The following is a 57671-nucleotide window of genomic DNA, read 5'->3' as shown; positions in this document are numbered from 1 at the left end:
AGTCGAGCCGTCGTCTACAGCCACAATCTCGATCCGGTCGGCACCAATGCTCTGCGCCTCGACCGACTCCAGACACCGCACCAGATACGGCATGGCCTCATAAGCCCCGATGATCACGCTGACATCGGGCTCGTTCGCGTTCATGGCCCGCCATCCTGTCGTTGTTACGCGGCGGACGCCAAAACAGGTCAGCCTGCGACCGGCGAGTCCAGCCCGGTGACCGCGGTGTCGGTGTCCCCGGCCACGGTGTCCTCACCCACGTCGTCCAGGTCCCCCTCCAGGTCGACGAGCTGCTGACCGGCCCCGGCGTTGCGTGCTTCGGACCGGGCCGCCAGCGCCGCCACGGCGGCGTTGAACTGCTCGATGGAGGTGGGTTCGTCGGGCCCGAGCAGATACCTCTTCAGCTCGCGCCGTGCCTCGGCGAGGGTGTCCGCTGCCGGGTCGGCGACGGCGGCCAGCAACTCACCCAGTTCCTCAGCGCTGTTGGAGAGGATGACCGCGGCCCGTACGGCGGTGTTCTGCCGCCTGAACTCCTCGGCACCCACCTCCGCCGAGTCGGTCACGGCGTACGGCTTGCCGCTCGCGATGAAGTCCGAGACCACGCTGGAGATGTCGGACACCATGCCGTCCGCCTCGTTGAAGCAGTCGTACAGACGCGGCTCGGTGCCGGTCACCGTCTTGTGCTGCCACCAGCCGAACGAGTTCCAGTAGGCCTCGTTCCACTCCGCGCGCAGCTTCTTGATCTCTTCGAGGCGCTGCGGGTCCGCGAGCGAGACCCGTGACGTCTCCGACTCGTCGCCACCCGGCCGGCCGGGCTTGGACAGCTCGGCCAGCCGCGCCTCGACCCGGGCCAGGGCCGCCCGTGCGGCGGCCTGGTCGGCCTGTGCCGCGGCCGCCTCCTTGGCCCAGCGGGGCTCGGCAGCGCGCTCGGCGGCGGCCTTCTCCACCAGCGCCATGATGCGCGTGTGGACGGCCTTGGCCCTGGCGCTGCGGGTGCCCGTGAAGGGGTGCGGCTTGTAGATCAGCCGGACCGGCTGCTCGGCGTTGAGCAGCCGCTTGACGATGTTCTCGCCGGCCAGCAGCAGGGAGGTGTTGCCGGGGTTGTCGTCCCAGCCCTCCCAGGTGGGGGCGTACAGGATGGTCGGGATCGGGTTCTTCGGGGCGCCGGTCCAGGAGGCTATGGGGGCCAGCTGGGGGCGGCCGACCTCGACGATGTCCTCGTCGCGCACGCCGACGTCGGCGAGGGCGTAGCGGTCACGGCCGGCCCGGCCGGCCGTCCACACCTCGTCGTACACCTTGCTGAACGGGTTGACGCTGGCCATCTTGTCGCTGTCGCCGTGCCCGATGAAGACATGCTTCATGGTCGGTACGCGCAGCATGTGGATGTTCTTGCCGACGTTGGCCGGGTACAGCGTCACCCGGACCGTGGAGAGGTCCATGTTCATCAGGTGGATGCCGCCGGGCACACAGATGACCGGCACCGAAGTCGCCTCCAGCTGCGGCACGATGTAGCGCTCGCGGAGGATGATCACCGCCCGGGCATCCAACTGCTCCAGCGTCTCCATCCACATCTTCACCTGGTACGCCGACTCCTTGGAGCCGGAGAAGTACATGGCCACGGTCGGCCGGTACTCGCGCAGCCAGCGGTCGACGCCCTTGAGTACCTGGGGCGCGGTCGGTACGCGCCTGTTCCGCCGGATGTACCGGAAGAGGGCGCCGGTGTAGAGGACCGCCAGGCCGACGGCGACGCCGATACCGACGTACGCGAAGACGTTCTGGTGCGTCCGGGCGGCGATCAGCACACCCGCCACGGCCGGGATGTCCAGGTGGAGCAGCTTCTCCGCGGACCGGCGCAGCAGGGCCCTGGGCGGGGCGTCCGGGATCTTGAGGCCTTGAAGATCGACGTTTCGCGTGACCACCGGCATGGTGCGGCGCAGCTTGATCAGGGTGGCGAGGGCTCCGTTCGGGGCCTGGAGGCCGAAGAGGAACAGGAAGCCGCCGACCGCCACATAGAAGAGGGTCTGCTCAGCCAGGTTCAGTCGGGCCAGCAGCAGGACCAGCAGCAGCTGACGCACCAGGAAGCGCATCGGCAGAGCGAACTTGATCTTGTTCAGCCTGTTGACGAGATAACTGCCACGCCGATGCAGGTACCAGTCCGCGGCATAGGTCACGACGGCGGCCGCGACGAAGCCCCAGAAACTCGGAATCAGCGCGGCGAGCAGCGCGCACGGAAAGCCCAGTCCCAGAAGGACTGCGGCGACCAATTCTGATCCACTGCCCACGCGGGCCAGGCGAATGGCGGTCGAAATCACGAAGAACCTGCTCCAAGGGGTGCCGGTTTACCACTTTAAGATGCAAACGCGAAGTATAAGCTTCACGAATTGAGGCCTCCGTGCTCGCGTTATGGCGACCACAGAGGCCCAACAATTTAATTGTTGCCGAATATTACACGTCTTCCTGGCGGTCCAGGACGGATGCCAGTGCCTGCTCGAACCCCGATGCTTCGGTCGCCTCGCGGGTCGGATCCTGCTGTCGTACGTCGATGACATGACCGGTCAGCTCGGAGAGCAGAACGTCCAGAGAGGTCCTGGCCACAGCCTCGGAGGAGAGCAGCGAGCCGGTGGGCTCCTGGCCGAAGGCCTTAGTGCGCATGGGGGTCGCCGTGCGCTCGGGATTCACGCAGTTGACGCGAATTCCGTCGGCCGCCCATTCGTCGGAGAGGGCCTGGGTGAGGTTGACCATGGCCGCCTTGGTCGACGAATAGAGGCTGTACTCGGCGCGCCCGCGGGTGTAGCTGGAGGAGGTGTAGAGCAGCAGCTGCCCCTTGGTCTCCGCCAGGTACTTGTACGAGGCGCGGGCGATCTGGACGGGCGCCAGGTAATTGACGTTCAACGCCTCCTGGATCGTCGTGTTGTCCGTCTCCGCGAGCTTGCCGATGCGCAGCACACCCGCGGTGTTGATGACGTAGTCGATCCGGCCGGTCTCGGAGTACGCCTTGGAGAGCGCGTCGTCGACGTGCTCCGGGTTCTCCACATGCGTGCCCGTGGTGGAGCGGCCCAGCGCGTAGACGTTCGCGCCGTACTCCTTCGCCAGCGCGGCGATGTCCGCGCCGATGCCGTACGAGCCGCCGAAGACGACCAGCGTCCGGCCCGCCAGCAGCTCGCGGTAAGCCGCCTCGTCCGCCTGGCGCGGAGACGCGGTGGTGGCCAGCTGGAAGAGCTTGTCGGCGATGAAGACGTCGACCGGCTGGGTCACCTTCATGTTGTACTCGTCGCCCGCGACGACATAGATCGGCACGTCCGGCAGATACTTCAGCACCACGGAACAGTCGTCCGTGGCCTGGAAGTTCGGGTCGCCGGCCGCGATCTCGTACGCCCTGCGGATGGTGGAGAGCTTGAACGCCTGCGGCGTCTGGCCGCGGCGCAGCCGCGAGCGGTCCGGGACGTCGGTGATGAACTCGCCGTCCTCGCCGTGGGTGCGGGTCACGATGATCGTGTCCGCGGACGGGATGGCGACGTCGACGGCCTGATAGCGCTCAAGGGCGTCAACACACCCCTGGATCACACGCTGTGACAAAAGCGGACGGACGGCGTCATGGAAGAGGACATTGCGGTCCTCCCCCTCGGCGAGTCCCTCACCGAGCGCGGCGATGGCCCGCTCGGTGGTCTCGTTGCGCGTGGAGCCGCCCTCTATGACCTTGGTGACCTTGGTCAGTCCGGCCTTTGCGATGATCTTCTCCACGTCGGGCACAAAACCCGGCGCCATCAGCACGATCACGTCGTCGATGGACTCGGCCTGCTCGAAGATCGTCAGCGTGTGCTCGATGACAGCCTTGCCGGCGATCTTCAGCAGCTGCTTGGGGATCGACAGACCCACGCGCTGGCCGGTGCCACCGGCGAGCACGACTGCTGTGGTTCGGGGCTTGACTATGTGCTGCACAGACACAGACGACCTACCTTGCGGGGGCGGGGGAACATTCCGATGGTTGCACTCTCAGTTACCGTCTCGCAAGGCGGGTGTCTTCCACTCCACACCACGGCGCAACCTGCCGTTTGCCTTGTCATCAGGCCAATCCGGTCGCACACAACGATTGACCAAGTGACCGAGACCACACGAACAAGCGGAAGCAACCACTCCTCCAGGCAAAGGCCGACAGGAGTTGACCCACGGAATTCACGTGCGGGAAATCTCTACAGATCAACCACGTTGAGAGCGAGATCGTTGGAGTCCGTGTAGAAGAAACGCACTCGGACTCTCTTCTTGGGCCTTCTGAGGACCTTCTTGGCGACAGAGCGGGCGAGGCTCTCCTTCCTCTTCTTGGGCAGAATAGTCAACGGATAGTTGTAGATGTCCTTCTTCATGACGACGTCGTCCAGCACCCGCCCGATCTTCGCCGGTTGAGCATCCGGCGCGTAACGGAGCAGGGCGTCCCACACATCGTGCGCGGTGGCCTGGTGCGCGGCCGGCTGAGCACAGGGGACGGTGAAGTGGAAGACATGCGCATCCTCCCACCGCCCGGTGATGGTCAGTTCACGCGCCGGCCTGCCGCGACGGCGCAGCACGAGCACGGGGTCACCGGTCGGGGCGGCGCCGATCAGGCGGCCCGACAGCGTGACCTTCTTGCCTGCGAGCCGCACATCCGCGGCCTCCGCGTGCACCGGCCGGACCCAGGACCGCAGGACGAGCGTGCCCTTGGTCTTGTCGGCGTACGGCACGAGGTTACGGACGGCCTCGCCCGCCACCAGCCGCTCCGCGGCGTGCATGGCGCCGCGCTGGTCGACATTGCGGCTGCCGAGCCGTGAACGCGCACCGGTGGCCGCCATCTCGGCGAAGAGCTCCCAGACACCCTCGCCGAGCTGCTCACCGGCCGGGATCGTGACGGATCCGTCCGGCCCGAACGCGAACGTACGGACCTCGGTGCTGCCCTCCGTACGTACACACATCAGCCGCAGCCCGGCCTCGTCGGCCGACGGGCGCGGGCTGACCAGGGTGAGGACCAGCGCGCCGTCCGCGGCCACCACACAGTCGGCCACCGGCGCGAACTCCGGCACGGAGCCGCGCGGTGACGTGCCGGCAGCCAGTTCCTCGAAGAGGTTCTCGTACTCCTTGACGACCTGGGAGGGGTCGAAGCGGCGGGCGCTCTCCCGCGCGGCCGCACCCAGCTGGCGCCGCAGCGCCTCGTCGTCGATCAGCTTGAGCAGCGCGTCGACGATCGCTTTCACATCGCCGACCGGGACGAGGACGCCGTCCTCGCCGTTGTTGATGATCTCGCGCGGCCCGTAGTCGCAGTCGGTGGAGATCACCGGCAGACCGCAGCGCATGGCCTCGACGAGCGTCATGCCGAACGACTCGTGGCGCGAGGTGGAGACGGCGATGGCGCCCTTGGCCCACTCGGGTTCGATGGGTGAATGCGGCCCCATGAGGTGGACCTTGTTGTAGAGGCCCATCTTCAGGATCTGGTCGCGGAGCCCGGGGCGTCGGTCGCCGCCGCCGTAGATGCGCAGCACCCAGTCCGGGCGTACGGCCGTGACCTTGGCGAAGGCGTCGATCAGGACGTTGTACTGCTTCTCCGTCGCCAGCCGGCCGGCCGCGACGACGGTGTTGCCCGTCCCGTCACAGGGGGCGACCTGCGGCTCGGGAACACTGTTGGGGATGGCCAGCACCCGGGTGCTGGGCAGCGGCATCTTCTCCCGCCACACCTTGGCGTCACCCTCGGAGACCGCCACAAAGGCGTCGATCGCGGCGAGATGCTCGTACATCTCGGCACGCAGCGCCGCCTTGTGGTGGTTGTGCGTCATGTGTTCCTGGCCGATGCGGACCGCGCCGGCCGGGGCGAACTGCGCGACGTACGCGACGAGTCCGGGCCGGGTGCCGACGACGACGTCCGCGTCCGAGGCTGCGTAGTGCTCGCGGACGCGGTCGTCGGTGAGCCGGCTGTACTCCTTGTAACGCGCCTCGTTCTGCGGGAAGAACGTCGCGGGCTGGAGCTGGAAGGGGTGCTCCTTCTCGTTCGTCGGCGAGTTCACCCGGGTGTCGACGAGAGGTACGACGGTGATGCGCGGGTCGATGGAGAAGAGCGGGACGTCGCGGTGCCGGAAGACCGAGACGATCTCAACCTCGTGGCGGTTCACAAGCTCTTCGGCGAGGTTGAGCGTGGTGCGGATCGTCCCGCCAATACCGTAAACGGTATGGATGAGGAAGGAGATCTTCATCGGCCCTCGGTGCTCCGTTCAACTGAGACTCGGGAGGCGAACGGGTAGTCCCCGTAACGCCACACGCCAGTCAGACGAGTCCGGGAGCCCGGAGGTTGCCCCTGATCCATGTATTTAGCCGGATCAGGGGACACAGAACGGGACAAAATCGCCATAATCACAATGTGCCTCGTCCCGAGGCCTACGGCACACCAGCGCCGGCCACGGACACCACCCCGCGGCCGGGCACCGTCCTAGAACGGGTCGAACTCGTCGTACTCCCGCTGCGCCTCGTCCCGCTCCGCGTCGCGGTCCTTGCGCCGCTGCGCCGCCGGACGCGGGGCCTCCAGGCGGTGGTCCTCACCGCGGCGGCCGAGCATCTCCGCGCCCGCCATCATCGTCGGCTCCCAGTCGAAGACGACCGCGTTGTCCTCGGGACCGATGGCCACGCCGTCGCCCGCGCGGGCGCCGGCCTTCGTCAGCGCATCCTCGACCCCGAGGCGGTTGAGGCGGTCGGCGAGGTAGCCGACGGCCTCGTCGTTGTTGAAGTCGGTCTGGCGGACCCAGCGCTCCGGCTTCTCGCCGCGCACCCGGAACAGCCCGTCCTCCTCCTGCACGACCGTGTAGCCCGCGTCGTCGACCGCCTTCGGGCGGATGACGATTCGGGTCGCCTCCTCGACCGGCTTGGCCGCGCGCGCCGCTGCGATGATCTCGGCCAGCGCGAAGGAGAGCTCCTTCAGGCCCGTACGAGCGATGGCGGACGCCTCGAAGACGCGGTAGCCGCGTGCCTCGAGATCCGGGCGGATCATGTCCGCGAGGTCCTGGCCGTCCGGGATGTCGATCTTGTTGAGGACGACGATGCGCGGGCGGTCGTCCAGGCCGCCGTACTGCCGCAGCTCCTCCTCGATCACATCGAGGTCGGAGACCGGGTCGCGGTCGGACTCCAGCGTCGCGGTGTCCAGGATGTGCACGAGCACCGAGCAGCGCTCGACATGGCGCAGGAACTCCAGGCCGAGGCCCCTGCCCTGGCTGGCGCCCGGGATCAGACCGGGGACGTCGGCGATGGTGTACACGGTCGACCCGGTGGTGACCACGCCCAGGTTCGGCACGAGCGTGGTGAACGGGTAGTCCGCGATCTTCGGCTTGGCCGCGCTGAGCACCGAGATCAGCGAGGACTTGCCGGCGCTCGGGTACCCGACCAGCGCCACGTCGGCGACGGTCTTGAGCTCCATGACGACGTCACGCGCCTCGCCCGGCTCGCCGAGCAGCGCGAAGCCGGGCGCCTTGCGGCGGGCGGAGGCCAGCGCGGCGTTGCCGAGGCCGCCGCGGCCGCCCTGGCCGGCGATGAAGGTGGTGCCCTGGCCGACCAGGTCGGCGAGCACATTGCCCTGCTTGTCGAGGACGACGGTGCCGTCGGGCACCGGCAGGACCAGGTCCTGGCCGTCCTTGCCGGAGCGGTTGTCACCGGCGCCGGGCTGACCGTTGGTCGCCTTGCGGTGCGGGCTGTGGTGGTAGTCGAGCAGCGTGGTCACCGACTGGTCGACGACCAGGATGACGTCACCGCCACGGCCGCCGTTGCCGCCGTCGGGGCCGCCCAGCGGCTTGAACTTCTCCCGGTGAACGGAGGCGCAGCCGTGGCCTCCGCTACCCGCGGCGACGTGCAGCTCGACGCGGTCCACGAAGGTGGTCATGGGTGTGCCTCCAGATTGGGGTCTCCCCGGCCGGAGGCTGGGGAAGTACGTACGAAATGTCTTAGCTTCAACACGCGAAAGGCGGACCCACTTCCCCAACGGGAAGTGAGGTCCGCCCTCGCAAAGATCCGATCAGGCGACCGGAACGATGTTCACGACCTTGCGGCCACGGTGCGTGCCGAACTGCACCGCACCGGGCTGCAGCGCGAACAGGGTGTCGTCGCCACCGCGACCGACGCCCGCACCCGGGTGGAAGTGGGTGCCGCGCTGGCGGACCAGGATCTCACCGGCGAGAACGACCTGACCGCCGAAGCGCTTCACGCCGAGCCGCTGAGCATTGGAGTCGCGACCGTTCCGAGTGGACGATGCGCCCTTCTTGTGTGCCATGTCTCCTCAGTCCCTTACTTCGCAGCCGTGGGGATACCGGTGACCTTGATCGCCGTGTACTGCTGGCGGTGACCCTGGCGACGGCGGTAGCCGGTCTTGTTCTTGTAGCGAAGGATGTCGATCTTCGCGCCCTTGTGGTGGTCCACGACCTCGGCCGTGACCTTGATACCGGCCAGCACCCACGGGTCGCTGGTCACGGCGTCGCCGTCGACAACGAGCAGGGTCGAGAGCTCGACCGTGTCGCCAACCTTGGCAGTGGGAATCTTGTCAACCTCAACGATGTCGTCAACAGCAACCTTGTGCTGACGACCACCGCTGCGCACGATGGCGTACACGCGGATCTCACTCTCGCTCGGAACGGATCCCCTGATGCCAGCCGCTCGCACAGGCCGAAGCCTGCGACGATCCGGAAGGATGAGCGGCCTCTCCCGACCGGCAGAACCATCGGGAGGGAGTTGCTCAGGGGTGGGCGTGCATGGAAACACACCGAGGGTCAAGGTTACGGGGCCCGGCTTGAGGGGTCAAACCGGGTAGGCGCCATGAATCCCTGGTGGATGTCCGCCGTGGCCTGTTGAATGTGCGCTCGTGCCCCTGCGCTCCCTGATCACCATGCCTCGCATGCTCCGCCACGGCTCGGCCGTGGGCGCTGATCTGCCGCCCGACGAGGCCGTAACCGTCGATGCCGTCGCCGACCCCGCCCTGCGGGCCGCACTGAGTGCCGCCGCGGCCGGCGACGCCGCTCCGGCCCGCGAGCTGCTGGCCGAGACCCGGCTCGGCGCCCAGTGGGAGCGCCGCAGTGTGTGCGTCTCCGAACTCGCCGAGTGCGCGCTGCATAGCCCGGGCTGGCTGGAGGGCTGGCTGGCCGCTTCGCCCGAGGACCCGGACGCGGTGCTGGTGAAGGCGGATCTCTGTATCCAGCAGGCCTGGGAGATACGTACCGGCTACCGCGCCAGACATGTGTCCGAGGACCAGTTCCGGGCCTTCTTCACGCTCCTCGATGATTCGGTTCCGGTGATCTCCGCCGCGGCCCGGCTCAACCCGACCGACCCGGTGCCGTGGGAGGTCGCGCTCACGCACGCACGCGGCATCCAGGCGCCCCGGGATGTATTCGACGCGTACTGGGCGGAGGCCGTGGCCAGGGCCCCGCACCACTACGGCTGCCATGCCACCGCGCTGCAGTACCTGTGCGACAAGTGGTACGGCTCGCACGAGGAGATGTTCGCCTTCGCCGAGCAGGCCGCCGAAGGGGCGCTGCCCGGCTCGAAGCTGCACGCACTGCCGCTGATGGCCGCAGTGGAGTACGAGGTCGTCTCCGCCGACTCCACCGCGGACGGCCCGATCGACCGCGCCCGCATCGAGGCGGCAGTCGCCCGCGCGCTGGAGCTCTCCAGCTGGTACGAGCCGGGCGACCCCGACGCCGCGGGCTTCCGCAATCACCTGGCACTGATGCTGATCTTCGCCGAGCGCTGGACCGAGGCACTGGAGGTCTTCCGGGCGATCGGCGTGCACGCGCGCAGCTTCCCGTGGGGGTACGTCGGCGAGGCCCGCAAGGAATTCCTTGAGTTCCGCCTGGGCGTACGGATGCAGGTCGCGTCGCAGACCCCGTTCTTCGGCCGCCCGCCACAGCCCGCGACGCCTGCGGCCGCCGTCCCCTCCGTCCCGGCGCCGCGCTCGCTCGCGATAGCCGCTGCCCCGCCGCACGAGGTCGCCGAGGCGGCGCTGATGTGCGGCGTCTCGCTGCGGATCGCGCCCACCCCCTCGCCGTACCGGATGAGCTACGTCGAGCTCGTCCCCGACCCGTCCCCCGGAAGACGGGCGACCCTCGCGGCCGGTGAGGAGCTGCTGACGGCCGCCGCGGACAACTTCACCACCGGAGAGAAGTGGCCCGCCCTGGTGCTGCGCCGCACCGCCGACCGCCACGGCTTCACCCTCTTCCACAAGGGCAAGCCGGTCGCCTCCCATCTGTGGGACCCGGCAGCCCCGGTCACCGACCACGCGGAGGCCACAGCCACCGCGCAGGCCCTCGCCGCCGTCTTCCCGGTGCCGGACCCGCGCCCGCTCGTCACGCTGCTGCGCGGCACGAACGACCCGGCCCGCCGCCAGTCCGAGCTGGTGACCGTGCTCAGACTGCCCCCGCTCCCGGACGGCTTCGGCGAGCGCGACGAGATCCTGGCCGGGCTGGACGGTGCCCAACTCCTGGCCCGGCGCGGGGTGTTCAAGGGCATCCGCGACACCATGTCGACGGACCTGGGCACTCCGGCCCTGCCGATCCCTCGGCCGCGGCGGTGGTGGGTGCTGCGGATCGTGGCGCTGGCGATCCTGGTCCCGGCGGGTGTGTACGGCTGGCTGTCGCCGGAGGTGAGCTGGTACCGGACGCTGGTGCCGACGGCGGCGTCACTCTTCTACGCGCTCCAGCTGAGGAAGGCCTGGGCGCAGCGGCGCTGAGCGGGCGGTTGGCCTTCAAGGCGATCGTGATGGATGTGGACAACGAGGAGGACCGCCGCCCGGAACTCGGGCGACGGTCCTCCGTAATGGTGCAACTGCGTTTGGCTCAGGACGTCCGGAATCGCTCGGCAGTAACGCAGCGCGTCAACTGGCTCACTCTTCACCTCGGAGAGCCGCACTCACGTCTTTCCGAGAGCAGACCTTGGCCAGCTGTACACAGAATTCGAGGCTGCGGTCGTTCATCGCAGAGGTCACGATTCCCGACTCCGCGAGCTGTACGGCATCGTCGAACCAAGCAATATCCTCTTGCGTCGAGAATTCGCCACCGGCACCACTCCCTGCAATCCGATCAAGAACACAGAGTGCGTCAAAGGCTCTCTCCGTGGAGTACGCCATCGAGTCCACAGACCCGTTGCGCGTACCGCGGATTCCGAACTCGATGGCCATATCCATGAGCCGCCGGATTTCGTGGCCCTGACCGAACGGCGGCTTTTCTCCGGCTCCACGAGCGGGAGGGAGCACATGGGCGAAGTAGTCGGCCATCTTCGCATCATGATCCGACTCACGCAGGGCCGACAGCAAACGATCCGATCGACTCTGCTTGCCTCTCAGTGCCGCGAGCAAGGGCTCGGAGCGGATGAGCGCGAGCCACAGCCATGCGTTCCTGGCCGGACGGGGAATATTCTCGACGAGCTGCCGCCTTTGCCTCATGAACTCAGGGAACACAACCCTGTGTTGCTCGCCGATCATCGAGATCCGCGAAACGTGCTCGTCGATGAACGTCCAGAACCGCGCAGCTGCTCCCAGCCTGACAGGCCCGGGCATGTCCGCAGCGCAGAAGGATGTCACCGCCAGCGTCCTGGGCCCCAGAACGCCGACTTCGAACGACATGCCACTGGCCAACTGACTGAGGTCCTGCGTGCTCAGCGCACGCAGCCCCTCACTGGACACGTCTCGGAGCGTATGGAGCAGCCATTCCGTCCGAGCCCGCCCGTCTTCGACAACCTCGTCCGGCGGCCAGGATGCAACGCCGATTTGCACAGCGTCAAAGCTGTCCCAGTCGAAACCCATGGTTACATCCTGACCGCTCGGTGTTTTTGATCAGCCTAGAGGGATACTGGCTATTCGCCGCAGATGGCTCATCGCTTCGGGACCGAAAATGACTTCCTCCGGCATTCCTTCACCAGTCACCCTCGTAGTGATATGCCCCTCCTTCACGAGCCGATTATAGGTGCACTTACACATCCTGAAGACCATGACAGAAGCACCACTCTTCGAACCTCCATTACGGGTGACGCCCCACTGGGCCGCCGTGCTGAAGTTCGGGTCAGCAGGGCCCGACACCTTGTAGGTGAACAGGTTGCCTGGCTGTGCGACGCCACCGCCGTTGGAGGAAGCTCTCGCCGCGTCAGTGTCCAGCCCATTGGCATCGATGTTGTTTGCGTGCTCCGTGGTGGTGCCGTGGGCGAAGTCGACCGACTCGTCACAGTTGTGCACCAGGACCGGAGTTGCCGCCGCCAGTACGAAGTACGAGTGGATACCCGTGACCGTGAGGTCGTGCGTGCGCTGGCGCTTCTCGAAGTAGCGGATGCCTTCGAGCGTGAGCGTGTCGCCGTCCGGGGTTCGCAGCGTCATACCGGGCTCGAGATCGCCCGCCTTGATCCACTCGCCCTCGGACTCCACCCAGAACGGGTGCGTCGCCGTGGCGATGAGCGCCGCGGACTTGCCCGACTTGCCCTCGATGGTGAGGTCGACGAATGCCTTGTCGTCCTCGGTGACGATGGTGCCGGCAACCTCGCGGACGGTCGTCACACCGGTCTCGGGGTCGGTCACCGTGACCTTGTCACCGAGCCTGACGTCCTCGATCGGTTTGCTTGTGCCGTCGGCCAGGAGCACCCTCGTGGCGGGCAGGAAGGAGTGACACTCCTTCTTGCGTTTCTTGAGGGCTTCCGCAGCCTTCTTCTTGGCTGCGGACAATGCGTCCTTCGCCTTGGCCAGCCCGTCCTTCGCCTTGGAGACGGCCTTGTTGGCCTTGTACAGATCCTTGGCGCCACCGATGAGGTCGCCCACGAGGCCGACCACTCGCTTCGCGAGCTTGGCGCCCTTCGCCCAGTTCCACGGAGCGCCGTACTTGGCGAGGATCTTCCCGGCGAGACCACCGGCGAAGCTGCCCGCGATGTTCAGCACCGTCTCGCCGCAGGCGCCCATGTCGCCACTGGAGAAACAGTCCAGCGCGGCGTCGATACCGAGGATGTCCCGGACGATTTTGACAAGCGCCTTGCCCGCCGACTTGATGCGCTGCTTGGCCGCGGACTGCTGCTGCTCCGCGCCCGCGACCGCGCCGGCGGCCTCGTCGGCGTTCTTCTGGGCACCCTTGACGGGGTCGGACTTGCCGCCGGTGACGGGCAAGCCACCCCGGCACTCGATGAGGCCCTGCATGCACTCCGGGATGGCCATGCCGCTCGGGTCGGCATGGGTGACGGGGCTGTTGTTGGCGTAGGCGTAGCCGTTGATCTGCTGCGGTTGGGTGTAGTCGATCAGCGGGTCGACGGAGATGAACTTGCCGATGACCGCGTCGTACTCCCTGGCCCCCAAGTGGGTCAAGCCGGTCGACTTGTCGATCGTGCCGCCGACGAAGCCCTTCTCGCCCGGCCAGTTGCCGGTCGCCTCACCGCGCTCGACTCCGAACGGGTCGAAGCGGCGCTGCGAGATCGCACCCGTGGCCGCGTCGATGGCCAGCTCGCCCGTGCCGTGATGGTCGGAAGCGATGAAGGAGACCTTGCCGTCGTTGCTGCGGACGGCGACCGTCTGGCCGGCGTGCGAGTAGTAGCGGGTGGCTTCCTTCCTGGTGCCGTCGGCCGAGAGCTTGAGCTCCATGTCGGGCAGGTACACCGTCGTGCCCGAAGACTCCTTGCGCTGGATCCGGTTGCCGCCCCCGTCGTAGAGGTAGGTGGTTTCGGAACCGTCGGCCTCCTTCGCCTTGGCGAGCTTGCCGGCGTGGTCCCATTCGAGCGTCTGGGCGTCACCACCGATGATGCGCTTGGTGGTGTTGCCCGAGTCGTCGTACTCGTACGTCGACTGCCGGTCACCGGTCGGCGTGTTCTCCACGACCTTGGTGAGCTGGTGCGGGCCGTCACCGGCCGCGCCCGCCGCGCCGTAGGTGTACGTGCGGGTGACGTTGTTGACCGGGTTGAGCCCGGTGTCGGGCACCGTCTCCGAGGTCCGGTTGCCGATGGCGTCGGTGACGTACGACTTCCAGTACGGCGCAGGTCCGCCGAGTGGAGTGGCCCCAGGGGCCGCCTCACAGGCCTTCGGGCCCTTGCCCTCGACCGGCGCGGTCGAACCGAGGGTGCCGTTTCCGGCCGCGTCGGCCGAAGTGGACGCCGGGCTCCAGGCCTGCTCAAGCCGCTGCCGGCTGTCGTAGCCGAAGCACTGAACGTCCGGAGCGGATGCGTTCGCCGTGTCCGAGATGGACAGGACGTTGCCCGCCTGGTCGTAGGAGAAGTTCGACTCCTTCGCGGGAGCGGACGCTCCGTAGACATCGACGACGGAGCGGGTCAGCCGGTCCGTACCCGTCTCGTAGTCGAAGGTCTGCCAGACCTTCTTGCCACTGCCGGTCGACAGTTCGAGCTGCTGGAGCTGGCTGTTCTTGGAGTAGACGGTGTTGGTGACGTACGAGGTGGACCCCGTCATCGATGTCGGACGCTGAAGCTCGTCGTAGCCGTAGGCAAGAACCTCGGCAGGCAGGTCACCCACTGCCGGAAGGCCGCTCGACTGCAGTGTGCCGTCACGGTTGTAGGCCGATGTGAAGGTGTACGTGCCGGCGAGTCCGCCCTGCGACGCGGGCACCACATAGGCCGTCTTGAGCGGACGGTAGAGGTCGTCCACCGCCTGGACGACGGAGCCGAAGTACTCGGTCGGTGAGACGTAGCTGAGGGTGGCGTAAACCTGCCCGAGCCAGCCGGCCTTGTCGTACCGGATCTCGGTGAGCTTGGTGCCCGTGGTGGGCTCGCCCTGCCAGGTCGTGACGGGGCGGCCGAGCTTGTCGTAGACCGTAGAGGTCTTCTTGCCCCGGCTGTCCGTGGCCGCGACGGGACGGTCGAGAGCGTCGTACGCGGTGGTCGACGTTCCCTCGTCCGGGTCGATGCTCTTGGTCTTGCGGCCGAGCTGGTCGTACTCGTACCGCCACTCGTTGCCCTTGGCGTCGGTGACCGTCTCCAGTTTGTTCCTGGGCGTGAACGTGTACTTGGTGACGTCGTAACCGGACAGCGGGTTCGGCGACGCTCCCCGGTAGTGCCAGATCTCCTTGGTGTTGCCCGCGGCATCGGCGATCGTCGTCGTCGGCACGCCGCCGGTCGGCGGGTCGACCGTGGTCCGCTCGCCGTCGTACGTGGTGGTCGTGCGCCACTGCTCGACGCCGGAGACCGCCATGATCTGCGCCTTGGGCCGGCCCAGACCGTCGTACTCCATGAGGCTCTGCGCGCCCACCTCACCGTTGTGGACGATCAGCAGCTCGTCGGAAGGAGCCCCAGCCGCGTTGTACGTCGCGTTGGTCTTCTTGATCTTGCCGGTGCCGTCGTAGAACGAGTCGGCGACCATACGGGTCCCGCCGGCGCCCTCCGTCTGGAGCTGGCGCGGCCGCAGCAGACCGTCGTAGAGCTGGTACTCCGAACCGTACGAGCCGTCGTTCTCGATCTTCTCCGTCTTGATCGCGACGACCTTGTCGCGGCGGACGTTGTACGAGTACTTGATACTCGGCGTCTGCGTCTTCGCCCGGTCCGGCAGCCAGACCGAGGTGAGCCGGCCGAGGCCGTCGTACGCCAGGTCGGTGCGCTTGCCGTTCGGGTCCGTCTGGCCGGCCGACATGCCCCAGGCCGGGGCGTAGTCGGTCGTGGTGACATGCCCCAGCGCGTTGGTGTTCTTCGCCTGCGAGATCAGACCGTTGACGTCCGTGTAGGCCGTCTTGGTCTCCGTGGCGGACGCGTCCTTCTGCGAGAGCGGACGGCCGTAGGCGTCGTAGGTCGTGGTGCCCGTGACCTGGTACGTGCCCGTGGTGCCGTTGTGCGAGGTCAGGCGCTCCGTCGTGGTCGCGTCGCCCTTGGTCGGTGCCTCGCCGAACGCCTTGCCGTCGTACGAGGTGCGCTCGTCGGCGTGGACCTGCGTCTTGCGGTCCGGTGTCGCCGAGCACTTCACGCCGACAGACTCACTGCGCGAGAGCAGGGAGAGGATGTTCTCGCCGACGTTGTCCGCGTACCAGGTGCGGGTGCAGGTGTCGTCGTTCGGAGTCGAGACGTCGCCCTGGTCGTCGACCTCGGTGACGCGGCCGGTGCCGTTCGCCGTGTCGTACTTCGTGGTGGTCTTGGCCTCCCGCCAGCTGCCGTTGGACAGCAGGCTGAACCCGCGCTCCGTCTCGGACCTGACGATCGCCGAACGCGTGGTCCCCCAGCTCTTGGTCTGGGTGCCGGTGTAGTGCTTCCACGGCGTGCTGATCGTCTTGGCGACCAGCTTGGAACCGTCGTAGGTGGCCGCCTCCAGCTGGTGACCGGTGAACTCCTCGGCGTCGGTGTACTCGGTGCCGGTGGAGTCGGCGACCTTCACCGAACGCGTGCCGCCGTCCGGGTCCTTGTCGCCGTCCATGCCCTGCAGGTACGTGTAGTCGACCCGCGACGTCTGGTTGTCGGCACTTCCGCTGGTGACCTTGACCTTGCCGTAGCCCTGCCAGCCACCCCACGTGAGGTACTTGTCCTCCGTGATGCCGTCCGGCTTCGCCTTACGCCAGGCCGCGTTGCCCTGGTAGTCGTAGCGGGTGACGAGGCTGTCGCCGCCGCCCGTACGGTCCGTCTCGACGATTTCCGCGACCACGTACTTGTGGAACCAGTCCGTGATGGGCTCGATGTTGCCGGGCGGCGCCCACTTGACCGGGTAGCAGCGCTTCGTCGACTCGCCCGGCTTGGGCAGTGCGCTCTTGGTGCAGTCCACCGGGGCGTAGTTGACGTCCAGCTGGGCGCCCGTCTCGCTCAGCACCGCCGCCAGCCGGAAGCGGTGGAACGGGGCGATGTTGTCGCCGATCGCGTCGACGCGGTTGACGAGCTGCTGGCCGTACAGCTCCAGCGTCGGGAGCTTCGCCGCCGTGCCGACCCGGCCCTCGTGGTCGATCTTCGACAGCCACAGCGTCTTGGAGTCGTCACCGTTGTCGGTGAACAGATGGGTGAAGGTCCACGCGTCCACGTCCTGGTAGTTGGTGGCGTCCTTGCGCATCTGCGTGGTGATGCCGGTCAGCCGCTTGGTCGTCCAGAAGGTCTGCCCCACGGTGCACTTGGTGGCGGCCTTGCACTCCTGGTCGACCGGGGTGTCCGGCCAATAGGCGGCGTTGGCCTTGGTCCGCTTGCTCTCCGCGCAGTCGAAGTCCGCGGTGGGCAGGCAGCGCTCGTCGGTGTTGAACACCACGCGCGCCGGGGCCTTGGCCGCGTAGACCTGGCCGTCGCGCTGACCGTAGTCGACCCGCTTCAGATAGCCGCCGCGGTGGTACGCGGTGCCGTTGACGTCCGTCTTGCCGTTGAGCGCGTAGTAGTTCGTCTCGGGGGCGTAGTAGTAGGACATCACGTTGCCGTGCGTGTCCTTGACGTAGTCGAGGCTCCAGCGCCAGGCCTGCTTGCAGTGGGCGCTGGTGAACGTGGCGTTGTAGCAGGGCTCGCCCGAGTCGTCACCGAAGACGGGGGCCGTCCAGGTGGAGTCGGTCACCTCGTTTCCGGAGGCCCAGCCCGGCAGGCGGTTCAGACCGAAGTAGTACTCGGTGCCGTCCGACGTGGTGACGCGCCAGTGCTCGCCGTCGTTGTCGCCATTCGTCGCACCGGTCAGCTTGTCGACCTTGGTGCCGTCGTCGGACGAGAATTTCCACTGGCCGGTGGCGTCATCCTTGATGAGCTCACTCGAGGTTCCGTTGAGCAGAATGGTGGCGTTGTCGAACGCCCAGCACTGCTCACCGGACCCGGAGTGGCCGTCGTCCGAGCACGGCTTGTAGCGGCGCTCGATGTAGCCGGGGTCGTACGAGAAGCCCTCACCGATCCAGGAGCCCTGGTTGTTGGTCGCGGAGGTGCGGCCGTCGGCGGACTGGGACGAGTAGCCGAGCCCGACGCTGGGCGTCAGACCGCCCGGCGTGGGGACGGAGCGCAGCGGATAGCTCCAGCTGAAGCCGCCCGAGGAGTTGGCGACACTCCAGCTCGCCGACGGGGACAGGGCCGTCGCCTTGTAGGTGCCCTGGGCGGAGGACGGACCTGCGGCCAGCGCGACGAGCGAGGTGCTCTGAACCGCCATGGTCGAGGGCCCTGAGGGCACCGGCGCCGCGGTGACCTCGGCCGAGACCGTACGGTCCTCCGCGTTGTTCACCGTGGCCAGCGGCTTCGGCAGCTCGGGGCAGGCCTTGCTGCCGGGCTGCGCGACAGCCGCGCACGCGGGCAGCTGGACGAGGTGCAGGCGCGCGCCGTAGTCGCCGCCGAAGCCCTCGGCGAAGGCGGAGTAGCCGACGTTCAGGCGGACCTTGGCGGCCTGTGCCTTGTCGTCGGCCCGCTCCACGCGCAGCAGTGCCCCCGCGCCCAGTGCGGCGGCGCGCTTGGGGTCCAGGACGTCGACCTTGACCTTGTCGGGCAGCGGAGCCGCGCCCTTGGCCGCCGCCCGGTTCTTCGCGGCCGGCGCCTTGACGGCGGTGACCGTGACGGGCAGTCCGCCGACCTTCACCTCGGGCGGGGCCTTGACGGCGGCGACGGGAAGTTCCGCGCTGGCGCCCTTGGGCCAGGTCGCCTTGTCGAGTCGCTTGACCGCGGCCTTCTTGGCCCGGTCGGCCGGGCGCGCCTTGGCCTTGGCGTTCTTGCCCTTCGCAGGGTCGCCGAAGTCCTGGACACCAGGCCTTCCCCGGCCCTTTTCATCGGCGTACGCGACAGCCTGGACCGAGGACCCGGTCAGGGCCAACGACAGGACCATCACGGCCGAACTGAGCAAACGTCTGGGTATGCACCGGTTCAACAACCGGCCCCGATAGGACATCACGTGACTCCGCACTCGAAGTGGGCAATGAAAACCGAAAAAGAGAGGCGGGTGTGCCGGCCCCCGCGCGGGGGCCGGCACACCCGTAATGCGGCTTACATGTCCGGCAGTGCCATCGGGTTGGCCATCTGCAGGATCGCTGTCCTGTCGGCCGCTCCGCTGTAGACACGGACCTCGTCGATCGCGCCGGCGAAGTACTCGCTGCCGCCGCCGAGTGCCGAACGACCCACCTGCAGGCCGCCGGTGGCACCCCAGAGGGTGTCCTCGGTGCCGTGCGCGGTGGCGGCGAGCATTCCGTTGACGTACAGCCGGATCTCGTTGGCGAAGGCGTCGTAGACCACGGCCAGGTGCTGGCCGGCCACGTCGGTGTCCGGGAGTTCCTGGTCGTCGTGGAAGACCGCCGCACTGGAGGTGGCCGAGTCGGAGGTGGCGACGGCCAGCTCCCACATCGACGGGGTCTCGGCGTCCGGCGCGGGCCGGTAGCGGACCGCGAGGCGGTTCGCGGCCGTGCCGGGCAGCGAGAGCACCGTCTGTGCCTTGACCGGGTCGAGCGAGGTGAGCTGGGCGCGCGCGGTCACGGTGAAGCTGGCGGCTCCGGTGACCGGGGCGGTGGCGGTGGACGCGTAGTCCCCGGCGCCGTCCAGCAGCAGGTGGCCGGCTCCGACCATGGGGAACGGATCCTCCGACAGCGGATCGGTCGGCGCGGTGTGGATCTTCGCGTCGCCCGCCAGACCGAGGACCGGCCCGTTGCCGGTCTCCGCGGAGGTCCGGTTGGTCTCCGCGTCAAGCTGCCAGTAGCCCTTGCGGTCCGGCTTGACCGTCATGAGCTCCGCGACCTGCGCCGCGGGCAGCACCCGGTCGAAGACCCGGACCTCGGCGAGGTCACCGACGAAGTTGTCCCGGTAGCCGCTCTTGGCCGTGGAGCGGCCGATCTGGAGCGGACCGTACGACTTCCACACCGAGCGCCGCTGGGCGACGCCCTTTGAGTCCTTGTTGATGTACAGCCGCAGCTCGCTCTTCTGCGCGTCGTACACGCCGGTCAGCAGGACCCACTGGTCCTTGACCACGGAGACTCCGGTGGACACGGCCTTCCACTTGCCGAGCGAGTCGACGTCGGTGACCGGTACGGAGAACGACCAGGTGCCGACCGTGTGGTCGTAGCCGAGGGTGAAGCCGGGCTCACCGGTGCCGTCCTGGCTCACGATCGTCATGTCGCGGTCGAGGGCCGTCGGACGGACCCAGGCGCTGACGCTGAAGCTCTTCGAGGAGTCGAGCACCGTCTCGTTGGCGTCGGCGAAGGCGTTGCCGGAGCCGTCGAAGCGAGCGGCCGAGTCGGCCTTTCCGCCGGGGCCTTCGACGCCGAAGCTGATGCCGGTGCCGGCGTCCGCCGAGAACTCACCTGTCTCGTCGTGGGCTTCGGTGCTGCCCGCACCGTCGGCGAAGTTCCACTGGCCGGCGACCGGCGTGCCCTCGGTCACCAGGAACTCGTAGTGCGCCTTGGTGCTGGGGTTCTCGGCCTTGTCGACCGCGATGACATCCACCCAGTGGCGGCCGGAGCGCGTCGGCATCCAGTTCACCGAGGCGGGGCCGCCGGCCGTCGCGGCGTTGATGGTGGTGGCCGGGCTGGCCGTGCTGTCGAACGCGTACCGGTACTTCACGACATCGGTGTCCGGCACCGAGTCATTGGGGTTCGGCGAGAAGGTGAAAGTGCCGTAGGTACCCACACCGTCGTGGTAGACGGTGTCGGACGGGTACTGCTTGGAGAGCACATTCGGCTTGCCGGGGAGCGTCCTGTCGTACATGAACTCGCAGCGAGTGGTGTCGCCGTCATAGCTCCATGGACCGTAGCCGTCACCGTCGTACGCCCGCGCGCTCCAGTAGATGACCGTGTTCTGCGGGATCGTCGACTTCACCGTGTGGGTGAACTTGGTGTTGGGGGTCGGCGCCAGCCAGGAGGGAGTGAGATACGTGTAGCTCTTCGCCTCCTTGGAGACCGGGTCCGTCCACTCCACCTTGAACTCGACCTTGACCTTGTCGGTCTGGCCGTTCGCGTGGTCGGGGTCGCTCGCCACGGCCTGCAGCTTCGGCGGCACCTCGGCGTACGGCCGGCCGGCGCCCGTGTCGCAGATACCGCCCGGGTCGCTGGACAGCGTGGTGATCTTCCGCGGCAGGTTGTTGTAGCTGATCGACAGGTACGCGTTGCCGCAGATCCGCTTCCACTCCGCGAACCGGCTCTCGTCGGCGGCGCGCAGACCCAGCGTCATCGACGACCAGCCTTCGTTCGCCGCGGTCCGCACCTCGCTGGTGAGCTCACCGGTGGAGCCGCTCTCGAAGTGCAGGTTCGCCTGGCTGGAGCAGGACGTCGGCGAGATGGCCTTGTCGACGGTCCCGATGTGGTCCGTCCAGTCGTCCTGGGTGTTGGACCAGTTGCTGGAGGAGGTGATGGTGTAGTTCTTGCCGCCGATCCGGTACAGCCGGATGGGCTCGGCGGTCGGGGACGCGCTGTAGATGTGCGCGACGCGGGCGGAGAAGCTCGCGCCCAGGATCTGCTTCCCCTTGTAGAACGACACCGGCATGGTGAAGAGCAGACGCCGTACGCCGACACCGTTGCAGGAGACCGGGTTGTAGTCGGTCGGGCACTTGCCGACGCCGGCGCTGTCGGAGTACTTCCAGTCCTGCTCACTCGGCATGCCGGACATCACGCCGGTCCAGGCCGTACGCGAAGTGGTGCGCTGGATGGGGTCGATGACGACCGGGAAGACGGTGTCCTTCGCCTTGAGCAGCTTCTGGTCGGGGACGAGCGACAGCTTGCCCTTGCCCAGTTCGATGCCCAGCGACGCGGTCTTGCCGCCACCGCCCGGACCGGCCAGGGCGGGTGCCGGCGCGACCGAGGGAGCCGGCTCGGCAGCGGCGGCGGACGCGGAAAGCGCCTTGGCGACCGCCTTGGGGCCCTGGGGCTTGGCCGCGGCCTCCTTGACGGCGGCCGAGTCCCACATGGCCGGCTTGCCGGCCTCGAAGACGGTGCCGCCCACCGCGGCGTCCTCGGCCTTCAGGGCGCCGGAGGCGTCTTCCTTGATCTTGAGGCCGTCGGCCTTCAGCCCCAGGTCAAGCCTGGCCAGCTTCGGGTTGGCCGCGGCTTCTGGGGTCTTGACGACCAGCAGGTGGCCGAACCCGTCCGCCTCGGCCCGGACCGTCAGGTCGACTCCGGGCAGCGCGTCCACATAGGTGGCCGTCTCCCCCTTGATCACCGGAGCCGACAGCTTGCCGTACGGCCAGGTCAGGGACAGCTCGCGGCCCGCCTGGTTCATGGTGACGAACGGCTTGCCCGCCTGGCCCCCGGAGAACGACAGGGCCACGGCGGCCGCCTTCGGCCCCACGCTGCCGTCCGACCGCTTCACCAGGGTCTTGTCGATGTCGACCCACTTGCCGCTCTGCACGGTGCGGATGGGATCTGTGTACTCACGGGCCGTGAAGGTGCCGTTGGGCTCGGCGAAGATCTCCCGGCGCGCGGTGCGCATCCCGAGGACTTCGACCTTCTTACCGCTCTTCTTCGCCGCCGCGAGTGCCTGGTTCTCCGTCTGCACCGGCTTGCCGGAAGCGACCGATGTCTGCCCGGGCTCCTTGGCCTCGGAGTTGCCCGGCAGGGCCGTGAAGCCACCGGTCAATACAGCGCCCGCTGCCACAGCGGCCACCGCGCCACGCAGCACGAGGCTGCGCCTTATTCGTCTGGACACGCGTCCACTCTCCATGTCGCTCATCAACGGACCGCCGCTCCGAACGCGACGTCACCCGCGGGGATTCCGGCCTCGCCGGGCTTCCAGGTCTGTGTGGGGGCACCACCGGACGCCACGTTCCACGGGAATCCGTAGACCGCGTGGCCGTCGGCGGGGCCGTAGGGCATGCCCACGTACAGCAATGACGGGCTGCTCGCCAGGCTCATCCCGGCGAGCTGCCGGGGGGCGGGCTGGGACGGAATCCCGTAGCCCGGGTCGATCCAGTTGTCGGACGCGCCGACTGCGCCGACCAGCGGGAAGATCTGTACCCCGCCCTTTTCCGGGTGCTCCTCCGAGGACTCCTCGCCGGGCACGCCGACCGCAAGCCGCGTCGTGGTGGCGGAAGCGACCGTGTTCGGCGACGAGTTGGCCGCGGCCACCCGCTGTCCGAAGAAGTCGCCGGCCTCGGCCTCCTCGTCCACACCCTCGGCGTTCTGGTCGATCCACGCGGTCTGCGTGAAGCTCCCCGAGGCCGTGACCCGGAACACCTGGACGGCGCCCGCGTCGACGGTGGTGGACAGGTCCTCGCCCGGAACGCCGACCGCGAGCAGGGACTCCGTGGTCGAGGTGGCGCCGGAAGGGCGGTACGGAACCATCGCGAGCGACGTACCGAAGCCGTCGCCGACCTCCTCGGCGCCCTGGACGGCGTCCTGGTCCTGGCCCAGTCCGACCAGCGGCTTCGGATAGCCGGACACGAGGGTGTGGCTGAAGACCGCGACGCCTCCGGCGAAGGTCGTCGTGCCGAGCGCCTCGCCCGGCGTACCGACGGCGAAGTGGGTGGGCGTCGCGGCGAGTGACGCACCGAACCGGTCGTCGATTTCCGCCACACCCGGCACCGCTCCGCCGGCCTCGGTGTCCTGGTGGATCCCGACGACGGTCTGCGCGGTGCCGGAGACGTAGAAGAACGCCCCGGCGTCCTCGACCGTGCCGATCGACTCGCCCGGAGAGCCGATCAGCAGATACGGCGTGCCGGCGGACGACTTGCCCGCGGCCAGCGCGTAGCCGGTCCAGTCTCCCGCCTCGGCGGCACCACCGAGCGTCGCGGTCTCGCCCTGGATGTGCTCCTTGACGGCCTTGCCGCCGCCGATGCCGGTCGGGGAGCCGTAGACGATCTGCACCCCGCCCGCGTCGGCGTTGGTCGAGATGTCCTCATAGGGCATTCCGACGGCGAGATCGCTGCAGCCGTCCGCGTCGGCGTCGTAGACGGCGAGCGCGTACCCGTACTGGTCGCCCGCCTCGGCGGCGCCGGGCACTGAGGCCGTCTCCTGCGAGAGCTCCAGGGTGCCCTTGCCACCGCCGTACACGACGCGGACGAGTCCGGCCCGCTGTACGCCCGCGACGGTCGCCTCGGGGTCCGCGATCGCGGTGTCGCGCACACCGTCACCGTTGAAGTCCGACTCCACGCCCGAGCAGCCGGCGGCGATGGCCGCCGCGGGCGGTGTCAGGGGCGTTCCGGGCCCGAAGCAGAGCGCGAAGGCTGTCAGGACGACAGCACTCGCGCCGCCGGCGGTACGCCGTCGAATCGCGCCCGGTAGCGGGCGCGTTGGACTGGTCACTGAGATGTTTCCCCTCTCACTTTTACCTGCGCTGTCAGCGCACGAGCGCGCCGAACGCAACGTTCTCCGCCGGGATTCCGCCTTCGCCCGGCTTCCAGGTCTGGGTGGGCGCACCGCCGTTCGGCGTGTTCCACGCGAAGGCGTGGACGGCCCTTCCCTCGGCGGGCCCGTAGGGAATGCCTACGTAGAGCGAGGCCGGGCTCGCGCCGAGGCCCATGCCGACGAGCGTGCGGGGAGCCCGGGGGGACGGAATGCCGTCGCCGGGTGCGATCCAGCTGTCGGCGGCGCCGGGCTCGCCGAGCATCGAGAACAGCTGTACGCCGCCCTCCTCCGGGAACTCCTCGGTGGACTCCTCGGCCCGGTACTCCGACGGCGAGGCGCATGGTCGTGGCGGTACTGACCACGTTGGTGGCGGTGTTGACGGCCGCGAGTCGCTGCCCGAAGAAGTCGCCGGCCTCAGTGTCGCCCTCGACACCGGGCTGGTTCTGGTCGATCCACTTGAGCAGCGTGACGGTGCCGTCGGCCTTGATGTGGTAGAGGTGCACCGCACCGGCGTCGACCGTGGTCGACAGGTCCTCGCCGGGTACGCCCACGGCGAGCAGCGAGTCGGTCGTGGTGGCCGCGCTGGCGGGCCGGTACGGCGCCGTCGCCAGCGATGTGCCGTAGCGGTCGTCGACCTGGGCGGCGGTGTCGGGCCCAGGAGTGCGTCCCTGCCCCATGCCGAACAGCGGGTCGGGGACTCCGAGGGAGTTGATGGACGGGCGGAAGGCGATGACGCCGCCCGCGGACTCCACGGCTCCGATCGACTCGCCGGGGGCCCCGACCACGAAGTGCCGGTCGGTGGCGGAGATGGACGCCCCGAACCGGTCGTACGCCTCGGCCTCCTCCCAGACACCGGTGGTGTCCTGGGAGACGCTCGCCACGTCGTACGCGGTGCCGTAGACATAGTGGATCATCCCCATGTCGGCGCCGCCCGCGCCGTCCTCGCCGGGGACCCCGATCACCAGGAAGGGGAAACCGGTCGCGGACTTGCCCGCGGCGACGGCGTATCCGACCCAGTCCTCGGCCTCGTAGCCGCCGCCGAGCTTGCCGTCGGAGCCCTGCCGGAAGCCGTAGCTCCCCTGGCCGCCCGAGGCGATGCCGGCCGGCGAGCCGTAGATGAGGTGGACCAGGCCGGCGTCCTTGATGGTGTTGCCGACCAGGTTGATGTCCTCGTACGGGATGCCCACGGCGATGTCGCTGCAGCCGTCGAGATTGGCGTCGTACACGGCGAACGAGAAGCCGAACTGGTCGCCCGTCTCCGCTCCGTCGGAGACCTCGGGCGAGTCCTGCGACAGTTCGAAGGTGCCCTTGCCGCCGCCGTACACAATGCGGATGAGCCCTGCCCGCTCCTTCCCGGAGACGGTGGCCTCCGGGTCGGCGATGGCGACGTCGCGGATTCCGTCGCCGTTGAAGTCGGACTGTGCCCCGGCACAGGCCGTGGCCGCCACCGCCTGCGGCGTCACTGCCGCTCCCTGCCCCAGCACGGAGAGGACGGCCGCCAGAGCGACGGCCATCACCCCCCGGCCCGTACGTTTACCGACCCGCGGCATCGTTTCCCCCACACTCCGTCCGCGCCGGACTGTGAGAAGCCGGCGGGAACCTCAAATGACCGATGGAGGCGTCACCGGACCGCGTCGTCCGGAGAACCCCCCGCCTCCGGGCGGTTGTGAGGAGAAGGTGTGGGTGCCGCGCAGGCCGACGACACGGTCGGCGCACACCGCGCCGAAGCACCCCAGTTGCGCTTCCCCACCCCGGACCTGACGTTCCCCAACCCCAACCAGCCCGTAGAAGCGGAGGAGGACTTTTCCATGTGTCATGGACCTGCACAAGAACACATGTCGGACATGATCGTCTCCACGTGATCACAGATTGGTCACATTGCCTTCGCAGACATCATTGGTTCCTCACTCGGCGGGCCACGTATGCTCAGCCCGCCAAGCCCCGCGTGAAAGGCAGCACAGTGAGCTACAGGGTCCAGCCCACCGCCCAGGTCGACGAGACCGCCGAGATCGGCGCCGGGAGCAGCGTCTGGGAGCTCGCCCAGATCCGTGAGGGCGCGCGGCTCGGCGAGGGCTGTGTGGTGGGGCGGGGTGCCTACGTCGGCACCGGCGTCACGATGGGCGACAACTGCAAGCTGCAGAACTACGCGCTGGTCTATGAGCCCGCCGAGCTCGGCGACGGTGTCTTCATCGGTCCCGCCGTGGTGCTCACCAACGACCACAACCCGCGTTCCGTCGACCCCGAGGGCAAGCAGAAGCGCGGTGGCGACTGGGAGGCCGTGGGCGTGAAGATCGCCGACGGTGCCTCGATCGGCGCACGTTCGGTGTGTGTCGCCCCGGTGCGGATCGGGCGCTGGTCCATGGTCGCGGCGGGCGCGGTCGTCACCAAGGACGTACCGGATTTCGCGCTGGTCGTCGGCGTGCCCGCCCGGCAGATCGGCTGGGTCGGCAAGGCCGGCGTCCGTCTGATGGAGCGTGCGGACGAGTCCGGCGTGTGGGAGTGCCCGCAGACCGGCGCGGTGTATGTGGAGAAGGACGGCGTCCTCGACGACCGGAGCTGACACCCGTCCGGCTCGCCACCACCTCCCTCCTCCCACCCTCTCCTCGCCGCAGAGCCCGCCCCGGGCTTCGATACCCTGGGGCCCTGCGTCATGTTGTGCGAAGGGAACCAGATGAAAAGCCACGTGCTCTATCTCGCGCTCGGAACGTACCGGGTACGGGCAGCACGCGAGCATGTCAAGGAACTTGCGTCCTCCGGCTCGCAGGTCGTGCTGGTCGTCGCGGACTGTGAGGAGTGGGCGGAGACCGCCGACGACCTCTCGCGCCTGGACGGCGTGGAAGTCGTACGGCTCTCCCTCGACAAGCACGGCTCGGCATGGCCCGCCGCGAAGAAGCTGGTCGGCGACAAGTCGGGGCCCTTCGCCACGGCCGAGCGGCTGATCGCCGGTGACGCACACGCACTGCCGACGGCCTGGGCGGCCATCCGGCGGCGGCCGGAGCTCACGCTCGAGCTGGAGCCCGCCAACACGGACGGTCACACCGCGGAGCCTTCGGACCTCGCCGTGATCACCCCCTGGTACCCCTCGCCGAACAACCCGTACGCCGGATCGTTCGTCCAGGCGATGACGGCAGCGGTGGCCGGCCAGTTCGACCGGGTCACCGTCCTGCACACCGAGGACTGGTCGGGCCGGGCGCACCCCGCGCTCAATGACGCGATCAAGGTCACCGTGGACCGCCTCCAGGAGCGCTCGGACCTCATCCCCGTCGTGGAGTCCGCAGAGGGCACCGTCGTCCGGATCCCCGTGCCGCTCACCCACCGCAAGAACTACAGCCCCTGGGTCGCCGCCCAGGAGAAGGCCCTGCTCCCCGCGCTGCCCACGGGCAAGATCGAGGCCCCACTCGTCCACGCCCACACCGGCATCTACGGCGGCGTGCTGGCTCTGCACCTGGCCAGGCCCGACGCGCGCGTGGTCGTCACCGAGCACTCCTCGTTCCTCGACAAGGTATTCGCGCAGCCCGCCGCCCTGGAGCTGTACGGCGAGGTGCTGGAGCGGGCGGACGCGTTCCTGTGCGTCAGCTCCCGGCTGCGGGAGCAGATCGCCGCGGAGTTCCCGGCGTACGCGCACAAGCTCAGCGTCGTACCGAACATGATCGACTTCGGTCGCTTCACGCCTGGCCCGGAGCGCTCGGCCGAGCTGCTCAGCTGGCTGTACGTCGGCCGGCTGATCAAGCCGAAGGGCGTCGACGAACTGCTCGAAGCCTTCGCTCTGGTGGCGAAGAAGGAGCCGCGGGCGAAGCTCACCCTGGTCGGCCACGGCCCCCGCGAGGATGACCTCGTCGCCCGCGCCGAGCAGCTCGGCCTCGGCGACCGCGTCAGCATCCTGCCGCCCGTGTCCCCCGAGGACGTCAACGCGCTGATGCACAAGCACGATCTGCTCGTGCACGCGAGCAAGGGCGAGACGTTCGGTATGACGGTCGTGGAGGCCGTCGCCGCCGGCCTGCCCGTCCTCGCCACACGCAGCGGCGGCCCGCAGGAGAGCCTGGCCGGCATCGAGTCCAAGGCCGGCGCGTTCATGGACGTCAGCAAGGACCCCAGGGTCATCGCCGACGCCTACTGGCAGCTCAGGAAGGACGCGGCCGGGATCGACCTGCCGGCGGCCCGTGAGGTGCTGGAGAGCCGGTTCGGCACGGAGGCGGTGGCCAAGCAGCTCCTCTCGGTCTACGAGGGCACCCCGCTCCCCGCCGCACAGGTGCCCCTCCCGGCCCTGGCCGAGCAGCCCGAGCAGCCCGAGCAGCCCGAGCAGCCCGCCGAGAGCGCCCCGACGGTCACTCAGAAGCAGGACGAGAAAGCCCCTGAGAGCACCGAGCCGGTCGGCCGCGCGGTCATCCTCGCGCTGACGCCGCCCGGCAAGCCGCGCCGCATCGTCGACTTCGCCAACTACCTGACCGAGGTGGGCGTCGAGGTCACCCTGGTCTCGGGCAGGGCGGGCCAGTTCTGGCAGCGCGCGCAGCTGGACTCCCGCGTCCCCGTAGTGAGCATCGAGGCCGCCGAGAAGAAGCTGCGCATCCCACGCGGCGAGCGCTTCCTCGTCTACCGCGCCCCGCGCGCGGTGCTGCGCAAGGCCCGCAGGGTGGCCGCCCGTAACCGCAAGTCGATCACTCCCGAGCTCGCCGTCGCGTCCGTCCAGCGGGCGCACACCAGGGCCGCCAACGCCTTCCACAAGAAGATCTTCAACCGTGGATACCGGGAGATCCGGCCGCAGCTGCTGTCCCGTGTGGCCAAACGCGCCGCCCTTCCGGAGCTGCGGCTCGACCTCGCCGACCATGTGTTCGTGAGCGACATCAACTCCACGGTGACGGGCTGGAAGTGGGCCAAGGCCCACCCGCACCTCACCGTCACGATGCACATGGACCGGGAGATCTACGCCCCGAAGGACGAGAAGGACGAGTAGGCGCCGATGCCGACGGCGAAGGCCCCGACCGGAGTTCCGGTCGGGGCCTTCGCCGTCGGCGGATCCGAATCAGTCCTCGATTCGGTCCTCGGACGAGTCCTCGCGGCCGACGATGGTCCGCAGCCGCTCCTCGAAGGGCTTGAGCACAGCGTCGCGCTGGTACCTGTCCGCGTGCCTGCGCGCGATCTCGCGCTGCTCCGGCGTCAGATCACGCGCGGCCTTGCCCGCCGCGACCATCGAGGCCGCCAGCTCGTCCACGTCCAGGCTGTTGGCGTTGAACCACAGCGGATAGCCCTCGAGCACGTCCTGGGCGGCGATGCCCGGCGCGTGCACCGAGACGATCGGATGCCCGAAGGCCATGTACTCGAAGATCTTGCCCGAGGTCACGTACTTGCCGCCGCCGGCCAGGAAGACCAGCACGTCCGCGTCCTCGTAGACCTTGCCGACCTCGGTCTTGGAGACCGGCCCGCAGTAGCGCAGTCCGGTGTCCTCGGCGCCGTTCTCGGGAGCCTCGTCGTCCAGGCCGAGCTTCTTCTTCAGCGTCGCCGGGCTGTTCTTGAAGAAGCCCAGGTGGCCGTGGATCTGCAGCTCGGCGTCCGTCAGATCGGGATGACGGCGGGCGATCTTGAACGCCTCGGCCATCTCCTCGACGGGCTGCTTGACGGTGAGCGTGCCGAGGTACGCGAACCTCAGCGGCCGCTGTCCCTCGGCAGAAGGCTGCTCGAAGGCGGGCGCCTCGGTCTCGGCAGTCGCCTCGGTCTCGGCAGCGGCCTCGGTCCCGGCAGCCGCCGCGGGCTCCGGCTTCTCGGCCGGCTCGGGGGCCGCCGGAATGACGTCCGCGTCCCAGCCGTTCGGGACCACCATCATGCGGTCCGCGACCTCCGGGTACCGCTCCGCGTGCCAGCCCCGCAGCGCCTCGTTCACGAACACCGACGCGGCCGCCTTGTTCAGCATCCGCTTCTCCCAGGCCCAGGCGATATGCCCCTTGGGGAAGGCCGGCTCGTCGTGGAACAGGTCCAGCGTCCACGAGTCGCGGTAGTCCATGACGTACGGAACACCCGTCAGCCGGTTGAACAGCCAGGCCGCGCCGAAGGACGCGAACGGGTTGCCGGTGGCGACGACGACGTCGAAGCGCTTCTTGGAGTGCAGCTTCAGCGCGCGTACGACGGAGGCCCAGGCCCACGAGGAGTAGCGCTCCGGGAACAGCTTCGTCTGGCTGAACTGGTACACGCGCTTCGCCATCAGCGGGAAGCTGCGGCGCAGCCAGCTGAACTCACGCAGGTCCTGCTGCCAGGTGTACTGGTTGAGCGACGGCCGCTCGACCTTGATACGCGGGTCGACCGTCTCCGAGAGACCCTCGTCCACCGAGCCGATCCTCTTGTAGAGGAAGTCCAGCGGAGACGCGCAGACCGTGACGTCCCAGCCCTTCTCTACGAGGTGGTTGGCCGTCGCCCTGGCTCGGTACACGCCACTCGCCCGGGAGGGCGGGAAGTAGAACGCCAGATAGAGCACGCGTGGGCGCCGGTCGCTGCGGTTCTTCATGGATCTTCCTCGGTGTTGAGATCAGCGAGCGGCTGAGGTCTGCGGGGTCTGCGGGGACACGTCGGAGTCGATGCCGTAACAGACCTTGGGGACTGCCAGGCCGTCGGACTCCCACGCCTGAATCAGTTGTACGGCGCGGGGCACCGAAAGCGCATCGGCAACGACGAGCAGCTCCGGGCCCTTGCGCGGGCCGAAGTGGCGCCAGACCAGCCGGTCGGAGATCTTCGGCCACACCCGGCGGTGCAGCGGGACGAACACCCGCCGGTGGACACGGGCCGCCACTCGGCGCTCGTACGCCTTGAGGGCTCGCTTCGCCTTGCCGGCCAGCGGCCCGCGGCCGGCGACCCGTACGACGAGCCTCGGCACACGGTAGAGCACCAGGCGCTCCAGCCTCCGCGGCAGATGGCGGGCCTCGAGCTCGTCGGCCGTCACCAGCTCCACGCCGGGCTCGAAGCCCTGGTCGAGCCATGGCTTGCGCGCGCCGACCAGGACGACGGCGCGGCCGCCGCGCGCCACAACTTCCGCCGACTCTTCGACCACGGCCCGCTTGCGGGAGGCGCCGAGAGCCAGGAACAGGACCTGCATGTCACTCCATCACGGGGAGTCGGGGAACCAGAGACGGTAGTGCGCCTGGGCGACGGCCTCGTAGCCGTACTGCGCGGCCAGCTGCTCCTGGGCACGCTTCAGATCCAGACCGCCGCTGTCGAAGCGGTCGCGCAGGCGCCGGTAGCCGTCACTGATCGACTCGGCGTTCTCTTCCACATCAATGAGCTCGCCGGCCGCGTCCTCGATACCGGCCAGCGTCTTCTCGGGGCCACCGCAGCGGGTCACCAGCACCGGCATTCCGGCGGCGATGCCCTCCACGATGGTCATCCCGAAGGTCTCGTACCGGCTCGGGTGGACCAGCAGGTCGTGCTCGCGCATCAGGTCGAGCGCCTGCTCGTGCGGGATCGAACCGGGCAGGTCCACGGCGTCGCTCAGCCCGAGCTCGGCCACCCGCGCGGTCAGCGGCTTACGCAGCGGGCCCTCGCCGACCATCGTCAGCTTCAGCGTCGGATCCTGGGCGTGGCACTGGGCGAAGGCCTCGACCAGCCAGTTGACGCCCTTGAGCTCGACCATGCTGCCCAGGTACAGCCACTTGCGCAGCTCGGTGACCGGGGCAGGGCGGCTCACGTCGAAGGAGATCGGGTTGGGGATGCGAAGGATCTTGTGCGCGTGGTGCGGGAACTGCTTGCTCAGCACCTCGGTGACCTTGTCGCCGACGGCGAAGAAGCCGGTGACCCGGGCCAGCAGCTCGTCGTAGAGCTCGACGGCCTCGGGGTCCCTGGAAGACCCGCTCGAGGAACGAGGCGTGCTCGGTGACGAAGACCCTCGCGTCAGGACGGGCGTTCTGCACGGCCGCCCAGCCGCTCGGCAGGCCGACATGGGCGTGCACGACGGGGGCGTCGATGGGCTTGTTGCCGAGGGCCGCGCGCAGCTGCCGTTCATGGCTGCGGGACTGGGCGCCGTAGTCCTGACCGCGCGGGGTGGTGACCGGGAAGTGCACCAGATCGGCACCGCCGGCGGTGGGCACGCGGTGCGCGGCGCGGATCACCAGTTTGCCACCGGCCGCTTCCACCGCTTGAGTGGTGGCGGCGTCCATCGGCGCGACCCACGGGTCGCAGTGATAAACCACGAAGCTGTCACAGCCGGGGGCCGTCGCACCGACCATTGCCTGGACGAAAGATCCTCGGAAAGGCAGCTCACGTGTGGGGTACCACGGCGTGACTACGGCCGCATCCCTGGATGCTGCCTGATTCATGACCGACTTCCTCCCCGGAGCACACGTCGAGGCGTCACTTTATCATCGGACGGAATTCGGTCTTCGGCACCGCCGACGGCCCGTATCCCAAGGTATCGAGGAGCAGTTCACCGTGAAGGTCATCAGCGTCGTCGGCGCTCGCCCCCAATTGGTCAAACTCGCACCGATCGCCGCTGCGTTCGCGGAAACCGACCATCAGCACGTGATTGTTCACACAGGGCAGCACTACGACGCCGACCTGTCCGACGTCTTCTTTTCCGGCCTCGGCATTCCGGACCCCGATGTCCACCTCGGCATCGGCTCGGGCAGCCACGGCGCCCAGACCGGCGGTGTGCTCACGGCGATGGACCCGGTCCTCGACGCCGAGCAGCCCGACTGGGTGCTCGTGTACGGCGACACGAACTCGACGCTGGCCGGCGCGCTGTCCGCGGTGAAGATGCACCTGCCAGTGGCGCACCTGGAGGCCGGGCTGCGGTCCTTCAACCGCCGGATGCCCGAGGAGCACAACCGCATCCTCACCGACCACGCCGCCGACCTGCTGCTCGCGCCGACCGAGGAGGCCATGCGCCACCTGGCGGCCGAGGGGCTCAGCAAGCGCTCCGTGCTCGCCGGTGACGTCATGGTCGACGTGTGCCTGCGGATCAGGGACGCGGTGCTGGCCGGCGAGCACCCCAGTCCGGTGCTGCCCGAGGGCATCGACCCCCAGGCGCCGTACCTGCTCGCGACGCTGCACCGTCCGGACAACACCGACGACCCGAAGCGCCTGGCGGCGATCATCGACTCCCTCGCGAACCTGCCGGTGCCGGTGGCCCTGCTGGCGCACCCCCGCCTCGTCGTGCGCGCCGAGGAGCACGGCATCAAGCTGAACCAGGGCTCGCTGCACTCGGGCAGGCCCCTGCCGTACGCCGGTCTTGTCGCCGCTGTCCTCGGCTCGGCCGGTGTGGTCACGGACTCGGGCGGTCTGCAGAAGGAGGCGTTCCTGCTGGACCGCGTCTGCACCACGATCCGCCCGGAGACCGAGTGGGTCGAGACGCTGGAGGGCGGCTGGAACCAACTGGTCCCGAACCCGCACGAGCTGGACGCCACCGACTGGGCCAAGATCGCCACCCGTCCGGCCCCCACGGCCGAGCGCGGCCTTCCCTACGGCGACGGCAGGGCCGCCCACCGCGTGGTGCAGTTCCTGGAGCAGCACAAGCGCTAGCACGCACGGCAAAGGGCCCCGGACGCCTCACTGAGGCGGCCGGGGCCCTTTGTGCTGGCACATCAGCCATCAATTGAGCAACCCCCACGAAGAGCAACCACCTCCGCGAGAGCCGCGCCGGTTCAGGCGCAAAGGGGTACCTCAGCCGCCGATGACGACGCGGCGTACGCCTTCCCAGCGCTTCGGGTCGGTGGTGCGCCGCCCGTCGACCAGGACGCGGACGTCCGGCAGGTCGGAGGCCGCCAGCTCGCGGTACTCGGCGTGGTCGGCCTGCAGGATCGCGGCGGTGACGGTCTGGCCCTCGTGCGGGGTCAGACCGTGCGCGGTGAGCTCCTCGGCCGTGTACATCGGGTCCGACACGAAGGGGACGGCCCCGCGCGCCTTGAGCGCCTCGACGGTCGGGAAGACGCCGGAGAAGGCCGTCTCCTTCACGCCGCCGCGGTAGGCGGCGCCGAGCACCAGCACGCCCGCGCCGTCCAGGTCGCCGTAGGCGGCGGCCAGCAGGTCCACGGCGTACTCGGGCATGGCGGCGTTCGCCTCGCGCGCCGAGCGCACAACGGTGGCCTCCGGGTCGTTCCACAGGTACATCCGCGGGTAGATCGGGATGCAGTGGCCGCCGACCGCGATGCCGGGCTGGTGGATGTGGCTGTAGGGCTGGGAGTTGCAGGCCTCGATGACCTTCTTGACGTCGATGTCGTTCTTGTCGGCAAACCGGGCGAACTGGTTCGCCAGGCCGATGTTGACATCGCGGTATGTGGTCTCGGCGAGCTTCGCCAGCTCGGAGGCCTCGGCGGTGCCCAGGTCCCAGACTCCGTTCGGCTGTGCCAGGTCGGCACGCTCGTCGAAGTCCAGCACCTGCTCGTAGAACTCCACGCCGTGCTTCGTCGAGGCCTCGTCGATGCCGCCGACGAGCTTGGGGTAGCGGCGAAGGTCGGCGAAGACGCGGCCGGTGAGCACCCGCTCCGGCGAGAAGACCAGGTGGAAGTCCTCGCCCGCGGTGAGGCCGGAGCCCTGCTCCAGCATCGGGGCCCAGCGGGTGCGGGTGGTGCCGACCGGCAGGGTGGTCTCGTACGAGACGAGGGTGCCGGGCTTGAGACCCGCGGCGATCGCCTTGGTCGCGGAGTCCATCCAGCCGAAGTCCGGCACGCCGTCGGCGTCCACGAACAGCGGGACGACGACCACGACGGCGTCGGACTCGGCGACGGCGGCCGCGGTGTCGGTGGTCGCGGTCAGCAGCCCGGCGCCGACGGTCTCCTTGAGCAGACGGTCGAGGTCGTGCTCACCGGGGAAGGGCTCGGTGCCGGCGTTGACCAGCTCGACGACCTTCTCGTTGACGTCGGCGCCGATCACCCGGTGGCCCTTGGCGGCGAACTGCACGGCGAGCGGAAGCCCGATCTTGCCGAGCGCGACTACACAGATATTCATCGGGTTACTTTCCTCTTCAACCGGACCAGCAGGGGTCGCACGCGCGACCACCATCTATTCTCGGGCGGGAACAGCAGGCCGGTCAGGACGACCATCCGGCCCTTGGTGTTCACGCGCGCCGCCACTCGATACGGGGTGCCACTGCGCCAGCGCCGGGCAAGCGGCATCGGCTTGTCCGTGCCGCGCACCGGGATCTCGTACGTCCAGCCTGCGACATCCACATAGAGGCGCACGCCCAGCTGGGCCTGGCGGGACTCTATCGGGATGCGCGCACGGATCACCGTGCCCGCTGAATCGGCAGTGACTTCCTGGGTGAACTCGCCCACAGGGGCGGGGAGTTCATGACCGGCGGGCAGCCTGCGGGCGCCGGCCTTGTCCGCGCTCTTGGGCATCGAGCCCTGGACGAGGCGGATGACGGCCGACTCGGTGTCGCCGGTCAGCCCGGTGCGTACCGCGATGGCCAGGGACAGATTGTCGCCGCTTTGCTCCCACTCGGCCGAGACCAGCTCGGTCCCGGCCGACAGCCGGCCGGGCACCGATTCCCCGATCAGCTCGAAGGCCCGGTCGGGGATGTTCAGCGCGGGGTCCCTGAAGCCCGGGTAGCGGGCGAAGGCCCTGTCGTCCTCCAGGTGGAACGGCGGTGCGCCGTTCGCCTCCTCGTCCTCGATCGCCGCGACGAGCTCGTCCACCGCGACGCGCTGGGCCAGGGCGAGCCTGACCCGCCGCGTGACCGGCAGGGAATCGCGCAGTGGGTCCGTGAGGTACTCGTCGGCCAGATCGGCGATGCCGCCGCACACCTCGCGCCTGGTCTGCGGGTCGAGCACCAGGAAGTCGGCCTTGACGAGCTTGGAGAGCTCCCAGGTGAAGTGGCGCTCCAAGACGGTGTCGCGCTGCGGCCCGGCCTCGATGAGTCCGGCCGCGTGCTTCATGATCTTCTCGGTGCAGCGCAGCCGCGCCAGATGATCGGCGCGGTAGGTGATGTTGCTCGCGTCCCCGCGCTTCACCGCGTAGTAGTACGTGTAGTCCGCGAGCACCGAGATCTTCCGGGCCCGCACGCACGCCTCGATGGTGAACGGCTGGTCGCTGCCGACCGGCAGGTCCTCGGGGAAGCGCAGCTTGTACTGCTCCACCAGCTCGCGGCGGAACAGCTTGGTGTTGGCCAGCGTGAACGGCAGCGCCGAGTCGTACAGGCTGACGTCCGGGTTGCTCTTCTTGAAGAGCGCCTGGTGCACATAGCGGCCGTTGGTGCCGACCATCTTGCCGACCACGACGTCCGAGTCGTGCTTGTCGGCGCAGGCCACCATCCGCGCCAACGCCTCTTTGCCGAGGTGGTCGTCGGAGCCGATGAAATAGACGTAACGTCCGGTGGCCACGTCCAGCGCCCTGTTGCTGGGCGCGGCCGGGCCACCGGAGTTCGCCTGGTGGATCACTTTGACGGTGTCCGGGTACTTCTTGGCGAAGCGGTCGAGCTCCGCCCCGCTGTCGTCCGTGGAACCGTCGTCGACGGCCACGATCTCAAGCCTGTCCAGGCCAATGCTCTGCCCGACAAGGGAGTTAAGGCATTCCGTCAGATACGGCATCGTGTTGTACACGGCGACGACGACGGTGACATCAGGACTGGTCAAGGCTCCTCGCCCTACTGGGCCGCGGCGTGCGCGGAGAGATCGACTGTGGTACCGGTGGCGGCTGAGTGCAGCACGGCTGCTGCCACCTCTACCGTACGAAGGCCCTGGCGCAGCGTGCAGATGTCGTTGGACTTGCCAAGGACAGCGTCGCGGAAGAGCTCGTGCTCGACCAGCAGCGGCTCGCGCTTCGGGATGGCGTAACGAATCATGTCGCCCTCGGCGACACCGCGGAACGCCTGCAGTGCCTCCCACTCGGTGGCCTGGGCGGCGTTCGAATAGAAGGTCAGGTCGGCGGTGAGGGTGTCCGCGATGAAGCAGCCCTTCTCACCGGTGACCGAGGTGAACCGCTCCTTGAGCGGGCTCAGCCAGTTGACCAGGTGGTTGACCATCGTGCCGTCGGAGAGCTGGCCGACGGCGGAGACCATGTCCTCATGCGGGCGGCCCGACTTGGAGACCGTGCGCGCCGCGATCGAGGTGTACGTCTGTCCGGTCACCCACCCGGTGAGGTCGATGTCGTGGGTGGCGAGGTCCTTGACCACGCCGACATCGGCGATGCGGTGCGGGAAGGGGCCCTGGCGGCGGGTGACGACCTGGTAGACGTCGCCGAGCTCGCCGGCCTCCAGGCGCTGGCGCAGCGAGCGCAGCGCCGGGTTGCACCGCTCGATGTGGCCGACGCCGGCCACCAGGCCGCGCGACTCGAAGGCCTCGACGAGCCTGCTGGCGCCCTCCACGGTGTCCGCGACGGGCTTCTCGACCAGCGCGCCGACCCCGGCCTCGGCGAGCTTGAGGCCGACTTCCTCGTGCAGCGCGGTCGGGCAGGCCACGACGGCGTAGTCGACACCGAGCGAGATCAGCTCCTCGACGGTCGACAGCACGGGGACGCCCTGCGCCCAGCCGTTCTTGTCACCCATCGGGTCGACGACGGCGACGAGTTCGACGCCTTCCAGGCCGGCGAGTACGCGGGCGTGGTGGCGGCCCATCGAGCCGAGGCCGATCAGGCCGGCCCGCAGTCCCTGGGCGGTGGTCACAGGTTCTCTCCAAGCTCGTTCACGGCGGCGACGATGCGCTCGAGGTCCTCCGCGGACAGCGAAGGGTGCACCGGAAGCGAGACGACCTCGGCGGCCGCACGCTCGGTCTCGGGCAGGTCCCAGTTGCGGCCGGCCTTCTGGTCCGGCTCCCAGTACGGCTTCAGCCGGTGGATCGGGGTCGGGTAGTAGACGGCGTTGCCGACACCCGCCTCGGTGAGCTTCGCCATCGCGGCGTCGCGGTCCCCGCTGATCCGGACCGTGTACTGGTGGTAGATGTGGCGCGCACCCTCGGCGACCGTCGGGGTCTGCACGTTCGGCGCGGTGATGTGCTCGGTGAGGTACGCGGCGTTGGCGATGCGCTGCTCGGTCCAGCCGCCCAGCTTCGAGAGCTGTACGCGGCCGACGGCGGCGGCGACGTCCGTCATACGCATGTTGGCGCCGACGATCTCGTTGGCGTACCGCTGCTCCATGCCCTGGTTGCGCAGCAGGCGCAGGGTGCGGGCGATCTCGGCGTCACCCGTGGAGATCATGCCGCCCTCGAGGGAGTGCATGTTCTTGGTCGGGTAGAAGCTGAAGGTGCCGCCGGAGCCGAACGCGCCGACGGGGGTGCCGTTCAGCGCCGCCGCGTGCGCCTGACAGGCGTCCTCGACGACGGCCAGTTTGTGCTTGGCGGCGATGGGCATGATCTTGTCCATCGCGGCCGGGTGGCCGTACAGGTGCACCGGCATGATCGCGGCGGTGCGCGGCGTGATGGCGGCCTCGACAGCCGCCGGGTCCAGGCCGAAGGAGCCGGGCTCGATGTCGGCGAAGACGACATCGGCGCCGACCAGGCGGACCGCGTTCGCCGATGCGGCGAACGAGAATGAAGGAACGATTACTTCGTCACCCGGGCCGATGCCCAAAGCCAGCAGAAGGAGGTGCAGCGCGGAGGTACCCGAGTTGACGGCCACACAGTGGCGCCCCTCGACGAGCTCCGAGAAGCCCTCCTCGAACGCGGCGACCTCAGGGCCCTGTACGACCCTGCCGCTGCGCAATACGCGTACCGCGGCCTCGATTTCTTCCTCACCGATCACCGGGCGGGCAGCGGGGATGGGCTGCTGATTGCTGCTCGTCATGGACGTCCTCCTTGAACACCGCAAGAGCTCTTTGTGGCAGAGGTCAGGGGCGGAGCGGACGTCTCGCGAGGCCGCGCACACCCCTCCGGCGCAAGCCAACGCCCTACCGAGGATCTGGGACCGGTCTTGTCCCGAACCGGGCCGGTCACCCACCGTAGTCTCCGGAACGGGGCCTCACCCGGCAGCGACCGCCGTCACATTATCAGGGATTTCCTAGTCAATTTCGGGGCTGTTAACAGAGCACTGCATCAATTCGGAGACAAAGAGCGCGTCCCACCCCGCGACCGGCGAGGTGGGACACGTTCCGTTCACTGAGGGCTCATCAACTGTTCAGCTATCAGTGGCCGCCGTCACAGACGGCAGCGCCTGCTGCTCGGCCGCGGCGGTCTTCTTCGCACCGGCCTTCTTGGCGGTCGTCTTCTTCGCCGCGGTCTTCTTGGCCGCCGTCTTCTTGGTGGCTGCCTTCTTCGCGGTGGCCTTCTTCGCGGTCTTGCGAGCCGCCTTCTTGGCCGGGGCGGCCTCTTCGGCCGTCGCCGCCTCGGTCTCGGCTGCCGTGGTGCTGCTCACCACGACGACCGCGGCCTCCTCCGCGCCCGAGGGCGAGCCGGCGGGGGCGGTGACCTTGCGGGTCACTCGGCGGCGGGCACGCGGCGGGGCCGCGACGGGAACCTCCTCGGCGACGGGGGCCCCGGGAGCCTCGACGGACGTCTCAGCCTTGGCCTCGATGACGACCTCCGCCTCGGCGGCCTGCGCCTCGGCGGCCTTCGGCGCACCGGCCGGAGCGGTCGCCTTGCGGGTGGCCCGGCGGCGGCCGCGGCCCGTCGGGGCCGCCTCCTCCACGGGAGCCACGGGGGCCGCAGGGGCCTCCGGCTCGGCGACCGGAGCCTCGGTCTTGGCCTCGATGACCACCTCGGCCTCAGCGGCCTTCGGCGCACCCGCCGGAGCGGTCGCCTTACGGGTCGCCCGGCGGCGGCCACGGCCGCGCGAAGCGGCAGCCTCGGCCTCCGCGGCGCTGCTGTACAGCTCCTCGTCCGGTACGAAAGTGTCCGCCAGCGTCACCGGGGCAGCCACCTCGGCGGCGACCTCCGCCTCGGTCTCGGTCTCGGCCTCGGCCTCGGCAGCGATCTCGTGCTCGTGGACATGCTCCGCACCGCCGCGGCCGCGCTTCTTGGAGCGCTTGCCACCGCCACCGCCACCGGCGGCGGTCGGCTGCTCCATGTGCACGATCACGCCACGGCCGTTGCAGTGGACGCAGGTCTCGGAGAAGGACTCCAGCAGGCCCTGGCCCACCCGCTTACGGGTCATCTGGACCAGGCCCAGCGAGGTGACCTCGGCCACCTGGTGCTTCGTACGGTCCCGGCCCAGGCACTCGAGCAGGCGCCGCATGACCAGGTCGCGGTTGGACTCGAGCACCATGTCGATGAAGTCGACGACGACGATGCCGCCCAGGTCGCGCAGCCGCAGCTGGCGCACGATCTCCTCGGCCGCCTCCAGGTTGTTCCTGGTGACGGTCTCCTCGAGGTTGCCGCCCTGACCGGTGAACTTGCCGGTGTTGACGTCGACCACGACCATGGCCTCGGTCTTGTCGATCACCAGCGAACCGCCGCTCGGCAGCCAGACCTTGCGGTCCAGCGCCTTCATCAGCTGCTCGTCGATCCGGTTCGTCGCGAAGACGTCGGTCTCGCTCGTCCACCGCTGCAGACGGTCGACCAGGTCCGGCGCGACGTGCGAGACGTAGCCGTGGATGGTGTCCCAGGCCTCGTCGCCGCTGACGATGACCTTGGAGAAGTCCTCGTTGAAGATGTCGCGGACGACACGGACCGTCATGTCCGGCTCGCCGTAGAGCAGCGTCGGGGCGTTGCCGCTCTTGGACTTCTTCTGGATCTCCTCCCACTGCGCCTGCAGCCGCTCGACGTCACGGCGCAGCTCGTCCTCGCTCGCGCCCTCCGCGGCGGTACGGACGATGACGCCCGCGTCCTCGGGGACGATCTTCTTGAGGATGGTCTTCAGACGCGCGCGCTCGGTGTCGGGCAGCTTGCGGCTGATGCCGGTCATCGAGCCCTCGGGCACGTAGACCAGGTAGCGGCCGGGCAGCGAGACCTGGCTGGTCAGGCGGGCGCCCTTGTGGCCGATCGGGTCCTTGGTCACCTGGACGAGGACCGACTGGCCGGACTTGAGCGCGACCTCGATACGGCGCGGGCCGTTCGCCATGCCCAGCGCCTCGAAGTTGACCTCACCGGCGTACAGGACGGCGTTGCGTCCCTTGCCGATGTCGACGAACGCGGCCTCCATGGACGGCAGTACGTTCTGCACCTTGCCCAGGTAGACGTTGCCGACGTACGAGGTCGCCTGCTCCTTGTTGACGTAGTGCTCGACGAGCACGTTGTCCTCGAGGACGCCGATCTGGGTGCGCTCGCCGTTCTGCCGGACGACCATCACTCGCTCGACCGCCTCACGGCGGGCCAGGAACTCGGCCTCGGTGATGATCGGCACGCGGCGGCGGCCCTGCTCGCGGCCCTCGCGGCGGCGCTGCTTCTTCGCCTCCAGACGGGTCGAGCCCTTGATGGACTGCACCTCGTCGGACGGCTCGTCGCTCTTCTGGCGCGCGGGGCGGGGCTCGCGGACCTTGACCACCGTGCGCTCCGGGTCGGTCGTACCCGTCTCCTCCTCGGCGGCGGAGTCACCGCTGCGACGGCGACGGCGACGACGGCGACGGCTGCTGGAGGTACCGGCGGCGGAAGGGGTCTCGGTCTCGCCGTCCTCCTCGTCCTCCTCTTCCTGGATGTCCTCGGCGGCGGCCTCATCGGCCTGCTCCTCCGAGGTCTCGTCGGCGTCGGCGGGCTCGCCACGGCGACGGCGGCGGCCACCACGGCGGCGACGGCGCGAGGGGCGGTCCTCGAACTCGTCCGACTCCTCACCCTCGGCGGCCTGCTCCAGCTCGGTCTCGGTCTCCGCCTCGGGCTCGGCCTGCTGGGCGGCGTGCGCGGGGGTCTCGACGGGCTCGGCGGGCTCACCGCGGCGGCGACGACGGCGACGGCCGGCGGGCTCCGGGGCGGCGGTCTCGGCGACCGGCTCGACGACGTCCTCGTCCTCCTCCGGCTCGGTGTCCACGGCAGCGGCGGCGGCCGCGGCGGCCGTCTCCGGGGTCTGGAACATCGGCTCGGTGAAGACCGGGGCCTGGAAGACGGCCACGGCGGGCCGGGCGGCACGACGGCCGCGCGCGGGCGCCTCGGCCGCTTCACTCTTCTCGGCCTTCTCGGCCTTCTCGGCCTTCTCCGGGCGGGCGGTGAACTCGGGGGATGCGGCACGGCGGCGCGTACGGCCCCGGGTCGCCGCCTTCTCGGCGGCCGCGACCTCGGCCTCGTCGGAGGCGATCTGCGCGACCGCGTCGGCGGGCAGGCTCTCGCCCTCCTCGGTGGCGGCCTCGTCGCCGTTGGCCTCGGCGGCCTGCGGGGCGCCGACGGGCGCGGTGGCCTTGCGGCCGGCCCGACGACGGGTGCGGCCGGTCGGGGCGGCCTCCTCGGCGGCGGCCTCCGGCTCGGTGGCCTCGGCCGTCTCCACGGCCTGCGGCGCACCGGCGGGCGCGGACGCCCTGCGACGGGCACGGCCACGCGGCGCGGGGGCCTCGTCTGCGGCGGCAGGCTCTTCGGCGACGGCCTCGACGGCAGCGGGCTCGACGGCAGCGGGCTCGACGACCGGCTCGGGGGCGGTCACCTGGCGGGTGGCACGACGGCGCGTACGCGGCGCGGCCACCTCGGCCTCGGGCTCAGCAGGCTCAGCGGTCTCTGCGGCTTCCGCGGTCTCAACCGTCTCGGCGGGCGCGGTGACCTTACGGGTTGCACGGCGACGCGTACGCGGCGCTGCGGCCTCCTCCGCGGCGGCCTCCGGCTCGGCAGCCTCAGCGGCCTGCGGCGCACCGGCGGGCGCGGTCGCCTTACGAGTCGCACGGCGCCGCGTACGCGGCGCTGCGGCCTCCTCTGCGGGGGCCTCCGGCTCGGGCGCAGCGGCGACGGTCTCGGTGACGTCCGTGTCTTCCACGGCGTCCGTTGCTCCCGCGGCCGCCGTCGGCGGTCCCGCGGGGCGCGATGCGGCGCGGCGCCTGCGGCGCGGCGGCAGCGTATCGCTGGGTGAATTGTTCTCGGTCTCTCCGGCAGTGCCGGATTCGTTCGGCTCGAGCATGCGGGCGGTTCTCCCGTCACGCTCCCGGGCGCCACGCCTGATTCCGGTCCGGCCACGGCCCGCGTGATGTGCGCGGTGCCGCCGTCCGGGGCGCGGGCGCCGCACGGGAGCTGATGTATGGCTCGCCGGTTCCGTACGCGATGTACGTACGGCCTGGCGAAAGTCTTCTGTTCGGTGCGCGGCCCGACCCAGGTGGCTCCCGAGTACCAGGACTGCGCTACAACGACTGTCCTTACGCGGCGGGACCTTCCGATGCCGTCGCGACGGCGGCTCCGGCGGCCGTGGGTAGAGCGGCCGGAACTGCCTCGCGGTCGGGCGCGAGCGGGTCGGTCACCGTGCCGGACTCCTCGTCGAAGAGCCCCTGCGCCAGCCTGGTCACCGCTGCGGGGACCGGCGGCGCCAGGTCGGCCACAGCTCGGAGACCGGACAGGACGTCGTCGGGTCGCACGGCAGGTGTCACGTGCCGAACAACCAGCCGCAGTATCGCACAGGGGCCGTCCCCGGGCCTATTGATGAGCGCGGCGGTAGCCGCTCCAGTGGAGCCGACGCCTGCGTCGGACTGTGGATGGAGCGCCTGCAGGTCCGCCACGGCAGCACGGGCGTCGAAGGTCCGCATGCCGTTTTTCGTCTTCCGCTGGACCTCGACGGTCTCGGCGGCGAGAAAGACGGACACGGCCTTCGAGGCGTCCTCGACGTCGACCCCGTCGAGCCGCAGCTCCCACACGGATGCGGTGAGCCGGTCGGCGAGGCCTGACGTACGGGCCTCGACGGCGTCGGTGATGTCGAGCCCGCCCGGCAGCGACTCGTCGAGCAGCTCACGCAGCTCGTCGGGGTCGCGGTGCTCGGTGAGTGCGATCTCCAGATACTCGGCCTCGCTGCCCGTGCCGGTGGGTGCGGCATTGGCGTACGACACCTTCGGGTGCGGGGTGAAGCCCGCCGAGTACGCCATGGGCACCTCGGCACGCCGCAGCGCCCGCTCGAAGGCACGCTGGAAGTCACGGTGGCTGGTGAACCGGAGGCGGCCGCGCTTGGTGTAGCGCAGTCGAATGCGCTGCACTGCCGGTGCGGGCGGCGGGCCTTCGGGCTGTCGCTTGCCCAGTGGTTCTTCTCCTCGGTGCGGGGCGGGCGCGGGGCGCGCCACCCTCGGACGTGCGGGGTGTTCCCTGGGGGCCCGCCCGGCTCACCCCTGCTTTCGCAAGGAGATCTCGGGTGCGGCCACCACGCCGGGAACAGTCGTTGTACTACCCAGAGTACGCGCCTGAGGCACCAACGGTTCCCCGGCCTCGGGCACCCGGGGCCCGCCGACGAGCGCGCGCCAGGTATCCCGCCTGGCCTGCCGTACCGTCTCCCGGGCCGACTGGAGCGCGGCCCGGGCGGCCCGGCCCGCCTCGACGGCGGCCTTCTTGGCCGGACGCCAGATGCCGTCGCGCAGCGCGTGCCCGACGGGGGTGCAGACGTTCTGGTAGCACCAGCGCACCGGCCGTCCGACGAGGTTCCAGGCAAGCCACTTGATCCCCCGGCCGACGGCTCGCGAGATGTATCCGGCGATGCGCCAGGCGACGCCCACGGCGGCGGCGATCTCGCGGCCGATGGGCGCGAGGATGTGGCGGTAGACCCAGCCGACGGGCGTGACGAGCAGGACCACGACCAGCCAGACGACCGCCGTCCACACCCCGCGGCAGACGGCGGCGATGCCGTGCCCGATCGCGGTGAGCAGCCAGGCGAGCCCGTGGCCGAGCGGGGTGAGCAGCTGTCGGTATATCCACACCACCGGCACCACGAGCCCGTACATCACCACCGGCACCACCAAATACCGCCACAGCGCAACCCACGGCCAGACGAACAACGCCTTGCCGATGAAGACCCCAAGCCAGACAAGACCGTGCCCGACGGGGGTGAGCAGCCGGCGGTAGATCCAGCGCACGGGCGCGACCAGCAGATGCTCCACGAGCCAGGCGAGCCCGTGCCCCAACGGAGTCAGCAGCTGCCGGTATATCCACACCACCGGCACCACGAGCCCGTACATCACCACCGGCACCACCAAATACCGCCACAGCGCAACCCACGGCCAGACGAAGAACGCCTTGCCGATGAAGACCCCAAGCCACACAAGACCGTGCCCGAGCGGTGTCAGCACCGCCTCGTACACCCAGGCCATCGCCCTGCCCAGCGGCCGCAGCAGCATCCGCTCCACGGCCCGGCCGCAGACGACGAGGAGGTCCCAGACCATCCGTACGGGCACGACAACGAGCAGCACCACGATCCGCACCGGTATCCGGATGACCGTGGTGAGACAGCCCTCGCCGGGCTCGTAGTGCGCGGGTGCCTGATGATTCCCGTACGTCTGAGGCGACTTCTCGAACTCCATGTCAGACATGACGCGTCACAGGCCCGTCCGGATCCAGTACCTGCGGTTTCCGCCGCGCTCGTCCTCGAAGACGCCCCCGTTGTTCTCAATCACCTTGCGCGAGCCGGTGTTGGAGGTGTCGCAGGTGACCAGGACCCGGTCGAGGCCGAGTGCGGATGCATAGGGGAGGACATCGCGCAGCATCGCGGTGGCATGGCCGCGGCGGCGGGCGCTCGGCCGCACTCCGTAGCCGATGTGGCCGCCGAAGTCGCGCAGATGAGGAGTGAGCCGGTGCCGGATCTGGATGCGGCCGAGGTAGGTGTCGCCGTCGACATACCAGTACCAGGTGCCGGGCACGAAGCCCGCGGGCCGGCGGCCCTCCTCCAGTTCCTCCTGGCGGATCGCGGCGACGTACCGCGCGAAGCCCTCCGGCTCGTGCCAGCTGCCGCCGTGCTCGGCGAGTTCGCGGGCCAGCGTGTCACCGAAGTACTCGGCCTCGGCGACGGACTCTTCCACCGACTCGAGGAAGGAGAGACGGAAACGGACGTCCGGCACGATGAGCTGCGGCATCGGCCCATTGTGCCGGGGAGCGCGAACGCCCGGCGCCCTGGGTCACTTGAGGGCACGTCCGTAGGCAGAGACCGAACCGAACAGGACGGCGATTGCCCATCGCTACGCTTCCGTCGCGCCGGGCTGGGTGGTCGGGATCCGTTGGGTGAAGAACATCGCGAGGAGAGCGGTGAGAGCGAGGATGGCGAGTGCGGCGCGCAGGCCGTCGAGCCTCGCTGCCTCGTTCGCGTCGAGCGCGGCCTGAGTCACCTCCGTGCTCGTGCCCGCCTCGTCGAGGGCGTCCTTGAGCTGGGCATCCGACAGGAAGGGCACGCCGCTTTGGAGTTCGACGGTCGCCTGGCTCTTGACGTCGGCCGGGATCGCCTCATTCTGCTCGACGCTGGTAAGGAACGAAGCCGTCAGCGCGGCGATCAGGATCGACCCGGCGAGTGCCGTACCGATCGAGGCGCCGAGGTTGGTGACGGCGTTCTGGATGCCGCCGACCTCCGCGCTCTGCTTGTCCGGCACTGCGGACACAGTGACCGATCCGAGCTGAGACGCCAGCGCGCCCATGCCGAGCCCGATCAACAGGAGAGGGATGGTGACGATTTCCGCACCGGCGTCCGCGTCGAGCGCGGCCATCAGGACCACCGCACCCGCGAGCAACGCAAGGATCCCGAGCCGCACCACGCGCCGCGGCGAGACGTGCGGGAAGAGACGCGGGATCAGGATCGCGGCGGCCAGCAGTGTCAGCGAGAGCGGCAGGATGCGTGCGCCTGTCTTGAGCGCGGACAGGCCGAGGGCGACCGACAGGTAGAGCGGTACGACGAAAAACACGCCCATCTGTACGAGGTACTGGAAGAAAAACATCGTCAGGCCGCCGGTGAGCTGCTTGTTCCGCAGAAGCGCCGGGTCCACGAGGGGCTCCTTGCGCTGCTCCACCAGGCGCGCCTCCCAGCGCAGGAAGAGCCAGATCAGGAGCAGACCCGCCAGCATCAGCCACACGACCAGCGAGATCCCGAGCCAGGAGGGCGCGTCGGGCTTCGGCTGGAACCAGCCCCATTCGTCCGAGCGGAGTACGCCGTAGACGAAGCTCCCGAGCCCGAGAGCGGAGAGCGCGGCGCCGACGAGATCGAGGCGGTGGCGTTGGTCGGGTTGCGCGTCGGCGACGCGGCGGGCGAGCACCAGGATGGCGAGCACGATTACGACCTCACCGACGAAGACCCAGCGCCACGAGAAGTACGTCGTCGCGACACCCCCGATGATCGGCCCGACCGCGATCGCCACGGCTCCTGCGGCCGCGACGAGTCCGTAGGCGGCGGGGCGGCGTGCCACGGCGAAGTTGCCGGCGACGAGCGCCACGATCGCGGGCAGGATGAGCGCCGCCCCGACGCCTTCGAGGAACGACCAGCCGAACAGGAGCACAGGCAGGTTCGGGGCAAGCGCCGTCGTCAGGGATCCGCAGCCGTAGATGCCGCAGCCGATCATGAACGCACGCTTGCGGCCGATGATCGCGCCGACCTTGCCGCCAGGGATCATGAACATCGCCATCACGAGCGTGTAGGCCGTGATCGCCCCCTGGATGCCTGTCACCGTTGTGCCGACATCGTCGGCCACCGTCGCGATCGAAACGTTCATGACAGAGCTGTCGAGCGCCATCAGGAACTGCCCGGCCGCGAGTGTCAGCAGGACGAGTCCCCCCTTGGTCGAACCCTCCGTGCCCGCCTTGGATGTCATGGGGCGCATCGTCCCAGCGCCCCCGGCGGGCGGATCCTCGACCCGCCACGGAGATCAGCCGCTTGGCGGCGTCCTCCCGGCGAGGTAACGGGGCGGCCTCGGTACGCCCTTGGGCGCGAACACTGAGGGACGGTGCTCGGCCCTTGGCAGCCCGAGCCTCCGGCATTGGGACCGGACGCCGTTCAGGTCCCTCTAGTCCGCAGCGTTGACCACGCTGAGAGGCAGGAGCTTCTTGCCGGTCGGGCCGATTTGAATGGAGGTCTGCATCTGCGGGCAGACACCGCAGTCGAAGCACGGCGTCCAGCGGCAGTCCTCGACCTCGGTCTCGTCGAGCGCGTCCTGCCAGTCCTCCCAGAGCCAGTCCTTGTCGAGACCGGAGTCCAGGTGATCCCAGGGCAGGACCTCCTCGTACGTGCGCTCACGCGTCGTGTACCAGTCGACGTCCACGCCGAAGGCGGGCAGCGTCTTCTCGGCGCAGGCCATCCACCTGTCGTACGAGAAGTGCTCGCGCCAGCCGTCGAAGCGGCCGCCGTCCTCGTAGACCGCGCGGATGACCGAGCCGATGCGGCGGTCGCCGCGGGAGAGCAGGCCCTCGACGATGCCGGGCTTGCCGTCGTGGTAGCGGAAGCCGATCGAGCGGCCGTACTTCTTGTCTCCGCGGATCTTGTCGCGCAGCTTCTCCAGCCGCGCGTCCGTCTCCTCGGCGCTCAGCTGCGGGGCCCACTGGAACGGGGTGTGCGGCTTGGGCACGAAGCCGCCGATCGACACCGTGCAGCGGATGTCGTTCTGCCCCGAAACCTTGCGGCCCTCGGCGATGACGTTGACCGCCATGTCGCCGATCTGGAGAACGTCCTCGTCGGTCTCGGTGGGCAGACCGCACATGAAGTACAGCTTCACCTGACGCCAGCCGTTGCCGTACGCCGTCGAGACGGTACGGATCAGGTCCTCTTCCGAGACCATCTTGTTGATGACCTTGCGCATGCGCTCGGAGCCGCCCTCGGGGGCGAACGTCAGACCCGAGCGGCGGCCGTTGCGGGTCAGCTCATTGGCCAGGTCGACGTTGAACGCGTCCACGCGGGTCGACGGCAGGGACAGACCGATCTTGTCTTCCTCGTACCGGTCGGCCAGGCCCTTCGCGATGTCGCCGATCTCGCTGTGGTCCGCGGAGGACAGCGACAGCAGGCCGACCTCCTCGAAGCCGGTCGCCTTCAGGCCCTTTTCGACCATGTCGCCGATGCCGGTGATGCTTCGCTCCCGCACGGGGCGCGTGATCATGCCGGCCTGGCAGAAGCGGCAGCCGCGGGTGCAGCCGCGGAAGATCTCGACGGACATCCGCTCATGGACGGTCTCGGCGAGGGGGACCAGCGGCTGCTTCGGGTACGGCCACTCGTCGAGGTCCATGACGGTGTGCTTGGACACGCGCCACGGCACGCCGGACTTGTTCGGGACGACGCGGCCGATGCGGCCGTCGGGCAGGTACTCGACGTCGTAGAAGCCCGGGACGTAGACATTGCCGGTCTTCGCGAGGCGGAAGAGCACCTCTTCGCGGCCGCCCGGGCGGCCTTCGGCCTTCCAGGCGCGGATGATCTCGGTCATGTCGAGGACGGCCTGCTCGCCGTCGCCGATGACCGCGCAGTCGATGAAGTCCGCGATCGGCTCGGGGTTGAAGGCCGCGTGGCCGCCCGCCAGCACGATCGGGTCGTCCAGGCCGCGGTCCTTCGCCTCCAGCGGGATGCCCGCGAGGTCCAGGGCGGTGAGCATGTTCGTGTAGCCGAGCTCCGTGGAGAAGCTGAGACCGAACACGTCGAAGGCCTTCACCGGACGGTGTGAGTCCACGGTGAACTGCGGGACCTTGTGCTCCCGCATCAGCTCTTCGAGGTCCGGCCAGACGCTGTACGTACGCTCGGCGAGCACCCCCTCGCGCTCGTTCAGTACCTCGTAGAGGATCATGACGCCCTGGTTGGGCAGTCCGACCTCGTACGCGTCGGGGTACATGAGTGCCCAGCGAACGTCGCAGGCGCCCCAGTCCTTGACGGTGGAGTTGAGCTCTCCGCCGACGTACTGGATCGGCTTCTGGACGTGCGGGAGAAGCGCTTCCAGGCGTGGGAAGACCGACTCGACAGGCATCTTGGTGTCTCTCGTGAGCGGGCAAGGGTGACCATCAAGCGTACCTTGACGCTCAGCCGGTCAGATCCGCTCGCAGTTTGGGGGCGGACGCCTCCTTCCACACCCCCGGCAGCTCCGCCTCCCGCTGCGCGGCCTGTGCCTCCTCCCGCCCGTACAGCAGTCCCCAGGTGAAGGCGGACTCCCCCGCCGCATGCGCCTGGATCGCGAGGTTCCGCAGGACTTCGCGGGCCACGACGCTGTCCTGGTGGTCACCGAGCACCGACTGCACGGCCTTCATCCGCTTGGCGAACTTCTTGGCCGCCTTGCCGAGCGCGGGCGTCGCCGCCTCGCCCGCGTACCGGGCGCGCTTGGCGGCCTTGCGGGCGTCGTGCATGGCCAGGTCCCGCTCCTCACCGGGAGGCAGCTCCAGGGCATGGTCGACCCGGGCGGCCAGCCGGTCGTAGTCCTTCAGGACCGCCTTGGGGATCACCCTGGCGGCCGCGCCGCCCGCCGCCTTCAGCAGCGGCGGGTCGCTGAGCAGCGCGTCCAGCGACTCCAGGAGCGAGAGATAGCGCTTGGTGTCGAGCACGGCGACGGCCTTGCGGCGGGCGCCGGAGCCATGGGCCGCGGTCCAGATACGCAGCCGTCCGCGCACCGGGCCGAGCAGCAGGGTCCTGGGCACGGCGTCGATCCGCGACCGCAGCCGCTCGGCGAGCACCTCCTGGTCGCGTGCGACGCCCAGCTCGCCCGCGAGCCACTTGAGCTCGTCGCCGATCGGATCGGTGACGGTCCGGTCGATGACCTTCCGGTACGTCTTGAACGCGCTGCGCATCCGTCGCGTGGCGACCCGCATCTGGTGCACCGAGTCGGGCAGGTCACGGCGCACGCCGGGGTCGTACGCGAGCAGTGCGTCGGCCTGTTCCCGCAGGTAGGCGAGGATGTGTTCGCCGGCGGTCTGCGGGGGTTCCGAGGAGGGTGGTGCCGCCCGCTTGTCCCCCTTGGGGGCGGTCTCCGCCAGCGCCCTGGCCAGCTTCGACGGCGCCTTCGCCGGGCGCACGCCTGCCTTGCGAAGCTTCTTCTCGACCGCGTCGAGGATGGACGGATCCGCGTCGTCGGCGAGCTCGACCTCGATCTCGTCCCACTGCGCCGTGCGGCCGCCGTCGATGAGGCGTTCCGCGTGGACCGCGTCCCTGCTCAGCTCGGCCAGCAGCGCGCCGTCCGCGTCGACCAGGTGGCGGACGTCTCTGGAGGACCGCAGGCGTACCACGGGCGTGAGTTCGGCGTCCCGGGTGCGGGCGCGGACCAGGCCCTCAAGGCTGTGCGGGACCGTATCGGACGGGGGTGCGCTGATCTCGTCCCGTACGCCCGGGGCGACCGGGAGCTTGAGGTGCCAGCCCGCGTCCGTGCCGCCCGTCCTGCGGCGCAGGGTGATGGAGGCGGCGGCGAGGCGCAGGTCGGCGGTGTCGTAGTAGACGGCGTCGAGCTCGACGACGCCTTTGTCGTGGACGGCCGACACCCCTGCGACTCCGGTCAGGTCCGGCAGTCGGGTCTCGGGATTGGCTTCGTACTTCCGCTCGATCTCACGCTTCGTATCCGCCATGAACCGAATCTAGTTCCCGGAGGGCCTCCGTGGCATCCCATGTGTTCACCTAGGCAGTTATCGGCCGCTGCACCCGGATCGACTGGAGCAGCCCGATCGCGATCCAGACCGCGAACATCGAGGTGCCTCCGTACGACACGAACGGCAGCGGCAGGCCCGCCACCGGCATGATCCCGAGCGTCATTCCGATGTTCTCGAAGGACTGGAAGGCGAACCAGGCGATGATCCCGGCGGCCACGATCGTGCCGTACAGCTCGGTCGTCTCACGTGCGATGCGGCAGGCGCGCCACAGGATGACGCCGAGCAGCAGCAGGATCAGGCCCGCCCCCAGGAAGCCCAGTTCCTCGCCCGCGACGGTGAATACGAAGTCCGTCTGCTGTTCGGGGACGAACTGGCCGGTCGTCTGGGAGCCCTTGAACAGGCCGGTGCCGGTCAGTCCGCCCGATCCGATCGCGATCCGCGCCTGGTTGGTGTTGTAGCCGACGCCGGCCGGGTCGAGTTCCGGGTTGGCGAACGCCGCGAAGCGGTTGATCTGGTACTCGTCCAGCAGCCCGAGCGCGGTGACCATCACGCCACCGATGACGCCGGCGCCGATCAACCCGAGGATCCAGCGGTTGGAGGCGCCGGAGGCGAGCAGCACGCCGAGCACGATCACCGCCATCACCATCACCGAACCGAGGTCCGGCATCAGCATGACGATCACCATCGGCAGGACCGCGAAGCCCAGGGACTTGGCGACCGTCCGGTGGTCGGGGTGCAGTTGGTCGCCCGCGTCCACGCGCGCGGCCAGCAGCATCGCCATCGCCAGAATGATCGTGATCTTCACGAACTCCGAGGGCTGGAGGGAGAAGCCGCCGCCGATCACGATCCACGCGTGCGCGCCGTTGATGGTCGCGCCGAGCGGCGTGAGCACCAGCAGAACGAGCACCACGGAGAGCCCGTACAGCACCGGGACCGCGCCGCGCAGGGTGCGGTGCCCGAGCCAGATCGTGCCGATCATCAGCGCGAGGCCGATCCCGGTGTTGAGGGCGTGGCGGAAGAAGAAGTAGTACGGGTCGCCCTGGTTGAGCTCGGTGCGGTTGCGGGTCGCCGACCACACCAGCAGCGTGCCCACCAAGGACAGCGCGATCGCGGACAGCAGCAGCGGCCAGTCGAGCTTGCGCACCACGGAGTCGCGGGCGGACAGCCGCGACCACAGGCCACCTCGCTTGGGCCCGTATCCGGAGACGGAGAAGCCATTCGTGCCGGCCATGGCTCAGTCCCTCCGCGCGGGTGCGCCCGCGAGCTGCTGTTCCTCGGCCGGAGGCTCCTCTTCCTCAGGCGCGTACGGCTCGATCTTGGGGGCTTCGATGGAGCCGTCGGGCTCGATCTTCGGCAGCGCCGTCTGCGGCTTGGGCAGCAGGGCCTTCTTCAGGTCCTGGCCGCCCTCCTCGTCGAGTCCGTACATCGCCTCGTAGATCTTGCGCACGGCCGGTCCCGAGGCACCGGATCCGGTACCACCCTGGGCGATCGTCATGATGATCGTGTAGTCCTCGGTGTACGAGACGAACCAGGAGGTCGTCTGCTTGCCGTAGACCTCGGCGGTACCCGTCTTGGCGTGCATCGGGATCTTGTCCTGCGGCCAGCCGCCGAAGCGCCAGGCGGCCGATCCGCGGGTCGTGACTCCCGCGAGGGCTTTGTCTATCTGCGACCGGGTGTCGGCGTCCATGGGCAGCTTGCCGTGGGACTTCGGCTTGATCGCCTGGACCGTCTTGCCGTCCGCGCTGATCACGGCCTTGCCGATGGTGGGGTTGTACAGGGTGCCGCCGTTGGCGATCGCCGCGTAGATCGTGGCCATCTGGATCGGGGTGACGAGGGTGTCGCCCTGACCGATGGAGTAGTTGACGGAGTCACCGGCACGCATCCGGTTGCCTTCGAGGCAGTTCTCGTACGCGATCTTCTCGACGTAGTCGCCGTCCTTCTTGCCCTGCTTGCACCAGCCGTCCTTGTTGGCCTCCCAGAAGCTCTGCTTCCACTGGCGGTCGGGTACACGGCCCCTGACCTCGTTGGGGAGGTCGATGCCGGTCTCCTTGCCGAGACCGAACTGGTGGGCGGTCTTGTAGAACCAGTCGTTGGTGCGCTTCTTGGGCTTGATGCCGCCGTCCTTCTGCCACTCCCGGTGGGCGAGGCCGTAGAAGACGGTGTCGCAGGAGACCTCAAGGGCCCTGCCGAGGCTGATGCTGCCGTAGCCCTTGGACTCGAAGTTCTTGAAGACCTGGCCGCCGACGGAGTACGAGCTTGGGCAGGGGTAGTCGCCGTCGAACGGGTAGCCGGCGTTGACCGCCGCGGTCGAGGAGATGACCTTGAAGATCGAGCCGGGCGCGGCCTGGCCCTGGATCGCGCGGTTCAGCAGCGGGTAGTTGGAGTCCTTGCCGGTGAGCTTGGCGTAGTCCTTGCCGGAGATGCCGCCGACCCAGGAGTTGGGGTCGTACGTCGGCTGCGAGGCCATCGAGACGATCCGGCCGGTCTTGTTCTCCATCACCACGACGGCGCCGGCATCCGCCTTGTACTTCTCGCCGGTGTTCCTGTCGGTCTCCAGGCGGGCGGTCTTCATCGCCCCGTTGAGCTCGTACTCCGCGACCGCCTGGACGCGTGCGTCGATGGAGGTGACGAGGTTCGCGCCGGGCTGGGCCTCGTCCTTGGCTGCCTGGCCGATGACGCGGCCGAGGTTGTCGACCTCGTAGCGGGTGACTCCGGCCTTGCCGCGCAGCTCCTTGTCGTAGGTGCGCTCGATGCCCGAGCGGCCCACCTGGTCGGAGCGGAGGAACGGCGAGTCGGTGTCCTTGGCCTTGGTGATCTCCTCGTCGGTGACGGGCGAGAGATAGCCGAGGACCTGCGCGGTGTTGGCCTTGCCGGGCGCGGTGTAGCGGCGTACGGCGGTGGGCTCGGCGGTGATGCCCGGGAAGTCTTCGGCGCGCTCGCGGATCTGCAGGGCCTGCTGGGTGGTGGCTTCGTCGGTGACCGGGATCGGCTGGTACGGCGAGCCGTTCCAGCAGGGCTGCGGGGTCTTGGCGTCGCAGAGCCTGACCTTGTCCATGACGTCCTTCGGCTTCATGCCGAGGACGCCCGCGAGGCGGGTGAGGACGCCTTTGCCGTCGTCCTTCATCTTCATCAGCTCGGTGCGGGACGCGGAGACGACGAGGCGGGTCTCGTTGTCGGCGAGCGCGATGCCACGGGCGTCGAGGATCGAGCCGCGGACGGCGGGCTGGACGACCTGCTGGACGTGGTTGTTCTTCGCCTCGTCGGTGTACTCCTGCCCGTTGCGGATCTGGAGGTACCAGAGGCGTCCGCCGAGGGTGAGCAGGAGGGAGAAGACAAGTACCTGGATGACGACGAGCCGGATCTGGACCCGGGGGGTCCGCCCGGTCTCCGGAATGTTGCTCACGGTGCTGCCCCCTCGATCACAGTCGCTTGACTCCCTTTATGCGGACGGCCCGCGCTGCCCGCGACCTGGCCGCCTTGACCCGCATTCCGCTGCGCTGCTTGCCGATGCGCAGGCCGGTGCCGGAGGAGAGCCAGCGGGAGGCGGCGTCGCTTCCGCCCGGGCCGCCGCTGCTCTGGCTCTCGGAGAGCGGATTGCTCTCGGCGCGTCTGGCGAGCGCCATGATCAGCGGCACCGTGAAGGGCGCGAGGAGCAGGTCGTACACGGCGGCCGTGAACAGCAGGCTGCCCAGGCCCACATGGCGGGCGGCGGTGTCGCCGACGAGCGCGCCCACACCCGCGTACAGCAGCGTCGAGCCGATGGCGGCCGCGACGACAACGACCATCGGTCCGGTGGCCGACTTGAGCTGGCCGTTGTCGGGGCGCACCAGGCCCGCGAGGTAGCCGATCACGCAGAGCACGAGTGCGTAGCGCCCGGCGGCGTGGTCGGCGGGCGGGGCGAGGTCGGCGAGCAGGCCCGCGCCGAAGCCGATGAAGGCGCCGGCCATGTGCCCGTATACGAGGGCGAGTCCGAGGACGACGAGCAGCAGCAGGTCGGGGACGGCGCCGGGGAGTTGGAGGCGGGCGAGTACGGAGACCTGGATGACGAGGGCGACCACGACGAGTGTCGTGGAGAGCAGCATCCGGTTGAAGCGCATGACGGATCAGCTCCTACTCGTCGTTCTGGTCGTCGGCGTTCGCGTCGGCCGGATCCAGGCCGTCGCCCTGGACCTGCTCGCCGCCCTCGCCGTCCGCGGACGGGGTGACCGTCACCGTGACCGTGGGCGTGGGCTTGGGAGCCGCGGGCTTGGGCGGCAGGACCGTGTCGCGCGGATCGGACCTGGGCGCCACGACGACGACGCCGACGATGTCGAGCTTGGTGAAGCCGACGAACGGGCGGACGTAGATGGTCCGGGTGAGGTCGCCGCCGGAGGGATCGACGCGGATGACCTCACCGACCGGGACGCCGGGCACGAACGGCTTGTCGGCCTGCGAGCCGAAGGTGACGAGCCGGTCGCCCTTCTTGACCTTGGCCTTGCCGTTGAGCAGCTGTACGGAGAGCGGACGGTCGCCCTGACCGGTGGCGAAGCCCAGTTCGTCGGTCTTCTCCATCCGGGTGCCGACCGTGAAGTCCGGGTCGCTGGCGAGCAGTACGGTCGCGGTGTTCGGGCCGACCGTGGTGATCCGGCCGACGAGTCCGTCGCCGTTGAGGACGGTCATATCGCGCTCGATGCCGTCGTTGGAGCCGACGTCGATGGTCACCGTCCAGGAGAAGCCCTGGGCCGCTCCGATGGCGATGACCTCGGCGCCCTTGATGCCGTACTGTCCCGCGCCTGCCTTCTTGAGCATGTTGTCCAGCTCGCGCACCCGGCTGCGGTTGCGGTCGTTGCTGCCGAGCTTCGCCTTCAGCAGCGCGTTCTCGCGCTCCAGTTCGCCGATTCGGTCGTGACGCCGGCCCGAGTCGCGGACGGCTCCGATGGCATTGCCTATCGGGTCGACCGCTGCCGCGACGCCGTTCTCGACGGGTCCGAAGACCGTGGCGGCGGCCTGCCGGGCGCCGTCAACCGGTGACTCCTCGCCTCCGCGGATGTCCACCGTGATCAAAGCGAACGCGATGGCGATCAGCAGCACCAGGAGCAGCCGGCTCTCTCGTGTGTCCCTCACGTGCGACGGCCGTGCCTTCCTCGTAGGAATGTTGATGTCTGTATATCAACGATCCGCCACACGGGTTGGCAGGCACCCGTATGGGGGTTCCCCCACGCCGGGGGGTCCCCCCACGCCCGCCAGGGGCGCAGGGGGAGGAATCCGCATGCCCGTCCGCTATCGGCGGGGCTGGGCGTCCAGGACCTGCTGGAGCGCCTCGAACTCCTCGACGCACTTGCCCGATCCGAGGGCCACCGAGTCCAGCGGATCCTCGGCGATATGGATCGGCATGCCGGTCTCACGGCGCAATCGCTCGTCGAGGCCGCGCAGCAGGGCGCCGCCGCCGGTGAGGACGATGCCTCGGTCCATCACGTCGCCGGACAGCTCCGGCGGGCACTTGTCGAGGGTGGTCTTGACGGCGTCGACGATCGCGTTGACCGGTTCCTCGATCGCCTTGCGGACTTCGGCGGCGGAGATGACCACGGTCTTCGGCAGACCGGAGACGAGGTCACGGCCGCGGATCTCGGTGTGCTCGTCCTTGTCCATGTCGTACGCGGAGCCGATGGTGATCTTGATGTTCTCGGCAGTCCGCTCACCGAGCAGGAGTGAGTACTCCTTCTTGATGTGCTGGATGATCGCGTTGTCCAACTCGTCGCCGGCGACGCGGATGGACTGTGCTGTGACGATTCCGCCGAGTGAGATGACGGCGACTTCGGTGGTGCCACCACCGATGTCGACGACCATATTGCCGGTGGCTTCATGGACCGGGAGTCCGGAGCCGATGGCCGCGGCCATCGGCTCCTCGATGATGTGCACCTGTCGGGCGCCCGCCTGTGTCGACGCCTCGATGACCGCGCGGCGCTCGACTCCCGTGATGCCGGAGGGCACACAGACGACGACGCGCGGACGGGCGAGGTACCGGCGCTTGTGGATCTTCAGGATGAAGTAGCGGAGCATCCGTTCGGTGATCTCGAAGTCGGCGATGACGCCGTCCTTCAGCGGCCGGACGGCAACGATGTTGCCAGGTGTCCGGCCGATCATCTTCTTCGCCTCGGCGCCGACCGCGAGAATGCCGCCCGTGTTGGTGTTGATGGCGACGACGGACGGCTCGTTGAGGACGATCCCCCGGCCCCTGACGTACACCAGCGTGTTGGCGGTCCCGAGGTCGACAGCCATGTCACGGCCGATGAACGACATGTTGTTCCCCATGAGGATGCGTCTGGCCTTCCCAAATCGA

The 57671-nt window shown here is 69.1% G+C and carries 37 protein-coding genes (1 of these 37 only partly in view); 5 read left to right on the top strand and 32 right to left on the bottom strand.

Features of this window, described 5'->3' with window-relative positions:
- The 7 genes from QFZ67_RS26440 to rplU form a co-directional block, all read right to left on the bottom strand.
- Positions 1 to 144, bottom strand: partial view of a glycosyltransferase family 2 protein gene (locus QFZ67_RS26440; RefSeq protein ID WP_307663559.1) — the start only. 1080 nt of this gene lie to the left of the window's left edge; 144 of the gene's 1224 nt are visible here — the first part of the coding sequence; it begins with the start codon at positions 142 to 144; the stop codon falls past the left edge of the window.
- Between the two features lie 44 nt (positions 145 to 188).
- A complete protein-coding gene (locus QFZ67_RS26435; RefSeq protein ID WP_307663558.1) occupies positions 189 to 2282 on the bottom strand; it encodes a hypothetical protein in 2094 nt (697 codons plus the stop codon).
- A gap of 163 nt (positions 2283 to 2445) precedes the next feature.
- Positions 2446 to 3945 (bottom strand): bifunctional cytidylyltransferase/SDR family oxidoreductase, encoded by a 1500-nt coding sequence (locus QFZ67_RS26430; protein WP_307663557.1) that lies wholly within the window; start codon positions 3943 to 3945, stop codon positions 2446 to 2448.
- Between the two features lie 245 nt (positions 3946 to 4190).
- Positions 4191 to 6212: a glycosyltransferase family 4 protein gene (locus tag QFZ67_RS26425; protein WP_307663556.1), complete on the bottom strand. Its 2022-nt coding sequence runs from the start codon at positions 6210 to 6212 to the stop codon at positions 4191 to 4193.
- A 233-nt stretch (positions 6213 to 6445) separates the two neighbouring features.
- Positions 6446 to 7882: a GTPase ObgE gene (gene obgE / locus QFZ67_RS26420; RefSeq protein ID WP_307663555.1), complete on the bottom strand. Its 1437-nt coding sequence runs from the start codon at positions 7880 to 7882 to the stop codon at positions 6446 to 6448.
- 132 nt (positions 7883 to 8014) lie between these two features.
- On the bottom strand, positions 8015 to 8269 hold the full coding sequence (gene rpmA / locus QFZ67_RS26415) for a 50S ribosomal protein L27 (RefSeq protein WP_307663554.1): 255 nt from the start codon (positions 8267 to 8269) through the stop codon (positions 8015 to 8017).
- Positions 8270 to 8283: 14 nt separating this feature from the next.
- Positions 8284 to 8604 (bottom strand): 50S ribosomal protein L21, encoded by a 321-nt coding sequence (rplU, locus tag QFZ67_RS26410; protein ID WP_223774625.1) that lies wholly within the window; start codon positions 8602 to 8604, stop codon positions 8284 to 8286.
- Positions 8605 to 8887: 283 nt separating this feature from the next.
- Between rplU and QFZ67_RS26405 the strand changes: the two genes are divergently transcribed.
- Positions 8888 to 10714: a hypothetical protein gene (locus QFZ67_RS26405; RefSeq protein WP_307663553.1), complete on the top strand. Its 1827-nt coding sequence runs from the start codon at positions 8888 to 8890 to the stop codon at positions 10712 to 10714.
- 153 nt (positions 10715 to 10867) lie between these two features.
- Here the strand turns inward: QFZ67_RS26405 and QFZ67_RS26400 are convergent, their stop codons facing one another.
- The 5 genes from QFZ67_RS26400 to QFZ67_RS26380 form a co-directional block, all read right to left on the bottom strand.
- The gene (locus QFZ67_RS26400; RefSeq protein ID WP_307663552.1) at positions 10868 to 11785 is read right to left on the bottom strand and encodes a hypothetical protein; all 918 of its coding nucleotides are present in this window, start codon (positions 11783 to 11785) and stop codon (positions 10868 to 10870) included.
- A gap of 30 nt (positions 11786 to 11815) precedes the next feature.
- Positions 11816 to 18709 (bottom strand): polymorphic toxin-type HINT domain-containing protein, encoded by a 6894-nt coding sequence (locus tag QFZ67_RS26395; protein WP_307663551.1) that lies wholly within the window; start codon positions 18707 to 18709, stop codon positions 11816 to 11818.
- A 140-nt stretch (positions 18710 to 18849) separates the two neighbouring features.
- Entirely contained in the window at positions 18850 to 22488 is a 3639-nt protein-coding gene (locus tag QFZ67_RS26390) for a LamG domain-containing protein (protein WP_307663550.1), read from the bottom strand.
- 23 nt (positions 22489 to 22511) lie between these two features.
- On the bottom strand, positions 22512 to 24083 hold the full coding sequence (locus QFZ67_RS26385) for a VCBS repeat-containing protein (protein ID WP_307663549.1): 1572 nt from the start codon (positions 24081 to 24083) through the stop codon (positions 22512 to 22514).
- On the bottom strand, positions 24080 to 25639 hold the full coding sequence (locus QFZ67_RS26380) for a VCBS repeat-containing protein (protein ID WP_307663548.1): 1560 nt from the start codon (positions 25637 to 25639) through the stop codon (positions 24080 to 24082). The genes QFZ67_RS26385 and QFZ67_RS26380 overlap by 4 nt, the downstream gene beginning before the upstream one ends.
- 165 nt (positions 25640 to 25804) lie before the next feature.
- On the opposite strand from QFZ67_RS26380, the gene QFZ67_RS26375 reads away from it, so the two are divergent.
- The 3 genes from QFZ67_RS26375 (at position 25805) to QFZ67_RS26365 (ending at position 29076) form a co-directional block, all read left to right on the top strand.
- On the top strand, positions 25805 to 25987 hold the full coding sequence (locus QFZ67_RS26375) for a hypothetical protein (protein ID WP_307663547.1): 183 nt from the start codon (positions 25805 to 25807) through the stop codon (positions 25985 to 25987).
- A gap of 98 nt (positions 25988 to 26085) precedes the next feature.
- The gene (locus tag QFZ67_RS26370) at positions 26086 to 26685 is read left to right on the top strand and encodes an acyltransferase (RefSeq protein WP_307663546.1); all 600 of its coding nucleotides are present in this window, start codon (positions 26086 to 26088) and stop codon (positions 26683 to 26685) included.
- A gap of 111 nt (positions 26686 to 26796) precedes the next feature.
- Positions 26797 to 29076 carry a glycosyltransferase gene (locus QFZ67_RS26365; RefSeq protein ID WP_307663545.1) on the top strand — a complete coding sequence of 760 codons (2280 nt, stop codon included), beginning with the start codon at positions 26797 to 26799 and terminating at the stop codon, positions 29074 to 29076.
- 69 nt (positions 29077 to 29145) lie between these two features.
- Here the strand turns inward: QFZ67_RS26365 and QFZ67_RS26360 are convergent, their stop codons facing one another.
- The 4 genes from QFZ67_RS26360 to QFZ67_RS26345 form a co-directional block, all read right to left on the bottom strand.
- Entirely contained in the window at positions 29146 to 30618 is a 1473-nt protein-coding gene (locus QFZ67_RS26360) for a glycosyltransferase (protein ID WP_307663544.1), read from the bottom strand.
- A 21-nt stretch (positions 30619 to 30639) separates the two neighbouring features.
- Positions 30640 to 31203: a hypothetical protein gene (locus tag QFZ67_RS26355; protein ID WP_307663543.1), complete on the bottom strand. Its 564-nt coding sequence runs from the start codon at positions 31201 to 31203 to the stop codon at positions 30640 to 30642.
- Between the two features lie 9 nt (positions 31204 to 31212).
- Positions 31213 to 32043 (bottom strand): glycosyltransferase family 4 protein, encoded by an 831-nt coding sequence (locus tag QFZ67_RS26350; protein ID WP_307663542.1) that lies wholly within the window; start codon positions 32041 to 32043, stop codon positions 31213 to 31215.
- Between the two features lie 410 nt (positions 32044 to 32453).
- Entirely contained in the window at positions 32454 to 32633 is a 180-nt protein-coding gene (locus QFZ67_RS26345) for a hypothetical protein (RefSeq protein ID WP_307666131.1), read from the bottom strand.
- Between QFZ67_RS26345 and wecB the strand changes: the two genes are divergently transcribed.
- A complete protein-coding gene (wecB, locus tag QFZ67_RS26340; RefSeq protein WP_307665973.1) occupies positions 32568 to 33620 on the top strand; it encodes a non-hydrolyzing UDP-N-acetylglucosamine 2-epimerase in 1053 nt (350 codons plus the stop codon). The genes QFZ67_RS26345 and wecB overlap by 66 nt on opposite strands.
- Before the next feature lie 141 nt (positions 33621 to 33761).
- Here the strand turns inward: wecB and QFZ67_RS26335 are convergent, their stop codons facing one another.
- The 16 genes from QFZ67_RS26335 to QFZ67_RS26260 all read right to left on the bottom strand — a co-directional run bounded on the left by QFZ67_RS26335 (position 33762) and on the right by QFZ67_RS26260 (position 57631).
- Entirely contained in the window at positions 33762 to 35045 is a 1284-nt protein-coding gene (locus QFZ67_RS26335; protein WP_307663541.1) for a nucleotide sugar dehydrogenase, read from the bottom strand.
- Positions 35042 to 36670, bottom strand: coding sequence for a glycosyltransferase (locus QFZ67_RS26330; protein WP_307663540.1), 1629 nt, complete (start codon positions 36668 to 36670; stop codon positions 35042 to 35044). Before QFZ67_RS26330 ends, QFZ67_RS26335 begins: the two co-directional genes overlap by 4 nt.
- Before the next feature lie 11 nt (positions 36671 to 36681).
- Positions 36682 to 37698, bottom strand: coding sequence for a Gfo/Idh/MocA family protein (locus QFZ67_RS26325; protein ID WP_307663539.1), 1017 nt, complete (start codon positions 37696 to 37698; stop codon positions 36682 to 36684).
- Complete coding sequence (locus tag QFZ67_RS26320) at positions 37695 to 38813, bottom strand: DegT/DnrJ/EryC1/StrS aminotransferase family protein (RefSeq protein WP_307663538.1); 1119 nt, start codon at positions 38811 to 38813, stop codon at positions 37695 to 37697. Before QFZ67_RS26320 ends, QFZ67_RS26325 begins: the two co-directional genes overlap by 4 nt.
- Before the next feature lie 330 nt (positions 38814 to 39143).
- Positions 39144 to 42992, bottom strand: coding sequence for an Rne/Rng family ribonuclease (locus QFZ67_RS26315; protein ID WP_307663537.1), 3849 nt, complete (start codon positions 42990 to 42992; stop codon positions 39144 to 39146).
- A gap of 232 nt (positions 42993 to 43224) precedes the next feature.
- The gene (locus tag QFZ67_RS26310; protein ID WP_307663536.1) at positions 43225 to 44049 is read right to left on the bottom strand and encodes a TIGR03936 family radical SAM-associated protein; all 825 of its coding nucleotides are present in this window, start codon (positions 44047 to 44049) and stop codon (positions 43225 to 43227) included.
- A gap of 123 nt (positions 44050 to 44172) precedes the next feature.
- The gene (locus tag QFZ67_RS26305) at positions 44173 to 45360 is read right to left on the bottom strand and encodes a hypothetical protein (protein ID WP_307663535.1); all 1188 of its coding nucleotides are present in this window, start codon (positions 45358 to 45360) and stop codon (positions 44173 to 44175) included.
- 15 nt (positions 45361 to 45375) lie between these two features.
- A complete protein-coding gene (locus QFZ67_RS26300) occupies positions 45376 to 45909 on the bottom strand; it encodes a GNAT family N-acetyltransferase (protein ID WP_307663534.1) in 534 nt (177 codons plus the stop codon).
- A gap of 102 nt (positions 45910 to 46011) precedes the next feature.
- Positions 46012 to 47625 carry an MFS transporter gene (locus tag QFZ67_RS26295; protein ID WP_307663533.1) on the bottom strand — a complete coding sequence of 538 codons (1614 nt, stop codon included), beginning with the start codon at positions 47623 to 47625 and terminating at the stop codon, positions 46012 to 46014.
- Positions 47626 to 47817: 192 nt separating this feature from the next.
- Positions 47818 to 49752 carry a TIGR03960 family B12-binding radical SAM protein gene (locus QFZ67_RS26290; RefSeq protein ID WP_307663532.1) on the bottom strand — a complete coding sequence of 645 codons (1935 nt, stop codon included), beginning with the start codon at positions 49750 to 49752 and terminating at the stop codon, positions 47818 to 47820.
- A gap of 52 nt (positions 49753 to 49804) precedes the next feature.
- Entirely contained in the window at positions 49805 to 51331 is a 1527-nt protein-coding gene (locus tag QFZ67_RS26285) for a CYTH and CHAD domain-containing protein (RefSeq protein ID WP_307663531.1), read from the bottom strand.
- Positions 51332 to 51380: 49 nt separating this feature from the next.
- A complete protein-coding gene (gene rodA, locus QFZ67_RS26280) occupies positions 51381 to 52583 on the bottom strand; it encodes a rod shape-determining protein RodA (RefSeq protein WP_307663530.1) in 1203 nt (400 codons plus the stop codon).
- Between the two features lie 3 nt (positions 52584 to 52586).
- Positions 52587 to 54755 (bottom strand): penicillin-binding protein 2, encoded by a 2169-nt coding sequence (gene mrdA, locus QFZ67_RS26275; protein ID WP_307663529.1) that lies wholly within the window; start codon positions 54753 to 54755, stop codon positions 52587 to 52589.
- 16 nt (positions 54756 to 54771) lie between these two features.
- Positions 54772 to 55449 carry a rod shape-determining protein MreD gene (gene mreD / locus QFZ67_RS26270; protein WP_307663528.1) on the bottom strand — a complete coding sequence of 226 codons (678 nt, stop codon included), beginning with the start codon at positions 55447 to 55449 and terminating at the stop codon, positions 54772 to 54774.
- Positions 55450 to 55462: 13 nt separating this feature from the next.
- Positions 55463 to 56455, bottom strand: coding sequence for a rod shape-determining protein MreC (mreC, locus tag QFZ67_RS26265; RefSeq protein WP_307663527.1), 993 nt, complete (start codon positions 56453 to 56455; stop codon positions 55463 to 55465).
- A gap of 156 nt (positions 56456 to 56611) precedes the next feature.
- Positions 56612 to 57631 (bottom strand): rod shape-determining protein, encoded by a 1020-nt coding sequence (locus QFZ67_RS26260; RefSeq protein ID WP_142218247.1) that lies wholly within the window; start codon positions 57629 to 57631, stop codon positions 56612 to 56614.
- Positions 57632 to 57671 lie beyond the last annotated feature (40 nt).

Source organism: Streptomyces sp. V1I1 (genome assembly GCF_030817355.1).
In the GTDB taxonomy this organism is placed as follows: Bacteria; Actinomycetota; Actinomycetes; order Streptomycetales; family Streptomycetaceae; genus Streptomyces.
The sequence above is the reverse complement of the archived record's forward strand: the minus strand, read 5'-3'. Positions and strand labels throughout refer to the sequence as shown.

What these genes read in the sequence shown, in the direction of transcription:
- QFZ67_RS26295 (WP_307663533.1), bottom strand. Translation starts at nt 47,625, where the DNA reads ATGACATCCAAGGCGGGCACGGAGGGTTCGACCAAGGGGGGACTCGTC.
- rodA (WP_307663530.1), bottom strand. Translation starts at nt 52,583, where the DNA reads ATGGCCGGCACGAATGGCTTCTCCGTCTCCGGATACGGGCCCAAGCGA.
- QFZ67_RS26355 (WP_307663543.1), bottom strand. Translation starts at nt 31,203, where the DNA reads ATGCAGGTCCTGTTCCTGGCTCTCGGCGCCTCCCGCAAGCGGGCCGTG.
- QFZ67_RS26365 (WP_307663545.1), top strand. Translation starts at nt 26,797, where the DNA reads ATGAAAAGCCACGTGCTCTATCTCGCGCTCGGAACGTACCGGGTACGG.
- mreD (WP_307663528.1), bottom strand. Translation starts at nt 55,449, where the DNA reads ATGCGCTTCAACCGGATGCTGCTCTCCACGACACTCGTCGTGGTCGCC.
- QFZ67_RS26320 (WP_307663538.1), bottom strand. Translation starts at nt 38,813, where the DNA reads ATGACGAGCAGCAATCAGCAGCCCATCCCCGCTGCCCGCCCGGTGATC.
- QFZ67_RS26315 (WP_307663537.1), bottom strand. Translation starts at nt 42,992, where the DNA reads ATGCTCGAGCCGAACGAATCCGGCACTGCCGGAGAGACCGAGAACAAT.
- rpmA (WP_307663554.1), bottom strand. Translation starts at nt 8,269, where the DNA reads ATGGCACACAAGAAGGGCGCATCGTCCACTCGGAACGGTCGCGACTCC.
- QFZ67_RS26405 (WP_307663553.1), top strand. Translation starts at nt 8,888, where the DNA reads ATGCTCCGCCACGGCTCGGCCGTGGGCGCTGATCTGCCGCCCGACGAG.
- QFZ67_RS26350 (WP_307663542.1), bottom strand. Translation starts at nt 32,043, where the DNA reads ATGTCGGCCTGCCGAGCGGCTGGGCGGCCGTGCAGAACGCCCGTCCTG.
- QFZ67_RS26260 (WP_142218247.1), bottom strand. Translation starts at nt 57,631, where the DNA reads ATGTCGTTCATCGGCCGTGACATGGCTGTCGACCTCGGGACCGCCAAC.
- QFZ67_RS26305 (WP_307663535.1), bottom strand. Translation starts at nt 45,360, where the DNA reads ATGGAGTTCGAGAAGTCGCCTCAGACGTACGGGAATCATCAGGCACCC.
- QFZ67_RS26290 (WP_307663532.1), bottom strand. Translation starts at nt 49,752, where the DNA reads ATGCCTGTCGAGTCGGTCTTCCCACGCCTGGAAGCGCTTCTCCCGCAC.
- QFZ67_RS26360 (WP_307663544.1), bottom strand. Translation starts at nt 30,618, where the DNA reads ATGAAGAACCGCAGCGACCGGCGCCCACGCGTGCTCTATCTGGCGTTC.
- QFZ67_RS26380 (WP_307663548.1), bottom strand. Translation starts at nt 25,639, where the DNA reads ATGGCCGTCGCTCTGGCGGCCGTCCTCTCCGTGCTGGGGCAGGGAGCG.
- QFZ67_RS26335 (WP_307663541.1), bottom strand. Translation starts at nt 35,045, where the DNA reads ATGAATATCTGTGTAGTCGCGCTCGGCAAGATCGGGCTTCCGCTCGCC.
- QFZ67_RS26425 (WP_307663556.1), bottom strand. Translation starts at nt 6,212, where the DNA reads ATGAAGATCTCCTTCCTCATCCATACCGTTTACGGTATTGGCGGGACG.
- QFZ67_RS26400 (WP_307663552.1), bottom strand. Translation starts at nt 11,785, where the DNA reads ATGGGTTTCGACTGGGACAGCTTTGACGCTGTGCAAATCGGCGTTGCA.
- obgE (WP_307663555.1), bottom strand. Translation starts at nt 7,882, where the DNA reads ATGACCACCTTCGTGGACCGCGTCGAGCTGCACGTCGCCGCGGGTAGC.
- QFZ67_RS26285 (WP_307663531.1), bottom strand. Translation starts at nt 51,331, where the DNA reads ATGGCGGATACGAAGCGTGAGATCGAGCGGAAGTACGAAGCCAATCCC.
- QFZ67_RS26300 (WP_307663534.1), bottom strand. Translation starts at nt 45,909, where the DNA reads ATGCCGCAGCTCATCGTGCCGGACGTCCGTTTCCGTCTCTCCTTCCTC.